Origin of the sequence: Escherichia sp. KTE172 (assembly GCF_000408845.1) — a bacterium.
Lineage (GTDB): Bacteria > Pseudomonadota > Gammaproteobacteria > Enterobacterales > Enterobacteriaceae > Escherichia > Escherichia coli.
This window is the reverse complement of sequence record NZ_KE137316.1, coordinates 2,222,886-2,279,449: the sequence shown is the minus strand read 5'-3', so window position 1 is coordinate 2,279,449 and position 56,564 is coordinate 2,222,886. Positions and strand designations below refer to the sequence as shown.

Annotated in this window: 53 protein-coding genes, 6 pseudogenes and 1 riboswitch (1 of these 60 only partly in view); of the genes and pseudogenes, 27 read left to right on the top strand and 32 right to left on the bottom strand. The window is 49.6% G+C overall.

Going from position 1 to position 56,564, the window contains the following annotated elements:
- A protein-coding gene (gene ttdR, locus G434_RS13010; protein WP_000935206.1) for an L-tartrate utilization transcriptional activator TtdR crosses the window boundary here: on the top strand, positions 1-820 show its 3' portion. Its footprint begins 113 nt before the window's first position; only the last 820 of its 933 coding nucleotides appear in the window; the start codon falls outside the window, past its left edge; its stop codon occupies positions 818-820.
- A gap of 12 nt (positions 821-832) precedes the next feature.
- On the opposite strand, the gene plsY is transcribed toward ttdR, so the two are convergent.
- The gene (plsY, locus tag G434_RS13015) at positions 833-1,450 is read right to left on the bottom strand and encodes a glycerol-3-phosphate 1-O-acyltransferase PlsY (protein WP_001272796.1); all 618 of its coding nucleotides are present in this window, start codon (positions 1,448-1,450) and stop codon (positions 833-835) included.
- 104 nt (positions 1,451-1,554) lie between these two features.
- Here plsY and folB point away from each other — a divergent pair, with 104 nt between their 5' ends.
- Complete coding sequence (gene folB / locus G434_RS13020) at positions 1,555-1,923, top strand: bifunctional dihydroneopterin aldolase/7,8-dihydroneopterin epimerase (protein WP_001295541.1); 369 nt, start codon at positions 1,555-1,557, stop codon at positions 1,921-1,923.
- Between the two features lie 89 nt (positions 1,924-2,012).
- Entirely contained in the window at positions 2,013-2,834 is an 822-nt protein-coding gene (gene bacA, locus G434_RS13025) for an undecaprenyl-diphosphate phosphatase (protein ID WP_001281927.1), read from the top strand.
- A 180-nt stretch (positions 2,835-3,014) separates the two neighbouring features.
- On the opposite strand, the gene cca is transcribed toward bacA, so the two are convergent.
- Both cca and G434_RS13035 read right to left on the bottom strand, forming a co-directional pair.
- Positions 3,015-4,253: a fused tRNA nucleotidyltransferase/2',3'-cyclic phosphodiesterase/2' nucleotidase/phosphatase Cca gene (gene cca / locus G434_RS13030; protein WP_000708487.1), complete on the bottom strand. Its 1,239-nt coding sequence runs from the start codon at positions 4,251-4,253 to the stop codon at positions 3,015-3,017.
- A 63-nt stretch (positions 4,254-4,316) separates the two neighbouring features.
- A complete protein-coding gene (locus G434_RS13035; protein WP_001125331.1) occupies positions 4,317-4,937 on the bottom strand; it encodes a TIGR04211 family SH3 domain-containing protein in 621 nt (206 codons plus the stop codon).
- 241 nt (positions 4,938-5,178) lie between these two features.
- Here G434_RS13035 and ygiF point away from each other — a divergent pair, with 241 nt between their 5' ends.
- From ygiF to hldE, 3 genes are read left to right on the top strand one after another with little or no spacing between them, the layout of a single operon-like run.
- Positions 5,179-6,480, top strand: coding sequence for an inorganic triphosphatase (gene ygiF / locus G434_RS13040; RefSeq protein WP_000046281.1), 1,302 nt, complete (start codon positions 5,179-5,181; stop codon positions 6,478-6,480).
- 22 nt (positions 6,481-6,502) lie between these two features.
- Positions 6,503-9,343, top strand: coding sequence for a bifunctional [glutamate--ammonia ligase]-adenylyl-L-tyrosine phosphorylase/[glutamate--ammonia-ligase] adenylyltransferase (gene glnE, locus G434_RS13045; protein ID WP_001301081.1), 2,841 nt, complete (start codon positions 6,503-6,505; stop codon positions 9,341-9,343).
- Between the two features lie 47 nt (positions 9,344-9,390).
- Entirely contained in the window at positions 9,391-10,824 is a 1,434-nt protein-coding gene (gene hldE / locus G434_RS13050) for a bifunctional D-glycero-beta-D-manno-heptose-7-phosphate kinase/D-glycero-beta-D-manno-heptose 1-phosphate adenylyltransferase HldE (protein ID WP_000869178.1), read from the top strand.
- A 119-nt stretch (positions 10,825-10,943) separates the two neighbouring features.
- Here hldE and ibsE read toward each other — a convergent pair whose 3' ends face one another.
- From ibsE to G434_RS13060, 4 genes are all read right to left on the bottom strand, one after another.
- A complete protein-coding gene (ibsE, locus tag G434_RS27615; RefSeq protein ID WP_010723221.1) occupies positions 10,944-11,003 on the bottom strand; it encodes a type I toxin-antitoxin system toxin IbsE in 60 nt (19 codons plus the stop codon).
- A gap of 315 nt (positions 11,004-11,318) precedes the next feature.
- Positions 11,319-11,378, bottom strand: a complete 60-nt coding sequence (locus tag G434_RS29840) for a type I toxin-antitoxin system Ibs family toxin (RefSeq protein ID WP_001387081.1) — start codon at positions 11,376-11,378, stop codon at positions 11,319-11,321.
- A 240-nt stretch (positions 11,379-11,618) separates the two neighbouring features.
- Positions 11,619-13,280, bottom strand: a complete 1,662-nt coding sequence (locus tag G434_RS13055) for a flotillin family protein (RefSeq protein ID WP_001311137.1) — start codon at positions 13,278-13,280, stop codon at positions 11,619-11,621.
- A 26-nt stretch (positions 13,281-13,306) separates the two neighbouring features.
- Positions 13,307-13,936 carry an OB-fold-containig protein gene (locus G434_RS13060; RefSeq protein ID WP_001530893.1) on the bottom strand — a complete coding sequence of 210 codons (630 nt, stop codon included), beginning with the start codon at positions 13,934-13,936 and terminating at the stop codon, positions 13,307-13,309.
- A 268-nt stretch (positions 13,937-14,204) separates the two neighbouring features.
- On the opposite strand from G434_RS13060, the gene glgS reads away from it, so the two are divergent.
- Positions 14,205-14,405 carry a cell surface composition regulator GlgS gene (glgS, locus tag G434_RS13065; RefSeq protein ID WP_000350095.1) on the top strand — a complete coding sequence of 67 codons (201 nt, stop codon included), beginning with the start codon at positions 14,205-14,207 and terminating at the stop codon, positions 14,403-14,405.
- A gap of 42 nt (positions 14,406-14,447) precedes the next feature.
- Here glgS and G434_RS13070 read toward each other — a convergent pair whose 3' ends face one another.
- From G434_RS13070 to ubiK, 5 genes are all read right to left on the bottom strand, one after another.
- On the bottom strand, positions 14,448-15,512 hold the full coding sequence (locus tag G434_RS13070) for a fimbrial protein (RefSeq protein WP_001530892.1): 1,065 nt from the start codon (positions 15,510-15,512) through the stop codon (positions 14,448-14,450).
- Between the two features lies 1 nt (position 15,513).
- Entirely contained in the window at positions 15,514-16,263 is a 750-nt protein-coding gene (locus G434_RS13075; protein WP_001269824.1) for a fimbrial biogenesis chaperone, read from the bottom strand.
- A gap of 15 nt (positions 16,264-16,278) precedes the next feature.
- Entirely contained in the window at positions 16,279-18,783 is a 2,505-nt protein-coding gene (locus tag G434_RS13080) for a fimbria/pilus outer membrane usher protein (RefSeq protein WP_016239088.1), read from the bottom strand.
- 59 nt (positions 18,784-18,842) lie between these two features.
- Entirely contained in the window at positions 18,843-19,394 is a 552-nt protein-coding gene (locus tag G434_RS13085; RefSeq protein WP_001272145.1) for a fimbrial-like protein, read from the bottom strand.
- Between the two features lie 283 nt (positions 19,395-19,677).
- Positions 19,678-19,968 carry a ubiquinone biosynthesis accessory factor UbiK gene (gene ubiK / locus G434_RS13090; RefSeq protein ID WP_001295626.1) on the bottom strand — a complete coding sequence of 97 codons (291 nt, stop codon included), beginning with the start codon at positions 19,966-19,968 and terminating at the stop codon, positions 19,678-19,680.
- A 121-nt stretch (positions 19,969-20,089) separates the two neighbouring features.
- Positions 20,090-20,238, top strand: a riboswitch (FMN riboswitch).
- 103 nt (positions 20,239-20,341) lie between these two features.
- On the opposite strand from ubiK, the gene ribB reads away from it, so the two are divergent.
- Both ribB and yqiD read left to right on the top strand, forming a co-directional pair.
- Positions 20,342-20,995, top strand: coding sequence for a 3,4-dihydroxy-2-butanone-4-phosphate synthase (gene ribB, locus G434_RS13095; RefSeq protein ID WP_001076997.1), 654 nt, complete (start codon positions 20,342-20,344; stop codon positions 20,993-20,995).
- A 261-nt stretch (positions 20,996-21,256) separates the two neighbouring features.
- A complete protein-coding gene (gene yqiD, locus G434_RS30340) occupies positions 21,257-21,427 on the top strand; it encodes a protein YqiD (protein WP_000469266.1) in 171 nt (56 codons plus the stop codon).
- Between the two features lie 57 nt (positions 21,428-21,484).
- Here yqiD and zupT read toward each other — a convergent pair whose 3' ends face one another.
- Entirely contained in the window at positions 21,485-22,258 is a 774-nt protein-coding gene (zupT, locus tag G434_RS13105; RefSeq protein ID WP_001295627.1) for a zinc transporter ZupT, read from the bottom strand.
- A gap of 142 nt (positions 22,259-22,400) precedes the next feature.
- On the opposite strand from zupT, the gene ygiD reads away from it, so the two are divergent.
- The gene (gene ygiD / locus G434_RS13110; RefSeq protein ID WP_001320780.1) at positions 22,401-23,189 is read left to right on the top strand and encodes a 4,5-DOPA-extradiol-dioxygenase; all 789 of its coding nucleotides are present in this window, start codon (positions 22,401-22,403) and stop codon (positions 23,187-23,189) included.
- A gap of 37 nt (positions 23,190-23,226) precedes the next feature.
- On the opposite strand, the gene G434_RS13115 is transcribed toward ygiD, so the two are convergent.
- The 3 genes from G434_RS13115 to tolC all read right to left on the bottom strand — a co-directional run bounded on the left by G434_RS13115 (position 23,227) and on the right by tolC (position 26,693).
- On the bottom strand, positions 23,227-24,387 hold the full coding sequence (locus tag G434_RS13115) for a glutathionylspermidine synthase family protein (RefSeq protein WP_000442860.1): 1,161 nt from the start codon (positions 24,385-24,387) through the stop codon (positions 23,227-23,229).
- A 5-nt stretch (positions 24,388-24,392) separates the two neighbouring features.
- Entirely contained in the window at positions 24,393-25,064 is a 672-nt protein-coding gene (locus G434_RS13120) for a DUF1190 family protein (protein ID WP_000831543.1), read from the bottom strand.
- A gap of 147 nt (positions 25,065-25,211) precedes the next feature.
- Positions 25,212-26,693, bottom strand: a complete 1,482-nt coding sequence (gene tolC / locus G434_RS13125; protein WP_000735278.1) for an outer membrane channel protein TolC — start codon at positions 26,691-26,693, stop codon at positions 25,212-25,214.
- 204 nt (positions 26,694-26,897) lie between these two features.
- On the opposite strand from tolC, the gene nudF reads away from it, so the two are divergent.
- The 5 genes from nudF to parE are packed head-to-tail and all read left to right on the top strand — an operon-like array spanning position 26,898 to position 31,304.
- Entirely contained in the window at positions 26,898-27,527 is a 630-nt protein-coding gene (nudF, locus tag G434_RS13130) for an ADP-ribose diphosphatase (RefSeq protein WP_000917117.1), read from the top strand.
- Positions 27,528-27,950 (top strand): DUF1249 family protein, encoded by a 423-nt coding sequence (locus G434_RS13135; protein WP_000833393.1) that lies wholly within the window; start codon positions 27,528-27,530, stop codon positions 27,948-27,950. It abuts the gene before it with no gap.
- Between the two features lie 24 nt (positions 27,951-27,974).
- The gene (cpdA, locus tag G434_RS13140) at positions 27,975-28,802 is read left to right on the top strand and encodes a 3',5'-cyclic-AMP phosphodiesterase (protein ID WP_000444747.1); all 828 of its coding nucleotides are present in this window, start codon (positions 27,975-27,977) and stop codon (positions 28,800-28,802) included.
- Positions 28,802-29,383, top strand: coding sequence for an esterase YqiA (yqiA, locus tag G434_RS13145; protein WP_000105733.1), 582 nt, complete (start codon positions 28,802-28,804; stop codon positions 29,381-29,383). The genes cpdA and yqiA overlap by 1 nt, the downstream gene beginning before the upstream one ends.
- A 28-nt stretch (positions 29,384-29,411) precedes the next feature.
- Positions 29,412-31,304, top strand: a complete 1,893-nt coding sequence (gene parE / locus G434_RS13150) for a DNA topoisomerase IV subunit B (RefSeq protein WP_000195296.1) — start codon at positions 29,412-29,414, stop codon at positions 31,302-31,304.
- Positions 31,305-31,351: 47 nt separating this feature from the next.
- Here the strand turns inward: parE and G434_RS13155 are convergent, their stop codons facing one another.
- Both G434_RS13155 and mdaB read right to left on the bottom strand, forming a co-directional pair.
- Entirely contained in the window at positions 31,352-31,666 is a 315-nt protein-coding gene (locus G434_RS13155) for a putative quinol monooxygenase (protein ID WP_000958598.1), read from the bottom strand.
- A 30-nt stretch (positions 31,667-31,696) separates the two neighbouring features.
- Positions 31,697-32,278 (bottom strand): NADPH:quinone oxidoreductase MdaB, encoded by a 582-nt coding sequence (gene mdaB, locus G434_RS13160; RefSeq protein ID WP_000065430.1) that lies wholly within the window; start codon positions 32,276-32,278, stop codon positions 31,697-31,699.
- Between the two features lie 318 nt (positions 32,279-32,596).
- Between mdaB and G434_RS0125375 the strand changes: the two genes are divergently transcribed.
- The gene (locus tag G434_RS0125375) at positions 32,597-32,929 is read left to right on the top strand and encodes a DUF2645 family protein (protein WP_000917684.1); all 333 of its coding nucleotides are present in this window, start codon (positions 32,597-32,599) and stop codon (positions 32,927-32,929) included.
- 45 nt (positions 32,930-32,974) lie between these two features.
- Here G434_RS0125375 and qseC read toward each other — a convergent pair whose 3' ends face one another.
- Positions 32,975-34,324, bottom strand: coding sequence for a quorum sensing histidine kinase QseC (qseC, locus tag G434_RS13165; protein ID WP_000673402.1), 1,350 nt, complete (start codon positions 34,322-34,324; stop codon positions 32,975-32,977).
- The gene (gene qseB / locus G434_RS13170) at positions 34,321-34,980 is read right to left on the bottom strand and encodes a quorum sensing response regulator transcription factor QseB (RefSeq protein ID WP_001221493.1); all 660 of its coding nucleotides are present in this window, start codon (positions 34,978-34,980) and stop codon (positions 34,321-34,323) included. Before qseB ends, qseC begins: the two co-directional genes overlap by 4 nt.
- 151 nt (positions 34,981-35,131) lie before the next feature.
- Between qseB and ygiW the strand changes: the two genes are divergently transcribed.
- The 8 genes from ygiW to ftsP all read left to right on the top strand — a co-directional run bounded on the left by ygiW (position 35,132) and on the right by ftsP (position 43,551).
- Positions 35,132-35,524, top strand: coding sequence for an OB fold stress tolerance protein YgiW (gene ygiW, locus G434_RS13175; RefSeq protein WP_000712658.1), 393 nt, complete (start codon positions 35,132-35,134; stop codon positions 35,522-35,524).
- Positions 35,525-35,576: 52 nt separating this feature from the next.
- Complete coding sequence (locus tag G434_RS13180) at positions 35,577-36,059, top strand: AraC family transcriptional regulator (protein WP_000183505.1); 483 nt, start codon at positions 35,577-35,579, stop codon at positions 36,057-36,059.
- A 204-nt stretch (positions 36,060-36,263) separates the two neighbouring features.
- Positions 36,264-36,560, top strand: coding sequence for a type II toxin-antitoxin system toxin MqsR (mqsR, locus tag G434_RS13185; RefSeq protein WP_000415584.1), 297 nt, complete (start codon positions 36,264-36,266; stop codon positions 36,558-36,560).
- A gap of 1 nt (position 36,561) precedes the next feature.
- On the top strand, positions 36,562-36,957 hold the full coding sequence (mqsA, locus tag G434_RS13190) for a type II toxin-antitoxin system antitoxin MqsA (protein ID WP_000650107.1): 396 nt from the start codon (positions 36,562-36,564) through the stop codon (positions 36,955-36,957).
- A 132-nt stretch (positions 36,958-37,089) separates the two neighbouring features.
- Entirely contained in the window at positions 37,090-38,697 is a 1,608-nt protein-coding gene (locus tag G434_RS13195; RefSeq protein WP_001295629.1) for an ABC transporter substrate-binding protein, read from the top strand.
- A gap of 137 nt (positions 38,698-38,834) precedes the next feature.
- A complete protein-coding gene (gene parC, locus G434_RS13200) occupies positions 38,835-41,093 on the top strand; it encodes a DNA topoisomerase IV subunit A (RefSeq protein WP_001281881.1) in 2,259 nt (752 codons plus the stop codon).
- Between the two features lie 233 nt (positions 41,094-41,326).
- Entirely contained in the window at positions 41,327-42,064 is a 738-nt protein-coding gene (plsC, locus tag G434_RS13205; protein ID WP_000965722.1) for a 1-acylglycerol-3-phosphate O-acyltransferase, read from the top strand.
- Positions 42,065-42,138: 74 nt separating this feature from the next.
- Positions 42,139-43,551: a cell division protein FtsP gene (ftsP, locus tag G434_RS13210; protein WP_000059395.1), complete on the top strand. Its 1,413-nt coding sequence runs from the start codon at positions 42,139-42,141 to the stop codon at positions 43,549-43,551.
- 70 nt (positions 43,552-43,621) lie between these two features.
- Here ftsP and G434_RS13215 read toward each other — a convergent pair whose 3' ends face one another.
- The 7 genes and pseudogenes from G434_RS13215 to G434_RS13245 form a co-directional block, all read right to left on the bottom strand.
- A complete protein-coding gene (locus G434_RS13215) occupies positions 43,622-44,926 on the bottom strand; it encodes a TRAP transporter large permease (RefSeq protein WP_001530879.1) in 1,305 nt (434 codons plus the stop codon).
- A gap of 10 nt (positions 44,927-44,936) precedes the next feature.
- Positions 44,937-45,419 (bottom strand): TRAP transporter small permease, encoded by a 483-nt coding sequence (locus tag G434_RS13220; RefSeq protein WP_001530878.1) that lies wholly within the window; start codon positions 45,417-45,419, stop codon positions 44,937-44,939.
- Positions 45,420-45,460: 41 nt separating this feature from the next.
- Positions 45,461-46,444: pseudogene (locus G434_RS13225) on the bottom strand (TRAP transporter substrate-binding protein).
- A 72-nt stretch (positions 46,445-46,516) separates the two neighbouring features.
- Positions 46,517-47,527 carry an Ldh family oxidoreductase gene (locus G434_RS13230; protein WP_000214543.1) on the bottom strand — a complete coding sequence of 337 codons (1,011 nt, stop codon included), beginning with the start codon at positions 47,525-47,527 and terminating at the stop codon, positions 46,517-46,519.
- A 10-nt stretch (positions 47,528-47,537) separates the two neighbouring features.
- The gene (locus tag G434_RS13235; protein WP_001530875.1) at positions 47,538-48,554 is read right to left on the bottom strand and encodes a zinc-binding alcohol dehydrogenase family protein; all 1,017 of its coding nucleotides are present in this window, start codon (positions 48,552-48,554) and stop codon (positions 47,538-47,540) included.
- Positions 48,551-50,023 (bottom strand): mannitol dehydrogenase family protein, encoded by a 1,473-nt coding sequence (locus G434_RS13240; RefSeq protein WP_001530874.1) that lies wholly within the window; start codon positions 50,021-50,023, stop codon positions 48,551-48,553. Before G434_RS13240 ends, G434_RS13235 begins: the two co-directional genes overlap by 4 nt.
- A 322-nt stretch (positions 50,024-50,345) precedes the next feature.
- The gene (locus tag G434_RS13245; protein WP_001530873.1) at positions 50,346-51,095 is read right to left on the bottom strand and encodes a FadR/GntR family transcriptional regulator; all 750 of its coding nucleotides are present in this window, start codon (positions 51,093-51,095) and stop codon (positions 50,346-50,348) included.
- 251 nt (positions 51,096-51,346) lie between these two features.
- Here G434_RS13245 and G434_RS13250 point away from each other — a divergent pair, with 251 nt between their 5' ends.
- Entirely contained in the window at positions 51,347-53,566 is a 2,220-nt protein-coding gene (locus G434_RS13250) for a YgiQ family radical SAM protein (protein WP_000095186.1), read from the top strand.
- Positions 53,567-53,607: 41 nt separating this feature from the next.
- Here G434_RS13250 and yqhH read toward each other — a convergent pair whose 3' ends face one another.
- From yqhH to dkgA, 3 genes and pseudogenes are all read right to left on the bottom strand, one after another.
- Positions 53,608-53,865 carry a lipoprotein YqhH gene (gene yqhH / locus G434_RS13255; RefSeq protein ID WP_000848523.1) on the bottom strand — a complete coding sequence of 86 codons (258 nt, stop codon included), beginning with the start codon at positions 53,863-53,865 and terminating at the stop codon, positions 53,608-53,610.
- 50 nt (positions 53,866-53,915) lie between these two features.
- Positions 53,916-54,842: a YqhG/Tai3 family protein gene (locus tag G434_RS13260; RefSeq protein ID WP_016239087.1), complete on the bottom strand. Its 927-nt coding sequence runs from the start codon at positions 54,840-54,842 to the stop codon at positions 53,916-53,918.
- A 199-nt stretch (positions 54,843-55,041) separates the two neighbouring features.
- Positions 55,042-55,779 (bottom strand): annotated as a pseudogene (dkgA, locus tag G434_RS13265) (2,5-didehydrogluconate reductase DkgA); the annotation flags it as partial.
- Between the two features lie 55 nt (positions 55,780-55,834).
- Between dkgA and G434_RS27610 the strand changes: the two are divergent.
- Positions 55,835-55,906, top strand: a pseudogene (locus G434_RS27610) (IS1 family transposase); the annotation flags it as partial.
- Positions 55,900-56,214 (top strand): annotated as a pseudogene (locus tag G434_RS27605) (BCCT family transporter); the annotation flags it as partial. The pseudogenes G434_RS27610 and G434_RS27605, both read left to right, overlap by 7 nt.
- 40 nt (positions 56,215-56,254) lie before the next feature.
- Here G434_RS27605 and G434_RS29835 read toward each other — a convergent pair.
- Together G434_RS29835 and G434_RS29830 are read right to left on the bottom strand one after the other, a co-directional pair.
- Positions 56,255-56,416 (bottom strand): annotated as a pseudogene (locus tag G434_RS29835) (IS3 family transposase); the annotation flags it as partial.
- A gap of 51 nt (positions 56,417-56,467) precedes the next feature.
- Positions 56,468-56,564, bottom strand: a pseudogene (locus G434_RS29830) (IS6 family transposase); the annotation flags it as partial.

Below are 56,564 nucleotides of genomic sequence, written 5' to 3'. Positions count from 1 at the left end.
CAAGCGGATCCAAATCCTTGAAAATACGCTGGCAACAACGCTGCTGAACCGCTCCGCTCGCGGCGTGGCGCTGACTGAAAGTGGCCAACGTTGTTACGAACATGCGTTGGAAATCCTCACCCAATATCAGCGACTGGTCGATGACGTCACGCAAATCAAAACGCGCCCGGAGGGGATGATTCGTATTGGTTGCAGTTTTGGTTTTGGGCGCAGCCATATTGCGCCAGCTATTACCGAACTGATGCGCAATTATCCTGAGTTACAGGTGCATTTTGAATTGTTCGATCGGCAAATTGATTTAGTGCAGGATAATATTGATCTGGATATTCGTATTAATGACGAAATTCCTGATTATTATATTGCGCATCTTTTGACAAAAAATAAAAGAATATTATGCGCAGCACCTGAGTATCTGCAAAAATATCCGCAGCCACAATCCCTACAGGAATTAAGTCGTCATGACTGTCTGGTGACCAAAGAGCGCGATATGACCCATGGAATATGGGAGTTGGGGAACGGTCAGGAGAAAAAATCGGTGAAGGTAAGCGGGCATCTTTCCTCCAATAGCGGCGAGATTGTGCTGCAATGGGCGCTGGAGGGCAAAGGGATTATGCTGCGTTCCGAGTGGGATGTGTTGCCGTTTCTGGAGAGTGGCAAACTGGTGCAAGTATTGCCAGAGTATGCACAAAGCGCCAATATCTGGGCTGTTTACCGGGAGCCGCTCTATCGCAGCATGAAATTACGTGTCTGCGTGGAATTTCTGGCGGCATGGTGCCAGCAACGGCTGGGCAAGCCCGATGAAGGCTATCAGGTCATGTAGATCCACCAGAAATCACTCGGGATCCTTTTCGCGCTTTCTTTTGAATTTCGTCCAGATTTTTGTCTCCTGACGACGCCACAGACGTTGGATGTTGTCATGATGACGCAGCAGGATCAGGCAAGAGAGCATCGAAACCGGGAAGGTGAATTGTGGCTTAAACCACCAGACATAAAACGGAGCAATCAGTGCACTGACAATCGCTCCCAGCGACGAGTATCCGCTCAATAGCACGGTCAGTAACCAGGTTCCCGCCATTACTCCGGTGAGATCCCAGCCAATGGGTGCGATGGCACCAAAAGCGGTAGCAACGCCTTTTCCTCCTTTAAATCCGAAGAAAACGGGCCAGATGTGTCCAAGACAGGCGGCGATGGCAATTAAGCCTAGCCAGAAGGGGCTGACACCTAATTCATACGCGCCCCAGACGGGCAACATTCCTTTCAGAACGTCGAAAATCAGTACTGCTACGGCTGCTCCCTTGCCACCGATACGTAACACATTGGTTGCGCCTGGATTGCCGGAGCCGCTGGTTCGCGGATCGGGCAGCCCACACAAGCGGCAAACCAGAATGGCACTGGAAATGGAGCCGCAGAGGTACGCGATGAGGATCATTCCAGGCGCGATTGCACTCATAAGCTGTTCCGTTTTGAAAATTCGTGTTCAACGATGAATCTGTGGATAATACGCACATTTCGCCGGAAGTGGTATCCGGTTAGCCAAAAAGCAGGCAGGACGTGATGGATATTGTATTTATAGAGCAACTTTCGGTAATCACCACTATTGGTGTTTACGACTGGGAACAGACCATCGAACAGAAGTTAGTGTTCGATATCGAAATGGCGTGGGATAACCGTAAAGCGGCGAAAAGTGATGATGTGGCGGATTGCCTCAGTTACGCTGACATTGCAGAAACGGTGGTCAGCCACGTCGAGGGGGCGCGTTTTGCGCTGGTGGAACGCGTGGCTGAAGAGGTGGCGGAGCTGCTGTTAGCACGCTTCAACTCGCCGTGGGTGCGTATCAAACTCAGCAAGCCAGGCGCAGTGGCGCGGGCGGCGAATGTTGGCGTAATCATTGAGCGTGGCAATAATCTGAAAGAAAATAATTAATTTTACAGCTGTTAAACCAAACGGTTATAACCTGGTCATACGCAGTAGTTCGGACAAGCGGTACATTTTAATAATTTAGGGGTTTATTGATGAGCGATATGCACTCGCTGCTGATAGCGGCAATATTGGGTGTGGTCGAAGGATTGACAGAATTTCTGCCGGTATCCAGCACGGGCCATATGATTATTGTCGGTCACTTGTTGGGGTTTGAGGGCGACACGGCGAAAACCTTTGAAGTTGTGATCCAGTTAGGATCAATTCTGGCGGTAGTAGTGATGTTCTGGCGGCGTCTGTTTGGCCTGATTGGCATCCACTTTGGCCGCCCGTTGCAGCACGAAGGTGAAAGCAAAGGTCGTTTAACGCTGATCCACATTTTGCTGGGGATGATTCCGGCGGTGGTATTGGGGCTGTTGTTCCACGACACGATTAAGTCATTGTTTAACCCGATAAATGTGATGTATGCGCTGGTCGTTGGCGGTTTGTTGCTGATTGCCGCCGAATGCCTGAAGCCGAAAGAGCCGCGTGCGCCGGGTCTTGATGATATGACCTATCGTCAGGCATTTATGATTGGCTGTTTCCAGTGTCTGGCGCTGTGGCCGGGTTTCTCCCGTTCCGGGGCGACCATTTCAGGTGGGATGCTGATGGGGGTGAGCCGTTACGCTGCTTCCGAGTTTTCGTTCCTGCTGGCGGTGCCGATGATGATGGGCGCAACGGCGCTCGATCTCTACAAAAGCTGGGGCTTCCTGACAAGCGGCGATATCCCGATGTTTGCCGTTGGGTTTATCACCGCTTTTGTGGTGGCGCTGATAGCGATTAAAACCTTCCTGCAATTGATTAAGCGCATTTCGTTTATCCCGTTCGCCATTTATCGCTTTATTGTGGCGGCTGCGGTGTATGTCGTGTTCTTTTAATTGAGGAATAGTGTCGGATGCTTGGCGTTGTCAACGATTGCGTAGGCCGAATAAGGCGTTCACGCCGCATCCGGCAATCAACGCCTGATGCGACGCTTGCGCGTCTTATCAGGCCTACAACTGTCGTTGACATGTAGCCGGATAAGGCGTTTACGCCGCATCCGGCAAAATGCCCAATACTCATTCAGGCTTTGGGCAACGTTGTTCCTTCCAGCTGGCTACCGCCGCAATCCGCCGTCGGGTCAGCTCCTCGCGAATCTCCACACCTTTAAATCCCGCTTCAACGACGGCTTTTGTCGGCACTGACTGCGCCACTTCCCAGGCTTCGCGCAACCAGCGGCCTTGCGGGTAGTCCGCTGATTCAAAACCGGTTCTGCCGCGCACGTCAGCCTCGCTGGTCAGCGCCAGTTGCTCGACACGCTGCGGTTTACGCCAGGCATCGATGGAATCAAATAATTTGACGATGGTTTTTGGGTTCAGCATTGGGAAGGTGTGGATGAGATCGTGAAACTCAGCCACCAGTCTGGCTAAATCGCGAATTTCATTTGGCACGCGCAGACGCTGGCATAGTTGTTCCACTAACTTAACACCCGCCGGGCCATGACCATGATGACGCGGCCAGAGTTCTGGCGGCGTCAGCCCTTTACCGAGATCGTGGCATAAAGTTGCGAAACGGACATCGACCTGCGGACTCAGCATCGCCGCCATTGAGAGCGTCATTAAGGTATGAATACCCGTATCGATTTCCGGATGCCACTTGGCAGGGGCCGGAACGCCAAACAGTGCGTCAATTTCCGGGAATAAAACGCGCAGTGCGCCGCAATCGCGCAGTACCTGGAAGAACACCTGTGGATTGCGGGTGGTGAGGGCGCTTTCCGTCTCTTTCCATACCCGTTCAGGCGTCAGGTGTTCCAGTTCACCCGCATGGGTCATCTCGCGCATCAACGCCAGAGTTTCATCGGCAATACGAAAACCGAGGTGGGCATAACGCGCAGCAAAACGCGCCACGCGCAATACGCGTAACGGATCTTCGCCAAAAGCGGGGGAAACATGGCGCAACAGACGATTTTGCAGATCGCCCAGACCGTTGTACGGGTCGATAATCTCGCCGTTATCGTCCTGGGCCAGCGCATTAATGGTCAGATCGCGACGCTTAAGATCATCTTCCAGCGTGACATCCGGTGCGGCATAGCAAGTAAAACCGGTGTAACCGGAACCGGATTTCCGTTCGGTACGTGCCAGCGCATACTCTTCATGCGTTTGCGGATGCAGAAACACAGGAAAATCGCGGCCTACCTGCTGGTAGCCCGCGTCGAGCATCTCCTGTGGCGTACTGCCGACCACCACCCAATCTCTGTCTTTGACCGGTAGCCCTAACAATGCATCCCGAACAGCACCACCGACCAGATAAATCTTCACGCCATCATCCCTTCGTCAAATACACAATTCCTAATAATAAGACAGTGCAACGAAGAAGGCGATTTAGTTCATCCAGCGATCTTTGCGTTTGCGGCTTGGGATCAGGTGCGGCAGTACCAGACCGAGCAGCAAGCCAAGCCCCAGCACGCCACCGCCATACATAAACCATTGCATGATGATGGTGCGCTGTTTGTCATCCAGCTGTACGCTGGCGGCATCGACCTTTTTCTGCGCGACAATCAGCTCGTTTTTCAGTTTCTGATTTTCTTCTTTTAACCCGTTGATCACGCTGTCGCTCTGCGCCACTTTTTGCTGCATTTCTGCGGTGCGCTGATTCCAGGTGTTATCGATATTGGTGAGTTTATCGGTCAGGGTTTTGACCTGATTTTCCAGATCTGGCACACGGGAGCGCAGGCTTGGCTCAGTGCTAAGTTGTTTCAACGGGATCCAGGCGGTACGGCCAGAGCTGTCTTTCACCTGGGCATAATTGGTGTTGGCGTCAGTTTGTAATAAGGTCACTTCCTCGCCGGCGTTAACCGTGCCCACGAGGCGATAATGATCTCCCGGACCGCTGCGGACCCAGGTATTCAGTTCGTCGGAAACATAGCGCGTTTCTTCAGCGTGTGAGACGGCAGTCGCGCTAAGTGCGAGTAAAGTTAATCCGATCAGGCGTAATTTTGGCATCAGGCTGTCGTTATTGTCATGGAAAGTGGAACGATAGTAGTGGCATCAGTGTCGCTACGCAAAGCATTCGACATCAATCGGAATCCTCTGTGTCAGGTCTTGCCACTGCTTCAAACTTTTACGCCCGTCAAATTGCCCGTTGCATGGCAATTTGGCGCAAAATACTATCTACTGACAAAAAAGATCGCATTAAGTTCGCCGTTCATCGTCACTTATGTGACATAACCGATAAGTAAAGGCCATGGCTCAGGAAATCGAATTAAAGTTTATTGTTAATCACAGTGCCGTTGAGGCGTTGCGTGACCATCTCAATACGCTGGGCGGCGAGCACCATGACCCCGTGCAGTTGCTGAATATTTACTACGAAACGCCGGATAACTGGCTGCGTGGGCACGATATGGGCTTACGTATTCGTGGCGAAAACGGTCGCTATGAGATGACCATGAAAGTTGCAGGAAGAGTGACAGGCGGCTTACATCAGCGCCCGGAATATAACGTGGCGTTGAGCGAACCGACGCTCGACCTGGCGCAGTTACCGACGGAAGTCTGGCCGAACGGCGAATTGCCCGCCGATCTCGCCTCCCGCGTGCAGCCGCTGTTCAGCACCGATTTTTATCGCGAAAAATGGCTGGTGGCGGTCGATGGTAGCCAAATTGAAATCGCCCTCGACCAGGGGGAAGTGAAAGCGGGTGAATTTGCTGAACCTATCTGTGAGCTGGAACTGGAACTGCTTAGCGGCGACACGCGCGCGGTGCTGAAACTGGCGAACCAACTGGTATCGCAAACCGGATTACGCCAGGGCAGCCTGAGCAAAGCGGCGCGTGGCTATCATCTGGCGCAGGGCAATCCGGCGCGTGAAATCAAACCGACCACCATTTTGCATGTTGCGGCAAAAGCCGATGTGGAACAGGGGCTGGAAGCGGCGCTCGAGCTGGCGTTAGCGCAATGGCAGTATCATGAAGAACTGTGGGTACGCGGCAACGATGCGGCGAAAGAACAGGTGCTGGCAGCCATTAGCCTGGTCCGTCATACGCTGATGCTGTTCGGTGGTATTGTGCCGCGTAAAGCGAGCACTCACTTACGTGATCTGCTGACTCAATGCGAGGCGACCATTGCTTCTGCGGTGTCTGCCGTGACGGCGGTCTACTCTACCGAAACGGCAATGGCGAAGCTGGCGTTGACCGAATGGTTGGTAAGCAAAGCATGGCAGCCATTTTTAGATGCCAAAGCGCAGGGCAAAATCAGCGACTCCTTCAAACGCTTTGCCGATATCCATCTTTCCCGCCATGCCGCTGAACTGAAAAGCGTTTTCTGCCAGCCGTTAGGCGATCGCTACCGTGACCAGTTGCCACGCCTGACGCGTGATATTGACTCAATACTGTTGCTGGCGGGTTACTATGATCCTGTCGTCGCGCAAGCCTGGCTGGAGAACTGGCAGGGGCTGCATCACGCTATTGCGACCGGGCAACGCATCGAAATTGAACATTTCCGTAATGAGGCAAACAATCAGGAACCGTTCTGGTTGCACAGCGGAAAACGTTAATCAGGCAAGGATAAAATCGCTTATGAAGCCGCTCTCTTCACCGTTACAGCAGTACTGGCAGACCGTTGTTGAGCGGCTGCCAGAGCCTTTAGCCGAGGAATCACTTAGCGCACAGGCGAAGTCAGTACTTACTTTTAGTGATTTTGTGCAGGACAGCGTGATTGCGCATCCAGAGTGGCTGACGGAACTGGAAAGCCAACCGCCGCAGGCCGACGAATGGCAGCATTACGCGGCATGGTTGCAGGAGGCGCTCTGTAATGTGAGTGACGAAGCCGGGTTAATGCGCGAGCTGCGGCTATTCCGGCGGCGCATTATGGTGCGCATCGCCTGGGCGCAAACGCTGGCACTGGTTACTGAAGAGAGCATATTGCAGCAGCTCAGCTATCTGGCGGAGACGCTGATTGTTGCGGCGCGTGACTGGCTGTATGACGCCTGCTGCCGCGAGTGGGGAACGCCGTGCAATGCGCAGGGCGAAGCGCAACCGCTGCTGATTTTAGGCATGGGTAAGCTGGGCGGTGGGGAGCTGAATTTCTCCTCTGATATCGATCTGATTTTTGCCTGGCCGGAACATGGTTGTACGCAGGGTGGACGCCGGGAACTGGATAACGCGCAGTTTTTTACCCGCATGGGGCAGCGGCTGATTAAAGTGCTGGATCAACCAACGCAGGATGGCTTCGTCTATCGCGTGGATATGCGGCTGCGTCCGTTTGGCGAAAGTGGCCCGCTGGTGCTGAGCTTTGCCGCGTTGGAAGATTATTACCAGGAGCAGGGGCGCGACTGGGAGCGTTACGCGATGGTCAAGGCGCGGATTATGGGCGATAGCGAAGGCGTCTATGCTAACGAGTTGCGTGCGATGCTGCGCCCGTTTGTTTTCCGTCGTTACATCGATTTCAGCGTGATTCAGTCGCTGCGCAACATGAAAGGGATGATTGCCCGTGAAGTGCGTCGACGTGGTTTGACCGACAATATCAAACTCGGCGCAGGCGGCATTCGCGAAATTGAATTTATCGTTCAGGTGTTCCAGCTCATTCGCGGCGGACGCGAACCGTCGCTGCAATCGCGCTCTTTACTGCCAACGCTCAGCGCCATTGCCGAGCTGCATCTGCTTTCTGAAAACGATGCTGAACAATTGCGAGTGGCGTATCTGTTCCTGCGGCGTCTGGAAAACCTGCTGCAAAGCATTAACGACGAACAAACCCAGACGCTTCCTTCTGATGAGCTTAATCGTGCGCGGCTGGCGTGGGCGATGGACTTTGCTGACTGGCCGCAACTGACCGGGGCGCTGACCGCACATATGACCAATGTGCGCCGGGTGTTTAATGAATTGATTGGCGACGATGAAAGTGAAACTCAGGAAGAGTCGCTGTCGGAACAGTGGCGTGAGCTGTGGCAGGATGCGTTGCAGGAAGATGACACTACGCCAGTGCTGGCGCATCTTAGCGAGGATGATCGCAAACAGGTGCTAACGCTGATTGCCGATTTCCGCAAAGAGCTGGATAAGCGCACCATCGGGCCGCGAGGACGTCAGGTGCTCGACCATCTGATGCCGCATCTGCTAAGTGATGTCTGTGCGCGTGAAGACGCTGCCGTTACGCTGTCGCGCATTACCGCCTTGCTGGTGGGGATTGTTACCCGCACCACCTATTTAGAATTGCTCAGTGAATTCCCCGCGGCGCTTAAACATTTGATTTCTCTGTGTGCCGCGTCGCCGATGATTGCCAGCCAGCTGGCGCGTTATCCATTATTGCTGGATGAATTGCTCGATCCAAACACCCTTTACCAGCCGACGGCGACCGATGCCTACCGCGATGAGTTGCGCCAGTATTTGCTGCGCGTGCCGGAAGATGACGAAGAGCAACAGCTTGAGGCGCTGCGTCAGTTCAAACAGGCGCAGCTGTTACGCATCGCCGCAGCGGATATCGCCGGTACGCTACCGGTGATGAAAGTGAGCGATCACTTAACCTGGCTGGCGGAAGCCATGATAGATGCCGTCGTTCAGCAGGCGTGGGTTCAAATGGTTGCCCGCTACGGTAAGCCGAATCACCTGAACGAACGCGAAGGGCGTGGTTTTGCGGTGGTCGGCTACGGCAAGCTGGGCGGCTGGGAGTTAGGCTACAGTTCCGATCTTGACCTTATCTTCCTCCATGATTGCCCAATGGATGCGATGACTGACGGTGAGCGGGAAATCGACGGGCGGCAGTTTTATCTGCGTCTGGCGCAACGCATTATGCATCTGTTCAGTACGCGTACCTCTTCCGGCATTTTGTATGAAGTGGATGCTCGACTGCGTCCGTCCGGGGCGGCGGGAATGCTGGTGACATCCGCAGAAGCATTTGCCGATTATCAGAAAAACGAGGCCTGGACGTGGGAACATCAGGCGCTGGTGCGTGCGCGTGTAGTGTACGGCGATCCGCAGCTCACCGCGCACTTTGACGCAGTGCGTCGCGAGATTATGACGCTGCCGCGTGAAGGTAAAACTCTGCAAACGGAAGTGCGGGAAATGCGCGAGAAAATGCGCGCTCATCTCGGCAATAAACATCGCGATCGCTTTGATATCAAAGCTGATGAAGGGGGAATTACCGATATCGAATTTATTACCCAATATCTGGTGTTGCGCTACGCTCATGAAAAACCGAAGTTAACGCGCTGGTCAGACAACGTGCGTATTCTGGAACTACTGGCGCAAAACGACATTATGGAAGAGCAGGAAGCGATGGCGCTGACCCGTGCTTACACTACGCTTCGCGATGAACTTCATCATCTGGCATTACAGGAATTGCCGGGCCATGTGTCGGAGGATTGCTTCACCGCAGAGCGTGAACTGGTGCGGGCAAGCTGGCAGAAGTGGCTGGTGGAAGAATGAAGTATGGTATTATCGCGCGCAAATTTTGAATCTCTCAGGAGACAGGAATGAAAGTAACGCTGCCAGAGTTTGAACGTGCAGGAGTGATGGTGGTTGGTGATGTGATGCTGGATCGTTACTGGTACGGCCCCACCAGTCGTATCTCGCCGGAAGCGCCGGTGCCCGTGGTTAAAGTGAATACCATCGAAGAACGTCCGGGCGGCGCGGCTAACGTGGCGATGAATATCGCTTCTCTCGGTGCTAATGCACGCCTGGTCGGGTTGACGGGCATTGACGATGCAGCGCGCGCGCTGAGTAAATCTCTGGCCGACGTCAACGTCAAATGCGACTTCGTTTCTGTACCGACGCATCCGACCATTACCAAATTACGGGTACTTTCCCGCAACCAACAGCTGATCCGTCTGGATTTTGAAGAAGGTTTCGAAGGTGTTGATCCGCAGCCGCTGCACGAGCGGATTAATCAGGCGCTGAGTTCGATTGGCGCGCTGGTGCTTTCTGACTACGCCAAAGGTGCGCTGGCAAGCGTACAGCAGATGATCCAACTGGCGCGTAAAGCGGGTGTTCCGGTGCTGATTGATCCAAAAGGTACCGATTTTGAGCGCTACCGCGGCGCTACGCTGTTAACGCCGAATCTCTCGGAATTTGAAGCTGTTGTCGGTAAATGTAAGACCGAAGAAGAGATTGTTGAGCGCGGCATGAAACTGATTGCCGATTACGAACTCTCGGCTCTGTTAGTGACCCGTTCCGAACAGGGTATGTCGCTGCTGCAACCGGGTAAAGCGCCGCTGCATATGCCAACCCAAGCGCAGGAAGTGTATGACGTTACCGGTGCGGGCGACACGGTGATTGGCGTCCTGGCGGCAACGCTGGCAGCGGGTAATTCGCTGGAAGAAGCCTGCTTCTTTGCCAATGCGGCGGCTGGCGTGGTGGTCGGCAAACTGGGAACCTCCACGGTTTCGCCGATCGAGCTGGAAAATGCTGTACGTGGACGTGCAGATACAGGCTTTGGCGTGATGACCGAAGAGGAACTGAAGCTGGCCGTAGCGGCAGCGCGTAAACGTGGTGAAAAAGTGGTGATGACCAACGGTGTCTTTGACATCCTGCACGCCGGGCACGTCTCTTATCTGGCAAATGCCCGCAAGCTGGGTGACCGCTTGATTGTTGCCGTCAACAGCGATGCCTCCACCAAACGGCTGAAAGGGGATTCCCGCCCGGTAAACCCACTCGAACAGCGTATGATTGTGCTGGGCGCACTGGAAGCGGTCGACTGGGTAGTGTCGTTTGAAGAGGACACGCCGCAGCGCTTGATCGCCGGGATCTTGCCAGATCTGCTGGTGAAAGGCGGCGACTATAAACCAGAAGAGATTGCCGGGAGTAAAGAAGTCTGGGCCAACGGTGGCGAAGTGTTGGTGCTCAACTTTGAAGACGGTTGCTCGACGACCAACATCATCAAGAAGATCCAACAGGATAAAAAAGGCTAACCGGAAAGCGGTTCACAGATCTCGCTTCGTACATGGCAGGCCTATTGACGCTGTTGTTTTTTCAACCTAGAGTAAAGGAACAAGGGTAAGGGAGGATTTCTCCCCCCTCTGATGAGTTGTTAGTAAGTCGGGAAACTTAACAGTAACAACACAACCAGTATGATGACGAGCTTCATCATAACCCTTTCCTTATACAAGGCCCCTTCTTCGGGAGGGGCTTTCCCGTTTCAGCCCCTTGCTGCCCCCCGATTGTTGATGAGCGCCGGACCCCGCGCAATGCTTTCCCAGAGGCAATTTTGCCTTCCCCGAGCGGTCACGCAAAACGCTGCAACGTCCTGAGCATTTGCACCTTTTAGCGGAACGCAGATATAAAAAATCCCCGGCTTTTTGGGCCAGGGATATGTGTTAATGAAACCTTCTTGACGCTGATTTTTTTTCAACCTAAAGTAAAGGAACAAGGGTGAGGGAGGATTTCTCCCCCCTCTGATTGGCTGTTAATAAGCTGCGAAACTTACGAGTAACAACACAATCAGTATGATGACGAGCTTCATCATAACCCTTTCCTTCTGTAAGGCCCCCTTCTTCGGGAGGGGCTTTCCCGTTTCAGCCCCCTGCTGACTCCCCGATTGTTGATGAGCGCCAGACCCCACGCAATGCTTTCTCTGATGCAGTTTTGCCTTCCCCGAGCCGTCACGCAAAATGCTGCAACAACCTGATCATTTGCACTTTTTAGCGGAACGCAGATATAAAAAATCCCCGGCTTTTTGGGCCAGGGATTATTCCTGGAAGAGGGTTTACTCTGCTTTTTCTTCGACGGGAGTTGTTGAGGTTAAGGGTGAAGTCAATGCCGCCAGTGAGCCGCCTGAAACGCCAATTTCATTGAGCAAGGAGTCAATCAGCGGTGCCTGTGTGCGGTAAGAGAGAGCGGCTGATAATGCTTGTTCCGCCAGGTTTCCGCCCCCCACATTACCCGTGTTTGCATCACCCGCAGCGCCGCCACGATTCAGACCATCGACCTGAATAATCTTGATACCGTCGATTGACTTCATCGGCTCAACGGATTTCTCTATTACCGCAGGCAGCGCCTGCAACAAGGCCAGTTTGAATTTAAGGCTGGTTTGTTCATCAGAAAGTACGTTGATAGCATCGTTCAGCGCACGTTGTGCTTCTGCTTCCGCCAGACCCTTTTTACGTGTAGCTTCGGCTAACTCAACGATAGCCGCCGCCTGCATCTCTGCGGCTTCTTTTTCTGCTTTCGCCCGCACGGTCAGTTCAACCGCTTTGGTTTCTGCATCCTGCGCGGCAGCGATTAGGGCAACTTGTTTAGCACGATCGGCTTCGGCAGTCTGGCGAGTGGTTTCTACGTTTTGTTGGGCGCTTACCGCTTCTGCAAGTGCGAGATTAGCACGCGCTTCTGCCTGGGACTGTTGTTCCGATTTGGCGGCAATAGCGATCGATTTCGTCTGGTTAGCGATTTCGGTGACCTGCTGCTGTTCGATCTCTTTAATGCGAACTTCACGTTCAGCTTCAACCTTTCTTGAGCGGACGGCCTGTTCGCGGTCGATTTCTGTTTCCTGAATCTGTCGTTCAGCCAGAATTCGTGTCTGCTCTGCTTCACGACGACGTTCAGCTTCAAAAGCCGCAATACGTGCATTCTGTTCGGCAGTACGGGTTTTAACCTGCTGCTCCTGCTCAAGCGTCATAAACGCTTCTTGCTGTTCAATCTCCAGCTTGCGCGATAGCGCATCGCGATTTTTTTCACGCACCGCAACTTCTACATCCTGTTCAACTTCGTTACGTTCGCGGCGACGGCGCTCTGTTTCCTGAGTCAGTTTGGTTAAACCTTCGGCGTCAAAGGCATTGTTCGGATTGAAATGTTCTTTCGAGGTCTGGTTAAAGTTGGTAAGTGAAACGCTCTCCAGTTCCAGACCGTTTTTCGACAGGTCTTCTGCCACTGTATTTTGCACCCCCTGCACAAAGTTCTCGCGGGTATCCTGTAACTCATGCATGGTCATTTGCGCAGCTGTTGCACGGAGGGCATCGACAAATTTATCTTCAACCAACATACGTAAGTCTTCAGGCGACAGGGTGCGTTGCCCCAGCGTCTGGGCAGCGGTGGCAATCCCTTCTACTGAAGGTTTTACCCGCACAAAGAAAGCGACTACTACATCGACGCGCATACGATCTTTCGTAATCAGGCTATCAATGGTTGAGCGGCTGACTTCCAGCTTCAGAGTATTCATATTGATGGGGATTATTTCATGAAAGATCGGCATCACGATTGCGCCACCGCTCATTACCACTTTTTGCCCACCTAAACCAGTACGAACAAAAGCTTGCTCTGCCGAAGCGCGACGATAGAGCCTGGCGAAAATAATTCCAATAATAAACAGAATGCATACGGCAATAATTGCGGTAAACATCCAGGAGGGCACAGAATTAACAATATCATCCATTATTAAATTTCCTTTTGATTAATAAATTACAATATTTGGGGCCAGGGATTATTTTCCGCCAAATATCGCGTTGCAGAAAGTCGGCAAATAATTAACACTTTGTCTCCTTTAGTGAAAATTTTTCCTTCTTCAGGCTCCAGTAGTAAATAATGTATTTGGCCAAATTGATCGGTGAGTTTTCCTTCGCAGGGATTACCTGAAGTGGCTTGATGACCGGTAATTAACGCCATGCTACCAATATATTCTTCTTCTGTAATAGCTGAACTATGGTCGCGTGGAATCCAGGGCGCAACTATTTTACCGGTATAATGCACCGCAATAATCGTAAACAGTAAACTGACAGGAACCACGAACAGGTTCGACAGTGGTGATTGCCAGACCATGATGCAGGCATGCTGCAACAGGATGCTAATAAGACCAAAAAAACCAGCCAGTAAGCAGAGAACGACGAGAGCTGGCAATCTTCCAATATTGAGATAATGAAGTGCCTGGCTAATATGACCTGTGGTTATAGAATCATAATGGTCAAGATGTGCATCAAGAGCACCGGAGAGCATGTGACCGCAGATAAGCGCAAAAATTTCTAACAGGCCGATCAACAGTACAAAGGAAATAGCGAAAAGATAAGGGGTGTTATAGTCGGCGAATAAAATCATATATCACTCCAATGTCCATTTAGTGACGCAATATTTAATTTGTAATAGTTTCCTTGCTTACATTTATCTGTGTTAATAATAACACAGGTTAGAGAAGTTCTGGAAGAGAAAGTCTTTTAATATGGTTTTTTATTTTTCACTAAAAAGTGTGATCGGGGACAATATATTTACGCACGTTATGTTTAAAGGCACTACACTGATTGGGGAATACTGAAATCAGAAAAAGCATATGGCCTTAAAAGGTATGCGATAACCGGAGGATGTGCTTATGGATCATAGTCTTAATTCTTTAAATAATTTCGATTTCCTGGCGCGTAGTTTTGCCAGAATGCACGCAGAAGGTCGCCCGGTCGATATTCTGGCCGTTACTGGTAACATGGATGAAGAACATAGAACCTGGTTTTGCGCACGTTATGCCTGGTATTGTCAACAGATGATGCAGGCAAGAGAGCTGGAGTTAGAGCACTGATATAACGGGCCTGATGGCCCGTTTTAGTGTTTGTATTAGATACTAGTTATAGGTGATTTTCAGGATTACGTCTTTACTAAACGGTCCCTCAACAACCGTTTCTGCCGGGTTCGCACTCAGTTCTGCCCTGAATGGTGCGGTGACCGAAGGCGCACTAGACGATGAAAAAGAAGCAAATTGTGAGAAGCGGTTAAATTCCGTTGCTGTTCCATCGTTATGAAATATCTTCAATAGCAGACCATTACCTATATCCAGATGGCTATAATCACTCAAAATATCCGTAGTGAAAAAACTCCCTAAAATATTAAACTGCTCAGTACAGGCCGCACCCGGATCTTTGGTCATGACTACGCTAAACGTCTCACTCACGCTGGTATTTTTAATTGTTCGGGAATTTATTTTACCAAAGTCGACAACGCCATCAGCTGGTTCCAGATCAACATTAACAAAGCAGTCAAGGACATGAATGTTATTTAATCCGCGAATCCTGAAGGTCAGATTTTTATCTACTTCTATAGCACCTGCTCCGCTCATACCTTTAAATTCAAGTGCTATATATTCGTCAGGTAATACAAGTTTTTTATTTACTTTATTGGCATTTTTAGCTAGCTTAATATATAGCTGCACTCGTACTGGAAAAGTTACTGATAATTGCGGTTCAGGACCGCCACTACAGACTGCGGGCTTTTTGTAGCCATTCCCGAAGGTTCCGGCTCCTTTTATACCAATACATACAGGTGCTGCAATAGGTAGTGGAGATGTAGAATCATAATCAACCCCATTATAAGTTACACCGAAAGTATAAGAGTTTTGATTATAAAAGTCTTGACCTGATGCTAACAACATCATTATATTTGCCCATGCAGATGGGTATTCTTCTCCTGGAGATGGGCCTGGTAGTGCATTATTACAGAAAACATTCATAAAATATTCACTGCTTTGCCAGATTTTATCACCTTTTTTACCATCGCTGGGGATAGAGATTCTTGGTACGTAACCAATGACAACGGTATTTCCACCTTCATGTTCAGCATAGCAGTCCATTGCCCATGCAGGTAATGAACTAAAACCCATAAAAAAAGTAATAACAATTAACAAGTAGCGCATATTATTGATCTCGGTTGGCTACAGAAATATTACAAATGTTATTTACTACAGGGCAGTTTATTTCATAAAAACTTAATCCACCAAAGTCATTGATATAACCCACCTGAAAAGTTGACGGAACATTTTTAAACTGCGTATTTGCATAGCTAAAAGGGGTTACCATTAAGCTTTGCGTTTGTGGTAACATCGTTACCCCATTTGTTCCGATATAACCCAGCGTAACGTGATAAGGCATCTTATTGTTAAAGCGGATCGAACCGTCATTTCTACGAATGATTTCAACTTTTTCGTAAGTCATTACCCCATCGTCTTCTAATTCAATGGCTTTTGGCCGCCAGAATAGTTTCAATGCGTGCTGCATAGTGACTTGCATCACATTTTTTTTATCTGTTTTGGGCGGTATTTCTCGCACGTTAAAATAGAAGAGCGTTTCTCTGTCTTTAGGAAGTTGAGCAATTTTTTCCTGAGTTATCATTCTTATTTGAATTTGCTCACTGGGATTTAAACGCACCATTGGAGGAACAGTGACAATAAAGTCACGCGATTTATTGCCTTTCGTATCTTCTATCCATGTTTGGGCCAGATAGGGCAGGTTTTTACTTTGATTAGTAAGTTTTAATGCTTCGCCTTTATCTGACTCATTCATTATGATACGGGTACGATCCGGGATGATGGCACCCCAGGCAATGCTGCTCATACAGGAGAGTAATACTCCTGCTGCAATGATATTCTTTGTATTTAAGTAGCGCATTAGTTTCATCCTGAATTAATTTTGGCTAATACACGGTAAAATAGCCGTTCCGGTGGTTAAGTTGCTGCTATTGGGTGGTTGAATAAAACAAGATTTGTCACCCCAGCGTAAAGCAAGTTTGTTATCATCCTGAATGCCGTTGAGGTATACAAAGCCGCCATCAGCAACCAGTCCTAATTCTTTGTGGCTGGTTTCATCTTTTACGCTAATCCCCAGTGGTGGATGACTACCATCTGCCAGGCGAATAACCCCTATGATTTGGTAGCCCTTGCGGGTATCAAGTTTGGCGTAGCCAATAGCACCCTCGGTTAAGGTGGTGGTGATAACCGAGTTTTCGATATCCACATTTTCTGGCAGATTTCGGGTATCAACACTTAATGATGTTGTTATGTAACTGCTGACTGATGGAATAACTCCGATGCCATACCGATTAGTTACCGCGCGTTTATTGTTCAACGGAATATCTTCAGTGCCGTCTGCGTCGATCATAAAACGCGAGTCAGCACTACCGCTATAGTCGTGGAAAGCGGCACCGTGGCGAGTCGCAGTGAATGAACCATTCCAACTGGCATTCAGAGAATAATAACTGTCTCGCTGTGATGTACCGGAGAGGTAGAGTCGACCGTTCTCGGTATTATGCTGATAACTGGCGCGTAGTGACGCTTTCATATCTTTGAATTCATCATTGTCGCCTGAAGCAGAAACGCTCCAGGAATTATTTCGATCGGAAGAGTCATACCACGAAGCAGTATGCGAAATCTCATTATCCTGATTTCGTTGCATACCATAGCTCAATGTTCTACTAGTTCCCCAGGGAATCGAAATATTTAGGTACAGTTGATCCTGGTTGTCTTCTTCCCAGTTTATTCGGCTAAATGTTAGAGAAGTGGAGACGTTTTTTAATGGCCCGATATCAAAATCGCGGCTAAGTGATAATGAATAATTCACATTACTGCTGGCGTCCCAGTAAGTATTACGAGCCAAACTTACGTATGTATTTAACCTTAATGATTCAAGATACTGGTTAAACGTGACAATATAACTCTCTTTTTCATTCTGATAATTCGTGTAATGGTTAGTGTCATTGATATATTCATTCATTGTCACAAAGTTTTTATCAGAGAAACGGTAACCAGCGAAAGTGAGCTGGCTACCGGTAGATTCAAAACGTTTTGAATAGTTAGCGCGGTAGCTATAACCCGTTTCTTTATCCTGATTATGCAACTGAGCATCAGATCGTGTGACATCAAAAGATAATGAACCTAATGAGTTAAGGTTAAAACCAACGCCGGCAGCCAGAGATTGATAATCACGGTTTGTTAAAACTGAACCACCATACAGGGATACATTGTTCAGCCAACCCCATGAGAATTCACCAGTCCAGAAGAAGGGTTGTTGTAAGGAATCACCACCAATGCTGGTCGGTTTACCCATAGCAGTGGTGTAGCGAATCTGCCCTTTACGCGTCAGATAAGGAATACTATTAGATGCAACTTGCCATTGCGTAACGCGTCCGTCCTCTTCTTCAACCTTGACGTCAAGTTGCCCCTGTAATGTATTGAATAAATTGGTAATAGCAAATGGGCCTGGAGGAACATTTTCTTGATAAATAATACGGTTGTTCTGTGAGACAGTGACCTTTGCATTCGTTTGTGCGACACCCGTGATTTGCGGTGCGTAACCACGTAGGTCTGGCGGTAACATATTCTCATCGCTTTTCAACGAAATGCCAGAAAAATGGAAAGAGTCGAAAATAGAGGATTCAGTATCGTATTGACCTATAGTTAGTTTTGCATTCATTGCTGGGATTGGGCGAAACAAATAAATACGCGGAAAATCCAGGTTGGTCGCCTGGCTTTTGCCATTGTTAAATGACTGATCGTACTGGTAATCAGTACGCAGGCGCCAGGCCCCAAGATTAACCCCAGCCTGCCCATAGGAACTTATATTTTGCGAATTATCGCCCTGATGTGGTGCATAATGAGAGGCATATAAATTGTAGTCAAGAAATGCCCCAGCAATACCATGATTCCAAAGTTCAGGAGGCGTCCAGTTTGCATCTTTGTATTTTAACCATGCCTGAGGTGCAGATATGGATAATTGCATTTTCCCTTTATCGAGATAAGTTGTAATTTGTTTTTCTTTTTCGATAGGGTAACAACCATCGATCAGGTTTTGCTGAGTTTTTTCAATAAATTCATCAGTAAATCCTAATAATGTTAATTGCTCTGGTGTCACGCAAACTGCAGTTTGGTTATCAATTAATACCCATTGGAGGTCAAGGTGGATTGGCGTCCTCTTATTATTAATCAGAGTGCTTAGTGAATATTTGCCGACGGGTAATTGGCCATCAGTTTCAAATTGGGAAAGGTTAACGTTTTCACGATCTTCGGCTTCGATTAAATCTTTGTTGAATTCAACGGCATAAGCTGACGCACAACCAATGATGATAACGGATAATGAACAATAAATATTTTTAATCAATTCGCTTATTGTGGTTAATTTTAATTTTTTATACATCTGATCCACTTATCATTAATCCGTTAATGATGTGGCCGGGCGAACCCGGCCAAATGCGATTACTCGTAAGCAATCTTGTAGTCAGCCTGAGCGTAAACGTTGCCCGGGGTGGCATCTTTGCTTGGGGATTCCATACGAGCTTTGAAATTCAGTTCCTGATAGCTGTTGGTATTGTTGAACGTAATTACTACCGGAGTACCTAAAGTTACTTCGCCGCTCTGGCTGTCCAGAATACGTACGCCAACGCCAGTGGCGCCGCCGATTTCAGTTTCTTTGGTATTTTTCAGAAGATCAGACTGACCCGTCATGGTATTTGCTGTAGTGAAAGTAACCTTCGCTTTTGAATAAGTAGTTCCACCCTGACTCAGCATGCAGTCCTGCAGGTGAATAGTGAAAGGTTCAGCCAAAGATTTCTGATCGCTTTTCAGTACGGTATCTGCTACTTCACCCAGATTTACAGTTAAATCTTCGTCACCTGGTTTAATAGAACATGGAGCAGAGATAACTTCACCTTTAAATTTAACAATACCGTGACCTTCATCAGCAAACACGTTATTGGAAAGAATCATTGCTACGCCAGCAACAAGAAGTGACTTTTTAAAAGCGGACATAATATTCCTTTATATAAAGATAAGTAGAAAAGAGAATGATTAGTAACTGTTATTTAAGGACTACTAATCATTGAAATATGATATTTTATTTTGTGTTTTTTATAAAATTAGTTTATCTAAATATCGATTAAGTAAAACTTAAAAAATACATTGCAATTATACTTTCAATTGTACTCATTCATTTTTGTGATGGTTTTCTGAATGGGATTACGCGATAAGGTAATAGAAAGCACTATAAATTAGAGGATTAATTCATAATTTACAGTGCATTAAAGACGAATGTTTACAGCGTTGGGGGGAGAGTCTCTGGATCTGGCTGCTTTTTGATCTCAGTACTGCGATTTTCCAGTTCGCTGATTCTTTGTTCAAGCAGCGCCAGTTTTTCACGAGTCCGTAACAGGACTTGCGTTTGGACGTCGAACTCTTCACGGCTTACAAGGTCGAGGCGCGTCAGCTGCGCTTGTAGGGTTTGGCGGATTTTTTTCTCCACATCTTCCCCGAACTCCCTGATTCCTTTAGGCATTGATTCGTGAACCTGGCGAGCGATTTGCTCAATTTTTTTCGGGTCAATCATTGTAGTTTCCCTGTACTGATAGGTGTTGAGTGCCATTGTAGTGCGATAAGGGTAAGTCATAAACCAGAATTATGTGAAGCTATGCGTTGCTGCCGCTAATCATTAGCGTTATAGTGAATCCGCTTATTCTCAGGGCGGGGCGAAATTCCCCACCGGCGGTAAATCAACTCAGTTGAAAGCCCGCGAGCGCTTTGGGTGCGAACTCAAAGGACAGCAGATCCGGTGTAATTCCGGGGCCGACGGTTAGAGTCCGGATGGGAGAGAGTAACGATTCTGTCGGGCATGGACCCGCTCACGTTATTTTGGCTATATGCCGCCACTCCTAAGACTGCCCTGATTCTGGTAACCATAATTTTAGTGAGGTTTTTTTACCATGAATCAGACGCTACTTTCCTCTTTTGGTACGCCTTTCGAACGTGTTGAAAATGCACTGGCTGCGCTGCGTGAAGGACGCGGTGTAATGGTGCTTGATGATGAAGACCGTGAAAACGAAGGTGATATGATCTTCCCGGCAGAAACCATGACTGTTGAGCAGATGGCGCTGACCATTCGCCACGGTAGCGGTATTGTTTGCCTGTGCATTACTGAAGATCGCCGTAAACAACTCGATCTGCCAATGATGGTAGAAAATAACACCAGCGCCTATGGCACCGGTTTTACCGTGACCATTGAAGCAGCTGAAGGTGTGACTACCGGTGTTTCTGCCGCTGACCGTATTACGACCGTTCGCGCAGCGATTGCCGATGGCGCAAAACCGTCAGATCTGAATCGTCCTGGCCACGTTTTCCCACTTCGCGCTCAGGCAGGTGGTGTACTGACGCGTGGCGGTCATACTGAAGCAACTATTGATCTGATGACGCTGGCAGGCTTTAAACCGGCTGGTGTACTGTGTGAGCTGACTAATGACGATGGCACGATGGCGCGTGCACCAGAGTGTATTGAGTTTGCCAATAAACACAATATGGCGCTCGTGACTATTGAAGACCTGGTGGCATACCGTCAGGCACATGAGCGTAAAGCCAGCTGAAAACCGCTGCTTAATTTACTGCCTTAATCAAGAAACCGAAGTTGTAGCAGGCTTCGGTTTTTATTTTTCCCTGCTATGCAAGATGTTAATTCCGCTTCTCTTTCTATGAGAAAATTTCATTAATATCAGGCATTCTTTTTCATTATGATCAAAATCATATAATTGTTCCGTTATTATGCGACCATATGAATATATCCGAAAAAGGATATGTGAAATTTATACGCTAAATGTTTAGTATTGTTAAATATTAAGGGTAAAAGGATGTTTATCGCCTGGTACTGGATTGTATTGATTGCTCTGGTTGTGGTGGGTTATTTCCTGCATTTGAAACGTTATTGTCGGGCGTTTCGCCAGGACAGAGACGCACTGCTTGAAGCGCGGAACAAATACTTAAACAGTACGAGAGAAGAGACAGCCGAAAAGGTAGAATAAGGCTTTCGTGAAGCTGGCAGAAGTTGTCCATGCGCTGGACAACTTCTGATGTTGTTTTTAACCAATTCCCGCCGTTTGTAGCAGCACTAAACTGAATCCCATCACTGACATTCCACATAGTACGCCATAGCTGGGGTTATTATTAGGGTCAATCTCTTTGGCGAGCGGCATTAATTCATCAACCGAGAGCGCCACCATAATTCCTGCAACCGCCGCCATGATTGCCGCCATGACCACCGGGGAAATCATGCTACCGAGGATTAACCACGCCAGCACACCACCAAGAATTTCTGCTAGTCCAGAAATCCCCGCCCACAGAATCGCGGTGCGTTTAGACCCCGTTGCCGCATAAACCGGGCCTGCCACTGCCAGACCTTCAGGGATATTGTGCAACGCGACGGCCAGTGCGATGCCAAATCCCAGCTCCAGGTTGCTGCTCGCCGTGACAAAGGTGGCAATCCCTTCCGGGAAGTTATGCAGACTGATGCCGAGAGTGAGCAGAATGGCTGTGCGCTTGATCGATTTTGGCAACGGCTGCACCGATTTTTGCATTAAATCCTGCGGATGAGCATGTGGCAACATGCGGTCCAGGCCAAAATAGCCAAGCAGACCGAAGATAAACATTCCATAACCCAACACAGGCGACATTCCTTCAGCTGCTAGTGCGGCAGGAAGCATTTCCATTAATGAGATGAGCAACATGATCCCCGCCGCAAAACCTAGCGAAAACGCCAGTAAGCGGTTCGAGGGTTTTTGCCCGAGAACGCCGAGAAACGCGCCAATAAACGTGGCTGCCCCCGCCAGTATGGTCAGAATGAGAGGTACTGACATCGACAACTCCTTATAAATCTTCACCTTCAGGCAGATCGTCAAAATAACTGATGATCATCATCATTGTTATCCGGGTTCTTACTCCGCCGAACAAGCGTATTGTGAGGATATCAAAATGACACCTTTAGTTAAGGATATCATCATGTCTTCAACACGTATGCCAGCATTGTTTTTAGGTCACGGTAGTCCGATGAACGTGCTGGAAGATAATTTGTATACCCGCAGCTGGCAGAAGTTGGGGATGACATTGCCACGCCCGCAAGCGATTGTGGTGGTTTCGGCTCACTGGTTTACCCGTGGAACAGGAGTGACCGCGATGGAGACGCCGCCCACGATTCATGACTTTGGTGGCTTCCCGCAGGCGCTGTACGATACGCATTATCCTGCTCCGGGTTCGCCTGCGCTGGCACAGCGTCTGGTTGAGCTGTTAGCGCCGATCCCGGTGACGCTGGATAAAGAAGCCTGGGGCTTTGACCACGGCTCGTGGGGCGTGCTGATTAAGATGTATCCTGACGCTGATATCCCGATGGTGCAGTTGAGTATCGACAGTAGCAAACCTGCCGCCTGGCATTTCGAAATGGGGCGCAAACTGGCAGCGCTGCGAGATGAAGGAATAATGTTGGTCGCCAGCGGTAACGTGGTGCATAACCTGCGCACAGTGAAGTGGCACGGTGATAGTTCACCGTATCCGTGGGCGACGTCGTTTAATGAGTATGTGAAAGCGAATCTGACGTGGCAAGGGCCAGTGGAACAACATCCTCTGGTGAATTACCTCGACCATGAAGGTGGCACGTTATCGAACCCAACGCCAGAGCATTATTTGCCGTTGTTGTATGTGTTAGGTGCGTGGGATGGGCAGGAGCCAATTACCATTCCGGTTGAGGGTATAGAAATGGGCAGCCTGAGTATGCTGTCGGTGCAGATAGGCTAACAATTACCGGATGGCGAGTGCCATCCGGTATCGTGGCTTATTCAACAAAAATATGTGGATAAAACCGAGACATATCCTGGGTGATCAATGCACGGTCTTCACGAATGCCAATTCCGGCGGGTTGATCGTTCACCAGCCAGCTACCAATCAGCATATAGCTGTCGCCGAATTTCGGTAACGGGTGGAATTGCTGAACAATCATCCCTTCTTCGCCATACGGACCTTCCGCTGCTTCAATGGTTTTGCCGTTCTCAATGATCGACACGTTTGCGCCTTCACGGGAGAAGATCGGTTTAACCACATATTTTTCCATTTGCGGATGATCATCTTCCGCAAAATAAGCGGGCAGCAGGTTCGGGTGATTCGGGAACATCTCCCACAGTAGCGGTAGAAGTGCCTTGTTGGAGATAATGCTCTTCCACGCCGGTTCCAGCCAGCGTACGCCTGCATCCTCCAGCTTGGTTGAGAACATCTCACGCAACATAAATTCCCACGGATACAGTTTGAACAGGTTGGAAATTACCTGATCCTGTAAATCCGTGAACTGACCTTTTTCACCTAACCCGATATCATCGATGTAGAGGAACTCAGTAGCAATTTCAGCTTCCGTTGCGCAGTCCTGCAAATACTGAATGGTTCCGCGATCTTCCACCGTGTCGCGACAGCAGGTGAGATGCAGCAACTGGAAGCCATACTGTTCACGCAGCTCAACGAAGCGATCGATCAGTTTTTCTTGCAGACTGTTAAACTGGTCGCTGCCCTCCGGCAAGTTACCGGCGTTAAGCTGATCTTCCAGCCAGATCCACTGAAAGAACGCCGCCTCGTATAGTGACGTTGGCGTATCGGCGTTATTTTCCAGAAGTTTAGGTTCACCAGTGCCATCCCACGCCAGATCAAGACGCGAATAAAGCGATGGCTGGTGCGTCAGCCATGACTGGCGCACAAAACTCCAGGTGTGTTTTGGAATGCGGAATTTGGTCATCAGCTCATCGCTGGCGATCACTTTTTCCACCACTTTCAGGCACATCTGGTGCAGTTCGGCGGTGACTTCTTCCAGCTTTTCAACCTGGGCGAGGGTCAACTTGTAGTAAGCATCTTCACACCAGTACGGCTCGCCGTACATGGTGTGAAAATTGAAACCGTATTCGTGGGCTTTCTCACGCCAGTCCGGGCGCTCGGTAATACTGACTCTTTCCATCGGTATCAGCCACCCATTGAACGAGAAGAGGTACCGGTTGCACTACGCTGCATAGTGCTTTGTTTGGCAACAGATTCACCAAAACCGCCACGGGTAACGGTAGTGGTGGTCGCCGGTTTTGGTGCCATTGCCGTCTTCGGTACGGTCATGGTGCGGCCTGGCTGGGCTGCGCCATAGTTTTTACCCGTCGCGTCGGTATATTTACCGTAAGCCGGACTGGCTGGGTTTTTCGAGGAGAACAGCGGCTGCTGTGCAAATCCCGCGCCGCCGCCCATCAGACGCCCCATCATGTAACCGGCCATCAGCGGCATCCAGAAACTCCCGCTGGATTGCTGGGCCTGCGCCTGGTTTTCTGGTGCCATGCCAGCCTGGGCTGGTGCCTGCTGGCACTGACCTTCACCAAATTCAGCAACACAGTCTTCACGGGTGGCGTATTTCGGCGCAGTACGTTCGGCTTCTTTCAGCGCATTGTTGTACGCGGTGGTACATTCGGCGCTTTTGCCTGGGTTTGCAGCTGAACAGTCGTCAGCATTTTGATAGAGAGACACTGTTTCATCACTCTTTTCACAGCCAGCCAGCATAAAAACAGTGGCAACCGCGAGAGCGACTGGTGTCAGATGGCGTGCGCTCCAGTTTTTGCGGAACGATGCGTGGCGTATGGATTTTGTCCGTTTCATTTTTGTCTTCCGGGACCAGTGGTAAATACCCATCAGAATAGAGGATGGCTGGTCGAAATTGAAGCGAGAAGGGGGAAGAATGCGGCAGATAACCCGTATCTTTACGTTGCCTTACGTTCAGACGGGGCCGAAGCCCCGTCGTCGTCATCAGTTACGGAAAGGGTTATGACCGTTACTGGTGGTAGTGCGTGCGGATGTTTGCTGAACGACTGGTGCCGGGCTATCAGGCGCATAACCATCAGCAATAGCATTCTGTTCCGGCGTTTGCGGTGCAACGTTTTCCGGATTAGTGGAAACCGGTTTGCTCAGCGCATTGTTCAGTGCCAGCAGATCCTGCTCGTTCAACGTACCCAGAGCTGACTTAATATTCAGCTGATTAATCAGGTAGTTATAACGCGCATTCGCCAGCTCTTGCTTGGCGTTGTACAACGTGGTGGTCGCATCCAACACATCAACAATGGTACGCGTACCGACCGAGTAGCCCGCTTCCATCGCGTCTAATGAGCTTTGAGCGGAAACTACGGCTTGTTTGTAGGCGTTAATGCTACTGATAGATGCATTAATGTTGTTGAAGGAGGAACGCACGGTCTGCACGACGCTACGATGGGCACTTTCCAGTTGCTCGCTGGCACCGACAAAGTTGTACTGTGCCTGTTTCACCTGCGAGTTAACCATTCCGCCCTGATAAATCGGCAGCGAGAAGCTCAGGCCAACTTTGTTCTGGCCCATATTGCTATCGTCATACTGGGTACCAGCGGCACCACGGGTTTTCGAACCGCTATAAGAGGTGTCAGAAATCCCGGTAGAAGCCGTTAAATCCAGAGTCGGTAAGTGACCATCCTGCGCCTGGCGAATTTGCTCGCGCGCCAGGTCCTGGCTCAAGCGTGCCTGTAACAGCGACAGGTTGCGTTTTTCGGCTTCTTTCAGCAGCGCGTTAACCGGCTGTGGTTTGTCGGTTTTAAAGTTTTCGACATTCAGCGCAGCCAGTTCCGGATAGTAGTTACCGGTGATCTGGCGCAGCTGCTCTACCGCGTTATCAAGGTTATTACGTGCGGTCACTTCGTTCGCCAGCACGGTATCGTACTGTGCGCGGGCGTTCTGCACGTCGGTGATCGCTACCAGGCCCACGTTAAAACGTTGGGTGGTTTGATCTAATTGACGGTAGATCGCTTCTTTTTGTGCCTGTGTATAGGAAAGAACGTCAATAGCATTCAACACGTTGAAATAAGCGGTCGCGGTGTTGAGGATCAAGGTTTGCTGATCGGTCTGATACGTGACGTCCTGAATCCCTGCTGCTTTTTCCTGCAGCGTTAACGCACGCCATTTCGACATATCAAAAATGGATTGAGTTAACTGCAAGGACGCACTGGTCGCGTTAGAGTTGATGCCGTTCGCGTCGCGGTAGCCGTTGCTATAGGTGTAATCTGCACCTAAACCTAGCTGTGGCAGTAATGGACTGCGCGCTTCATTAATTTTTTCAAAGGCAGCATCACGATCGGCGGCAGACTTACGCAATTCCGGGTTACTAAGGCGTGCTTGCTGATAAACTTGCATCAGGTTCTCGGCCTGGCTCAACGAACTGAACCCAGAAAGGCTCAGGCCGATAAGAATGGGGAGCAATTTCTTCATTTGCATTCCTTGTGGTGAAGCAGTATTTAGCGCGATCAAACTGTAAAATTATTGCGGATTCTAGCAGAAGCCGCTACCGCAAAAGGTTGGCGTTACGTGCCATAGGGCGTTAATGTGCCTCAATTTAACACATGACTGCTCAAACGGCAGTCAAACGTCGCTGAAATTCACATTTAATTCACTATTAGTGCCAGGACATTAACAATGCTTAAGCCAGACAACCTGCCCGTTACATTTGGCAAAAACGATGTAGAAATTATTGCACGAGAAACACTTTATCGCGGCTTTTTTTCATTAGATCTTTATAGATTTCGTCATCGTCTATTCAACGGGCAAATGAGTCATGAGGTGCGGCGGGAAATTTTTGAGCGCGGTCACGCCGCAGTCTTGCTACCCTTTGACCCAGTGCGTGATGAAGTTGTGCTGATTGAGCAGATTCGGATTGCCGCGTACGACACCAGCGAAACCCCTTGGCTACTGGAGATGGTTGCCGGGATGATTGAAGAGGGTGAAAGTGTGGAAGATGTTGCCCGTCGCGAAGCGATTGAAGAGGCGGGACTGATAGTCAAACGGACCAAACCGGTGTTAAGTTTCCTGGCAAGCCCGGGGGGCACCAGTGAGCGTTCGTCAATTATGGTGGGCGAAGTGGACGCCACGACCGCAAGCGGTATTCACGGTCTGGCTGATGAAAACGAAGATATTCGCGTTCATGTGGTAAGCCGGGAACAGGCATACCAGTGGGTAGAAGAGGGGAAAATCGACAACGCAGCGTCGGTCATCGCTTTGCAATGGCTGCAGCTGCATCATCAAGCGTTAAAAAATGAGTGGGCATAAATGAAGCGTTACACACCTGACTTTCCTGAAATGATGCGCCTGTGCGAGATGAACTTTTCACAATTGCGCCGTTTGTTACCGCGCAATGACGCACCCGGCGAAACTGTAAGCTATCAGGTGGCAAACGCACAATATCGGCTGACGATTGTGGAATCGACCCGATACACTACCCTGGTGACAATAGAACAGACTGCGCCCGCGATCAGTTACTGGAGCCTTCCGTCAATGACGGTGCGTCTGTATCATGACGCGATGGTGGCTGAAGTGTGTTCAAGCCAGCAGATTTTTCGCTTCAAAGCGCGGTATGATTATCCTAATAAAAAGTTGCATCAACGCGACGAAAAGCATCAAATTAATCAGTTTTTAGCGGACTGGTTGCGATACTGTTTAGCACATGGAGCGATGGCGATTCCGGTTTATTAGCGTCGTGAAACCTAAGGACACCATTTGGAAAGCCTGTTAACCCTTCCTCTGGCTGGTGAGGCCAGAGTCAGGATTTTACAAATTACCGACACTCACCTGTTTGCACAAAAGCACGAAGCCCTGTTAGGGGTAAACACCTGGGAGAGTTACCAGGCGGTGCTGGAGGCGATTCGGCCACACCAGCACGAATTCGACCTGATTGTCGCGACAGGTGATTTAGCGCAGGATCAATCCTCTGCGGCCTATCAGCATTTCGCTGAAGGCATCGCAAGTTTTCGTGCGCCCTGCGTCTGGCTGCCGGGCAACCACGATTTCCAGCCCGCGATGTACAGCGCGTTACAGGATGCGGGTATCTCCCCGGCGAAGCGCGTGTTTATTGGTGAGCAATGGCAAATCCTGTTGCTGGATAGCCAGGTGTTTGGCGTGCCGCACGGTGAGCTGAGCGAGTTTCAGCTTGAGTGGCTGGAACGTAAACTGGCCGATGCGCCAGAACGCCATACGTTGCTGCTGCTGCATCATCATCCGCTACCTGCGGGTTGTAGTTGGCTCGATCAACACAGTCTGCGTAACGCGGGCGAACTGGATACCGTGCTGGCGAAGTTTCCGCACGTCAAATACTTGCTGTGCGGTCATATTCATCAGGAGCTGGATCTCGACTGGAATGGTCGCCGCCTGCTGGCAACGCCGTCGACCTGTGTGCAGTTTAAGCCGCACTGTTCCAACTTTACGCTGGATACCATCGCGCCCGGCTGGCGTACTCTCGAGTTACATGCTGATGGCACGCTGACCACCGAGGTGCATCGCCTGGCGGACACACGTTTCCAACCTGATACCGCTTCAGAAGGCTACTGATGTCTACGCTTCTTTATTTACACGGTTTCAACAGCTCGCCGCGCTCTGCAAAAGCGAGCTTGTTAAAAAACTGGCTGGCGGAACATCACCCTGACGTTGAGATGATCATTCCGCAGTTGCCGCCGTATCCTTCCGACGCGGCAGAGCTGCTGGAATCCATTGTCCTGGAACATGGCGGTGATTCGCTGGGTATTGTCGGTTCGTCACTGGGGGGATATTACGCCACCTGGTTGTCACAATGTTTTATGCTGCCCGCAGTGGTGGTAAACCCGGCGGTGCGCCCGTTTGAACTGCTGACGGACTATCTCGGTCAGAACGAGAACCCCTACACCGGGCAGCAATATGTGCTAGAGTCACGCCATATTTACGATCTTAAAGTCATGCAGATTGACCCGCTGGAAGCGCCGGATTTGATCTGGCTGCTGCAACAGACGGGAGATGAAGTGCTGGATTACCGCCAGGCGGTGGCGTACTACGCTTCCTGCCGCCAGACTGTCATAGAAGGCGGCAACCACGCATTCACGGGCTTCGAAGATTATTTCAACCCGATCGTCGATTTTCTTGGTCTGCACCATCTCTGACGATCAACTCGAATTACTAACTTAAACCATGACGCAAACTTATAACGCTGATGCCATTGAGGTACTCACCGGGCTTGAGCCGGTTCGCCGCCGTCCGGGGATGTATACCGATACCACTCGCCCTAACCATTTGGGGCAAGAAGTCATTGATAACAGTGTGGATGAAGCACTGGCGGGTCACGCAAAACGCGTGGACGTTATTTTACATGCTGACCAGTCGTTAGAAGTTATTGACGATGGGCGCGGGATGCCGGTGGATATTCACCCGGAAGAGGGTGTACCGGCGGTTGAACTGATTCTTTGCCGTCTGCATGCAGGCGGTAAATTCTCTAACAAAAATTACCAGTTCTCTGGCGGCCTGCATGGCGTGGGGATTTCGGTGGTTAACGCCCTGTCGAAGCGCGTAGAAGTTAACGTGCGCCGCGATGGTCAGGTTTATAACATCGCCTTTGAAAATGGCGAAAAGGTGCAGGATTTACAGGTTGTCGGCACTTGCGGTAAACGCAATACTGGTACCAGTGTGCACTTCTGGCCGGATGAAACCTTCTTTGACAGCCCGCGATTTTCTGTTTCACGCCTGACGCATGTGCTGAAAGCCAAAGCGGTATTGTGCCCTGGCGTTGAGATCACTTTTAAAGATGAGATCAACAATACCGAACAACGCTGGTGCTATCAGGACGGTCTGAATGATTACCTGGCGGAAGCGGTAAATGGTCTGCCGACGCTGCCGGAAAAACCGTTTATCGGTAATTTCGCTGGTGATACTGAAGCTGTGGACTGGGCGCTACTGTGGCTGCCGGAAGGCGGTGAACTGCTGACCGAAAGCTACGTCAACCTTATCCCAACGATGCAGGGCGGTACCCATGTTAATGGTCTGCGTCAGGGCCTGTTGGACGCGATGCGTGAGTTCTGTGAATACCGCAATATTCTGCCGCGCGGTGTAAAGCTGTCGGCGGAAGATATCTGGGATCGCTGCGCCTATGTGCTGTCAGTAAAAATGCAGGATCCGCAGTTTGCCGGGCAGACGAAAGAGCGTCTCTCTTCGCGTCAATGCGCGGCATTCGTTTCTGGCGTGGTGAAAGATGCCTTTATCCTGTGGCTGAACCAGAACGTTCAGGCGGCTGAACTGCTGGCGGAGATGGCGATTTCCAGCGCCCAGCGCCGTATGCGTGCGGCCAAAAAAGTGGTGCGTAAAAAGCTGACCAGCGGCCCGGCGTTGCCTGGCAAACTGGCTGATTGTACCGCGCAGGACCTTAACCGTACCGAGCTGTTCCTTGTGGAAGGTGACTCCGCAGGCGGATCTGCCAAGCAGGCGCGCGATCGCGAATATCAGGCGATCATGCCACTGAAAGGTAAGATCCTTAACACCTGGGAAGTCTCTTCCGACGAAGTGCTGGCTTCGCAGGAAGTGCACGATATTTCGGTAGCGATCGGTATCGATCCTGACAGCGACGATCTGAGCCAGCTTCGTTATGGCAAAATCTGTATCCTCGCGGATGCGGACTCTGATGGTCTGCACATTGCCACGCTGCTCTGCGCTTTGTTCGTAAAACATTTCCGCGCGTTGGTGAAACACGGTCACGTTTACGTCGCACTGCCACCGCTCTACCGTATTGATCTCGGGAAAGAGGTTTATTACGCGCTGACGGAAGAAGAGAAAGAGGGCGTACTTGAGCAATTAAAACGCAAGAAAGGCAAGCCGAACGTCCAGCGTTTTAAAGGTCTGGGGGAAATGAACCCGATGCAATTGCGCGAAACCACGCTTGATCCGAACACTCGCCGTCTGGTGCAGTTGACTATCGATGATGAAGACGATCAGCGTACTGACGCGATGATGGATATGCTGCTGGCGAAGAAACGCTCGGAAGATCGCCGCAACTGGTTGCAAGAGAAAGGCGACATGGCGGAGATTGAGGTTTAAAGGAAAGAACATTGCCCGGTCAGGATGGCCGGGCAAACAAGGCAGGATTAAATCCCTGGCTGCAGAATACGGATATTCATCTCCAGCACGTCACCTTTTACGGCTTCGCTATACGCCTTCATGTGCGGGGTTTGCAGATGCGCTTCAAGATGCGCGATGCTTTCCCACTGCTCAATCATCACGATAGAATCCGGTGCCATAGACTGGAAACTCACGCCAGCTGCGCAATCCACCATTGGCGCATAGCCGTGGCAACCTTCTTCTTTCAGTACGGTTGGAACGATTTTAGCAAACTGATCCAATACCGCCTGACGGTGATGTTGACCAGGACGAGTACGGATTTCTGCGATTACGGTAAGCATGGTTAACTCCTTCTAAAGCCTGAGCTCTAGTTAACCAAAAATTTCCACAAGATGCTTGCGATATTCTTCAGTATAGCGGGGAACATCAGGCATTTTTATCACGTCATTAGCGATAAATGTCGGCAGCGGTTCCATACCGAGGAATTGGTTTGCTTTATGGAACGGCAGATACACACCGTCAACGCCAACGCCGTGGAAGAACTGATCTTTTTCGGTGAAGGCTTCCATTGGTGCGTTCCAGGTCAGAGAAAGCATATATTTTTTGCCCTGTACCAGGCCGCCGGAACCGTATTTTTTCGACGGATCTTTGCGGGTACGACCATCGCTGGCATACAGCGTCCCGTGACCTTCGGTGAATACATCATCAATGTATTTTTTCACTGTCCACGGCGCGCCCATCCACCAGCCTGGCATCTGCCAGATCACCACATCAGCCCAGAGAAAGTTTTGTACTTCCGCTTTGACATCGTAGTCGCTGTCGGCGCGAACGATGCGGACATCATGCCCAAGGTCGCGCAGTGTGCCATCCGCGACTTCGGTCAGGGTGTCGTTCAGTTGACCATTGGAGTGGGCGAATTTTTTCGCGCCGTTGATAATCAGGATGTTGCTCATTTTTTAACCTCAAGGTGAGACGTTTGCCGACTATAGTACGTCACAGAGCGGTACGGTGAAATTAGCAAAATGTGCAAAGTCTTTTGCGAATTTAGCAAAAGTCTGATCTTACTCTGACTCACCGATGCAGGATAAATATTTTCTGAAAATGACAATACTGATAGCCATTCCTCATAATTCTTACTCGCACCGGAATAATTTACACGTTTGGTTCGATTTTTTTGGGGATTGAAAATATGGCTTTGAATAAGTAAAAGATGAAAGTATCAACGTGTCATGTTGATAATTATAAATGGATTTTTATGAGCGTACTGATATATGTTAAAGCAGAAAATTAAAACAATATTTGAAGCATTGCTATATATAATGCTTACTTATTGGTTAATAGATTCTTTTTTTGCTTTCAATAAGTATGACTGGATGCTTGAGTCGGGAGGAAATATTTGCAGTATACCTTCCGTTTCAGGCGAAGATCGTATATTGCAAGCAATGATTGCAGCATTTTTTCTTCTTACGCCACTTATTATTCTTATCTTAAGAAAACTCTTTATGCGGGAAATGTTCGAGTTTTGGGTATATGTATTCTCGCTCGGTATTTGTCTGGTTTGTGGTTGGTGGCTTTTTTGGGGACGGTTTATATTTTGCTATTAGTAAAATCTATGAGAGTCGTTTTAACGGCTCTCATAGACAGAGAAGTTACCAGCTTACCTTCGCCTCAAATCCACCTTGTTCCGCATTCCCAAATTCAACATTCATGCCATGCAATTTGGCGATTCGCTGGACAATCGATAGCCCAAGCCCGCTGCCGGTAGCGGTTTGTCCGGGTGGGCGATAGAAGCGTTCGCCAATTCGCGCCAGTGCCTCTGGTGTCACACCGGGGCCGTTATCCCTCACGATGAAATTATCAGCATTCAGCGTGACGTCTACCACGCTGCCCTGTGGACTGTAGCGCACGGCGTTATCCAGCAAATTTCGCACCAACAAACTTAGCAATAGCGGTTGCCCGGTGCGTTTGATGCTGTGGGCATTGAGTGTCAGTCGCACGTCAATTTTCGCCTGCTGCGCCGTGTGGTAAATATCCATCACCGACGATTGCAGGAGATCTTCAAGCGGGATCTCCGCGACGTCCTGAAGGTTATCCAGTGAGTCCAGCCGCGATAGCGTGAGCAGTTGATCAACCAGACGAGTAGCGCGATCGATCCCGGAATGTAATTGGAGCAGTGCTTTTTTCCGCGCCTGCGGATCATCGTCAGAGAGCTGCGCAACTTCGGTTTGCACTTTCAGCGCCGTTAACGGGCTACGAAGTTCGTGAGCTGCGTCGGAGGTAAAGCGTCGTTCACGAACCATCATCGCATGTGTGCGGGCGAACAGTTGATTTAGCGACTCAACCAGTGGCCGCACTTCGCTGGGTACGCCAGTCGCGTTTAGTGGTTTTTCCGAGTCAGGGTCACGCATACGTAGTGCCAGCGCCAGTTTGTTCAGCGGCGCGAGTTCACGACCCAGTAGTACCATCATGATGATTAACATAATCGGCAGTGCGACCAGCCACGGGATCAATTGCCCGGCAACAATCGCCAGCGCCATGTCTTCACGGTATTCCCATTCCTGGCCAACAACGATGCGATATTTGCCATCAGGTGAGGTCATCCAGACAAAACGCCAAGGATCGTCTTCACCGACCAGTTGCCCGTCAGCAAAACCTTCCCGTTGATAGCTATAGGGAATATCTTCTCCGTTATCGCCATCATTAAGGACCATTCTGCCGTCGTGGGTAAAGATGGCAAAGGTCAGCGCATCGTCATCAACATGACCGTGTTTTAATCTATTTGGCGTCTGTGCCATGCGATCCGCCGCGTTGATTTCGTTGAGATCGAGCGTACTTAACCGCTTGGCAAACAGCATCAGTTGGGTGTCGAACAATTCATCGACGTTATCCGTTGTTTGTTTCCAGGCGACAAAGCTGGAAAGCAGCCAGGTCACCGAGGCCAGAATTAAAAAGATTAGCGTCAGCCTGACGCGCAGACTAAGACGTTGGGTAAATTTCATTTCTCACCTAATGTGTAACCAATACCATGCACGGTACGAATAAAATCACTACCGAGTTTGCGTCGCAGATGATGCACATGCACTTCAACGGCATTACTGGTGACCTCTTCGTCCCAGGTATACAGTTTCTCTTCAATCAGTTTGCGCGGCAGTACCCGACCAGCGTTACGCATCAGTAATTCCAGCAGGGCAAATTCTTTTGGTTTCAGTGTTAAGGGTTCGCCAGCCAGCGTGGCGATACGTTTGCCGGGGTCGAGCATGACGTTACCGTGGCGCAGCTCGTTGCTGGCCTGGCCGTTGGTTCGGCGCATCAGAGCTTCCAGCCTGGCGGCGACTTCTATCAACGCAAAAGGTTTACACAGATAATCGTCAGCTCCCAGACGCAGCCCTTCTACACGTTCCGCCAGCGCATCGCGCGCGGTCAGGATCAGTACCGGCTCACGCTGACCTTTTTCTCGCCATTCGCGCAAAATATCGCGACCATCCATGCCTGGTAAGGTTAAATCCAGGATCACCGCATCATAAGGTGCGCTATAAAGCGCCTCTTTTCCCTGACGACCTTGTGTAAACCAGTCGACGCTAAAACCCATTTTACTAAGGCCCGTTTTGATGCCGTCGCCAATCAGCATGTCATCTTCTATCAGTAAAATTCGCATTTTTTCATCCCTGCGATAACCGTATTTGCTGCCAGTAAACCGTGTTGTAACGCGCTCTGTACAGCACTAAATTTTATTTTTTTCCCTTAAGAAGTTGTTAAGGACTATCTTGTTAAATGCTCGGAAACAGACATTAAAGGGAGTAATAAACATGAAAAAATTCGCAGCAGTAATCGCAGTAATGGCCCTGTGCAGCGCACCGGTGATGGCAGCAGAGCAGGGCGGTTTTTCTGGCCCATCGGCAACGCAAAGTCAGGCCGGAGGATTCCAGGGGCCGAACGGCAGCGTAACGACTGTAGAAAGCGCAAAATCCCTGCGTGACGACACCTGGGTAACCCTGCGCGGCAATATCGTTGAACGCATCTCTGACGATCTCTACGTGTTCAAAGATGCCAGCGGTACTATCAATGTTGATATCGACCACAAACGCTGGAACGGCGTGACGGTGACGCCGAAAGATACGGTTGAGATTCAGGGTGAAGTCGATAAAGACTGGAATTCTGTTGAAATTGACGTCAAACAGATCCGCAAAGTAAATCCGTAATTGTTACCGCTCCCGGGACGCGTTCCCGGGAATAATTTCGCAGGGAGGCAAAATGACAAACCTGACACTGGATGTAAACATTATCGATTTCCCATCAATACCTGTGGCGATGTTGCCGCACCGCTGTAGCCCTGAATTGCTCAACTACAGCGTGGCGAAATTTATCATGTGGCGTAAAGAGACGGGGCTTTCTCCTGTTAACCAAAGCCAGACTTTTGGCGTCGCCTGGGACGACCCTGCCACCACCGCACCGGAAGCGTTTCGCTTTGATATCTGCGGCAGCGTTAGCGAACCGATTCCCGATAATCGTTATGGTGTGAGCAATGGTGAACTTACCGGTGGACGTTATGCCGTGGCCCGCCACGTTGGCGAGCTGGACGATATTTCACACACGGTATGGGGCATCATTCGCCACTGGCTGCCTGCAAGCGGCGAGAAAATGCGTAAAGCACCGATTCTGTTTCACTACACCAATCTTGCCGAAGGGGTGACAGAGCAGCGACTGGAAACGGATGTTTATGTGCCGTTGGCGTGATGCCTGACTCCAGCTTCCCTTATAAATTCCTGCTTCAAACTGGCGCTACTAATGCGCCACTTTCTTATATGGTCAATCACTTTCCTTAAAGAATACGTTTTGTGTGGTCACTATCTCCGTACATCTAACTAACCTTTTAGGTGCTTTTTCATTGCTGTAATTAACCTTTTAGGTTATAACTAAAGTAACAGGGAGGCGGGGGTTATGGAAAAACGCACACCACATACACGTTTGAGTCAGGTTAAAAAACTTGTCAATGCCGGGCAAGTTCGTACAACACGTAGTGCCCTGTTAAATGCAGATGAGTTAGGTTTGGATTTTGATGGTATGTGTAATGTTATCATTGGATTATCAGAGAGCGACTTTTATAAAAGCATGACCACCTACTCTGATCATACTATCTGGCAGGATGTTTACAGACCCAGGCTTGTTACAGGCCAGGTTTATCTTAAAATTACGGTAATTCATGACGTACTGATCGTCTCGTTTAAGGAGAAGTAATATGAAATGTCCGGTTTGCCACCAGGGAGAAATGGTTTCTGGCATTAAAGATATTCCATACACCTTCCGTGGACGAAAAACAGTATTGAAAGGTATCCACGGTTTATATTGTGTCCATTGCGAAGAGAGCATCATGAATAAAGAAGAGTCAGATGCTTTCATGGCGCAAGTAAAGGCATTTCGGGCTTCGGTGAATGCCGAAACAGTGGCACCTGAATTTATAGTGAAGGTTCGAAAAAAGCTCTCTCTTACCCAAAAAGAGGCAAGCGAAATTTTTGGGGGAGGTGTAAATGCGTTTTCGCGTTACGAAAAAGGCAATGCCCAACCTCATCCTTCCACAATCAAACTTTTACGTGTTCTGGATAAGCATCCAGAACTATTGAATGAAATCCGTTAATTAATGGAAAAGCGGGGGCAACTCGCTTTTTTCTTTACCGGAGTGTGAGCCAAATCACTCGCGATAAGTTTGAGCGAACAATGCCACAGGCGTATTGTTGTTGGGCTTATAATTTCTCCGGTAAGGAATACCATGTATACGCGAAATTTATTATGGCTGGTCAGCCTGGTAAGTGCGGCTCCTCTCTACGCTGCTGACGTTCCCGCCAACACACCGCTCGCCCCGCAACAAGTCTTTCGTTACAACAATCATAGCGACCCAGGTACGCTCGACCCGCAAAAGGTGGAGGAGAATACTGCCGCGCAGATTGTGCTGGATCTGTTTGAAGGTCTGGTATGGATGGACGGTGAAGGCCAGGTGCAGCCCGCTCAGGCTGAACGCTGGGAGATACTGGACGGCGGCAAGCGCTATATTTTCCATCTGCGTAGCGGTTTGCAGTGGTCCGACGGTCAGCCTCTGACGGCAGAGGATTTTGTCCTCGGCTGGCAGCGCGCGGTTGACCCGAAAACGGCAAGCCCTTTTGCTGGCTATCTGGCACAGGCGCACATTAACAATGCCGCAGCTATTGTTGCGGGTAAAGCAGATGTTACATCGCTGGGTGTCAAAGCGACGGATGATCGTACTCTTGAAGTTACGCTTGAGCAGCCGGTTCCTTGGTTCACGACGATGCTCGCCTGGCCGACGCTGTTCCCGGTTCCTCATCATGTCATCGCTAAACATGGCGATAGCTGGAGTAAGCCAGAGAACATGGTTTACAACGGTGCCTTTGTGCTTGATCAGTGGGTAGTTAACGAAAAGATTACTGCACGCAAAAATCCAAAGTACCGCGATGCGCAACATACAGTATTGCAACAGGTTGAGTATCTGGCGCTAGATAATTCGGTCACCGGCTATAACCGCTATCGCGCGGGAGAGGTCGATCTCACCTGGGTTCCGGCGCAGCAAATTCCCGCCATTGAAAAATCACTGCCTGGCGAGCTACGAATTATTCCGCGTCTGAACAGCGAATATTACAACTTCAACCTTGAAAAACCGCCATTTAACGATGTGCGAGTGCGTCGGGCGCTATATCTTACGGTTGATCGACAGCTTATTGCGCAAAAGGTACTGGGGTTGAGAACGCCCGCAACCACGCTGACGCCGCCAGAGGTAAAAGGCTTTAGCGCGACGACGTTCGATGAACTGCAAAAGCCAATGAGTGAGCGCGTCGCGATGGCAAAAGCCTTGCTGAAACAGGCGGGATACGACGCCTCTCATCCGCTACGCTTTGAGCTGTTCTACAACAAGTACGATCTGCATGAAAAGACCGCGATAGCGTTGTCTTCCGAATGGAAAAAATGGCTGGGTGCACAGGTGACGCTGCGCACAATGGAGTGGAAAACCTATCTTGATGCCCGACGAGCCGGTGATTTCATGCTGTCTCGGCAGTCGTGGGATGCGACGTACAATGATGCTTCCAGCTTCCTGAACACGCTCAAAAGCGATAGTGAAGAAAACGTCGGTCACTGGAAAAATGCGCAGTATGACGCCTTACTAAACCAGGCCACGCAGATCACTGATGCGACAAAGCGTAATGCGTTGTATCAGCAGGCAGAAGTGATCATCAACCAACAGGCACCGCTGATTCCTATCTACTATCAGCCGTTAATCAAACTGCTTAAACCCTACGTTGGCGGTTTTCCGCTGCATAATCCCCAGGATTATGTCTACAGCAAAGAGTTGTATATCAAGGCACATTGATGCCTTTATCGCCGTCGGAGCACGTCCGGCGGCGCTATTCACGCTGATCTCCTGTGACTCGACGCGGCAGATAATGTAGTATCTCCGGCAATATTGCCCCTTTGAAGGCTGGCGAATAAGTTGAGGAATCAGAATTAATGAGCGATATGGCAGAGCGCCTTGCGCTACATGAATTTACGGAAAACGCCTACTTAAACTACTCCATGTACGTGATCATGGACCGTGCGTTGCCGTTTATTGGTGATGGTCTGAAACCTGTTCAGCGCCGCATTGTGTATGCGATGTCTGAACTGGGCCTGAATGCCAGCGCCAAATTTAAAAAATCGGCCCGTACCGTCGGTGACGTACTGGGTAAATACCATCCGCACGGCGATAGCGCCTGTTATGAAGCGATGGTCCTGATGGCGCAACCGTTCTCTTACCGTTATCCGCTGGTTGATGGTCAGGGGAACTGGGGCGCGCCGGACGATCCGAAATCGTTCGCGGCAATGCGTTACACCGAATCCCGGTTGTCGAAATATTCCGAGCTGCTATTGAGCGAGCTGGGGCAGGGGACGGCTGACTGGGTGCCAAACTTCGACGGCACTTTGCAGGAGCCGAAAATGCTACCTGCCCGTCTGCCAAACATTTTGCTTAACGGCACCACCGGTATTGCCGTCGGCATGGCGACCGATATTCCACCGCATAACCTGCGTGAAGTGGCTCAGGCGGCAATCGCATTAATCGACCAGCCGAAAACCACGCTCGATCAGCTGCTGGATATCGTGCAGGGGCCGGATTATCCGACTGAAGCGGAAATTATCACTTCGCGCGCCGAGATCCGTAAAATCTACGAGAACGGACGTGGTTCAGTGCGTATGCGCGCGGTGTGGAAGAAAGAAGATGGCGCGGTGGTTATCAGCGCATTGCCGCATCAGGTTTCAGGTGCGCGCGTACTGGAGCAAATTGCTGCGCAAATGCGCAACAAAAAGCTGCCGATGGTTGACGATCTGCGCGATGAATCTGACCACGAGAACCCGACCCGCCTGGTGATTGTGCCGCGTTCCAACCGCGTGGATATGGATCAGGTGATGAACCACCTCTTCGCTACCACCGATCTGGAAAAGAGCTATCGTATTAACCTTAATATGATCGGTCTGGATGGTCGTCCGGCGGTGAAAAACCTGCTGGAAATCCTCTCCGAATGGCTGGTGTTCCGCCGCGATACCGTGCGCCGCCGACTGAACTATCGTCTGGAGAAAGTCCTCAAGCGCCTGCATATCCTCGAAGGTTTGCTGGTGGCGTTTCTCAATATCGACGAAGTGATTGAGATCATTCGTAATGAAGATGAACCGAAACCGGCGCTGATGTCGCGGTTTGGCCTTACGGAAACCCAGGCGGAAGCGATCCTCGAACTGAAACTGCGTCATCTTGCCAAACTGGAAGAGATGAAGATTCGCGGTGAGCAGAGTGAACTGGAAAAAGAGCGCGACCAGTTGCAGGGCATTTTGGCTTCCGAGCGTAAAATGAATAACCTGCTGAAGAAAGAACTGCAGGCAGACGCGCAAGCCTACGGTGACGATCGTCGTTCGCCGTTGCAGGAACGCGAAGAAGCGAAAGCGATGAGCGAGCACGACATGCTGCCGTCTGAACCTGTCACCATTGTGCTGTCGCAGATGGGCTGGGTACGCAGCGCTAAAGGCCATGATATCGACGCGCCGGGCCTGAATTATAAAGCGGGTGATAGCTTCAAAGCGGCGGTGAAAGGTAAGAGCAACCAACCGGTAGTGTTTGTTGATTCCACCGGTCGTAGCTATGCCATTGACCCGATTACGCTGCCGTCGGCGCGTGGTCAGGGCGAGCCGCTCACCGGCAAATTAACGTTGCCGCCTGGGGCGACCGTTGACCATATGCTGATGGAAAGCGACGATCAGAAACTGCTGATGGCTTCCGATGCGGGTTACGGTTTCGTCTGCACCTTTAACGATCTGGTGGCGCGTAACCGTGCAGGTAAGGCTTTGATCACCTTACCGGAAAATGCCCATGTTATGCCGCCGGTGGTGATTGAAGATGCTTCCGATATGCTGCTGGCAATCACTCAGGCAGGCCGTATGTTGATGTTCCCGGTAAGTGATCTGCCGCAGCTGTCGAAGGGCAAAGGCAACAAGATTATCAACATTCCATCGGCAGAAGCCGCGCGTGGAGAAGATGGTCTGGCGCAATTGTACGTTCTGCCGCCGCAAAGCACGCTGACCATTCATGTTGGGAAACGCAAAATTAAACTGCGCCCGGAAGAGTTACAGAAAGTCACTGGCGAACGTGGACGCCGCGGTACGTTGATGCGCGGTTTGCAGCGTATCGATCGTGTTGAGATCGACTCTCCTCGCCGTGCCAGCAGCGGTGATAGCGAAGAGTAATATGCCGGGGAGGGCGCTGTTTCCTCCCGCTTGCAAGGAACGCCGGATGAAACGTTAAGTCGTCATCCGGCAGCGTATTCAACCCCCGGAAACGATAAAAATTCCCTTGAAACCGTTGTTTATTCATGCGTTGCGATTAACAATACGCTTTTCCAGAGAGCGGCTTTTAACAATGCCCTAACCTGATTTCAGGTGACGTACAATGCCAGTCTCTCAGACCTTCAGAGGGTGTTATGCTATATATCTTTCGTCTTATTATTACCGTGATTTACAGCATCTTAGTCTGTGTATTCGGCTCCATTTACTGCCTTTTCAGCCCGCGTAACCCGAAACATGTGGCCACCTTTGGGCATATGTTTGGCCGTCTTGCGCCGCTGTTTGGCCTGAAAGTTGAGTGCCGTAAACCTACAGACGCTGAAAGCTACGGCAATGCTATCTATATCGCTAACCACCAGAACAACTATGACATGGTGACAGCATCGAACATCGTGCAACCGCCGACGGTGACGGTAGGTAAAAAGAGCTTGCTGTGGATCCCCTTCTTCGGGCAGTTGTACTGGTTAACCGGCAACTTATTGATCGACAGAAACAATCGCACTAAAGCTCACGGCACCATTGCGGAAGTCGTGAATCACTTCAAAAAACGCCGTATTTCCATCTGGATGTTCCCGGAAGGAACCCGCAGCCGTGGTCGCGGCCTGCTACCGTTCAAGACTGGAGCATTTCACGCGGCAATTGCGGCGGGCGTCCCGATTATTCCCGTGTGCGTCTCTACAACTTCGAATAAGATTAATCTTAATCGACTGCACAACGGTCTGGTGATTGTCGAAATGCTGCCGCCAATTGACGTCAGTCAGTATGGCAAAGATCAGGTTCGTGAGCTGGCTGCCCATTGTCGTTCGATAATGGAACAAAAAATCGCCGAGCTCGATAAAGAAGTCGCAGAGCGCGAAGCCGCCGGAAAAGTTTAAGTCGGCAATCTGTATTTTTGCGGGGAACACTTTCCTGCACGGTATTACTTTAGCCAGTTTTACATGGAGCAAATATGTCACTCAGTCGGCGTCAGTTCATTCAGGCATCGGGGATTGCACTTTGTGCAGGCGCTGTTCCCCTGAAGGCCAGCGCAGCCGGGCAACAGCAACCGCTACCCGTTCCGCCGCTGCTTGAATCTCGCCGTGGGCAACCGCTGTTTATGACTGTACAACGTGCGCACTGGTCATTTACGCCAGGGACACGCGCGTCGGTTTGGGGAATCAATGGTCGTTACCTGGGGCCGACTATCCGCGTCTGGAAGGGCGACGATGTTAAGCTTATTTACAGCAACCGCCTGACAGAAAATGTCTCAATGACGGTGGCCGGGCTACAGGTACCAGGCCCGCTGATGGGCGGTCCGGCACGGATGATGTCGCCAAACGCTGACTGGGCACCCGTACTGCCCATTCGCCAGAACGCAGCTACTCTGTGGTATCACGCCAATACTCCCAACCGCACGGCTCAGCAGGTCTATAACGGCCTTGCCGGAATGTGGCTGGTGGAAGATGAAGTCAGCAAGTCGCTGCCTATCCCCAACCATTATGGTGTGGATGATTTTCCGGTCATTATCCAGGATAAACGGCTGGATAACTTTGGTACGCCAGAATACAACGAACCGGGAAGCGGCGGCTTTGTTGGTGATACGCTGCTGGTTAACGGTGTGCAAAGCCCGTACGTTGAAGTCTCGCGTGGCTGGGTGCGCTTGCGACTGCTGAACGCGTCGAACTCTCGTCGCTATCAACTACAGATGAGCGATGGTCGCCCGTTACATGTGATTTCTGGCGATCAGGGATTCCTGCCTGCTCCTGTATCGGTGAAGCAACTTTCGCTGGCACCGGGCGAGCGCCGCGAGATTCTGGTGGATATGAGCAACGGTGATGAAGTGTCGATCACCTGTGGTGAAGCGGCGAGCATTGTTGATCGTATTCGCGGCTTCTTTGAGCCATCCAGTATTCTGGTTTCTACGCTGGTGCTAACGCTGCGCCCAACCGGCCTTCTGCCGCTGGTCACAGACAGTCTTCCGATGCGCTTGCTGCCAACTGAAATCATGGCCGGTTCGCCGATTCGTAGTCGCGATATCAGTCTGGGTGATGACCCGGGTATTAATGGACAACTGTGGGACGTCAACCGTATTGATGTCACCGCGCAGCAAGGAACGTGGGAACGCTGGACGGTACGCGCGGACGAGCCGCAAGCGTTCCATATTGAAGGCGTGATGTTCCAGATCCGTAACGTGAATGGCGCGATGCCGTTCCCGGAAGACAGAGGCTGGAAAGATACCGTTTGGGTTGACGGACAAGTGGAGCTGCTGGTTTATTTCGGTCAGCCTTCCTGGGCGCACTTCCCGTTCTACTTCAACAGTCAGACGCTGGAAATGGCGGACCGTGGCTCGATTGGGCAACTGTTGGTCAATCCGGTACCGTAATGGACCAATTCAATGCCCCACAGAGTGGTGGGGCATTGAAAATTACTCAGTATGCAGTCTTCACTGTGTATCAGGTCGAAAATAATCCTGGCAGCATCAGACTAAGCTGCGGGAAATAACAAATAATTGCCATTACTACAAACAATGCCAGAAACATCGGCAGTAATGGTTTTATTGCCCTGTCGATACTGACCTTACCAATGCTGCACCCCACAAACAGAATGGTGCCGACAGGTGGTGTGCAAAGGCCAATGGTTAAGTTGAAAACCATAATGATGCCGAAGTGAATCGGATCAATCCCCAGATGCTGGGCGATCGGCAGGAAAATAGGTGTAAATATCAGGATCGCCGGCGTGATATCCATAAAGGTACCGACGATCAACAGAATGATATTAATAATAAATAGAATGACCCATTTGTTATCCGAAACGCGGGTAATCAGTTCGTTGATCAACTCAGGAACATCAGCATTCGTCATGGCCCATGACATCCCCATCGAGCAGCCTACCAGTAACAGAACAATTGAACTGGTTACTACCGAATCTAACAGAATATCATTGAACTTCTTAAGAGTGATTTCCCGGTAAATCATCGCCAGGGCTAAACTATAAATTACCGCTATTGCTGATGCTTCTGTGGGCGTAAATACCCCTGCGATAATACCGCCAATAATGATAAAAATAAGCATCAGGCTAGGAATTGATTCGCGGAATACCTGTAAAAACTGACGGTAATTGATGCGTTCGGCCACTGGGTAATGGTGACGTCGGGCATAAAGTGCAGCTACAAACATTAAGGCAACAGCGGTGAGGATGCCCGGCAGATATCCAGCTAAGAACAACGCAGCGACAGAAGTCCCGCCACTGGCGAGGGAATAAACAATCAACACATTGCTCGGTGGGATCATCAGGCCAATGGGGGCAGAGGCAATATTAACCGCTGCTGAAAACGCCGGATCATATCCCTCTTTTTCTTGCAGTGGTGACATAATCCCACCTACCGCGGCGGCTGACGCAACGGCTGAACCTGAAATCGCCCCAAACAACGTGTTTGCAAGGATATTACAATGAGCCAGTGAGCCAGGCAGACGCCCAACCAGCGCTTGCGCCAGGTTAACCAGTCGTCTGGCTATACCACCGGTATTCATAATGTTTCCGGCTAACACGAAGAAGGGAATGGCTAATAGCGTAAAGCCATCCAGCCCCACAGTCATCTTTTGCGAAATCACAGAAATGGCAGCATCGGGTGGTAAGGCAGTAATAATAGATAACAGCGAAGAAAGACCAATCGCAAAAGTAATTGGCACACCGATTGCCAGCATGACGGCAAAACTGCCAAATAAAATTAAGACGGGGTAGATATATTCAAAGTCCATATTTCCCTCGTTAATGAAAATTCCGTTTACGATAGTTGTCGATGATATTCATCACTGAATACCAGACCAGAATAAGCCCACTGGCAGGCATAACCCAATAAACCTTATCCATCGGCCATTTTAATACTGGAGAGATTTGTCCAACATGTTGTGCTTTTTCAACAACAATATTCCCGCCATAGATCATGAAAATAACCGCAAAGACCGTAATAATAATTTGGATAAAACTGTCAAGCGTCAGAACAGATGCAGCCGGAAGTTTTTGAGCCAACAAATCAATGGCCAGATGTTTTTTTAACCCCGCAGTATATACACCGCCAAGTAAAATCATCCACATAAATAAAATCTGGGTGAACTCATCAAGCACAGTGCTGGGAGCGTTAAAAATAAAACGTGCAATAACTTGCCAGGTTACGCAGAACACCATAATGGCGAGAATAATGCAGCAACATCCGGCAAGGATCTTATTAAGAATATGAGTGAGTGTTCGCATAAGTCTTCCATGAAAAGGCAGGAATTACCTGCCCATTAGGGTTACATACTTTCTACTTGCTCAAGGTTTTTGGCGGATTGTGCATCTTTCGCCTTGAATTCATCGTATAACGGTTTGACGCGTTCTTTGAAAGCGGATTTATCAACATCAACAACTGTTACGTTCATCCCTTTCATTTTGTCGTAGGCTTCTTTTTCAGCCGCAGGTCAGATGACGTCCTTCATCTGCATCATTGACTCATCGGCTGCTTTTAATAATGCCGTGCGCTCTTTATCACCAAGTTTATTCAACACGTCGGTGCTGATAATTAACACATCAGGTACCATGGTGTGTTCATCACGTGAATAGACTTTTGCGACTTCGGCGTGACGCATATCGGAATAGACAACGGTATTGTTCTCTCCGCCATCAACCACACCTTGCTGAAGTGCGGTGTAGAGTTCGCCTTGCGCCATCGGGGTAGCGACACCACCGAGTGCTTTCATCATTGCAATGGCGCTGGGGCTTTGTTGAACCCTGATTTTCATTCCCGCTAAATCTTCAGGTTTTGTAATCGGTTTATTGGAATAAAAACTTCTCGCACCGCCGTCATAGTACGTAATACCAACAAAACCTTTGCTTTCTGATGAATTAAGTATTTTTTTACCTAAATCACTTTGCAGAACACGATAATAGTGATCACGGTCGCGGAATAAGAACGGCAGACTGAAAAGGCTGTAATCTGGAGCAAATGATTCTAGTGATGCGGCATTAACCTTAACCATCTGTAATGCACCGGAGTTCATTAATTCCAGTGATTCACGCTCATTACCTAATGTTGCATTTGGGTAAATGCGAATAACTAATTCACCATTAGAATACTCTTTGGTTTTATCCGCTAAATAGCTTAATGCTTTATGGACAGCATGGCTTTTATCCTGATTATGACTCAGTTTTAATGTTATTTTTGCCAGTGTGGTATTAGATATTAATAAACAACTGGTTAACAGCATAAGCGATGCCGTCAGAGGACGAAGTGCTTTCATATCCTGCTCCTGGTTAATATAACAGAAACGATAAATACAGCGCTTTTCTATCGTTATAATAAAAAGTAGTGATTAATTCTCTGCCAGATAATGGAATATTCCTGCCGGAACCGGAATACCTTCCTGTTGGCATTTTTCTTTGTAGTGCATTTGCGGATCGTTCGGCGCTAACACTTTTTCGATACCGGGAGCCGGTTTAACGGCATGCAACTCCGTGACCATTTGCGCCATGGTTTTTGCAAAAACAGGATTGCCGAGCTTTTTCGGATCGATGGCAATAACCAAACTTGCCAGCTTACGCATCTTGTCATAATCACCATACATGCGAACAATATGGTTGCCAAAATTCGCATTCATCAGCACGCCAGTCAGTGCATCAATAGCCAGTGCAATGCCTGAACCTTTGTGTTGGCCGAAAGGTAGCAGGTTTTCAATCTTATACGGATCAGTGGTGCCATAACCGTTTTTATCTATCGCCAGCCCTTCACCAATATGTTTTCCGGTTTCCTTTGCATGAAGTATTTTGCCGAAAGCCGTGGCACTGGTCGCCATATCAACAATCATCGGATGGCTGTTTTCCACCGGGAAACCAAAGGCGATGGGGTTAGTTCCCAAAAAGCGCTCGGCGCCGCCATGGGGAGCCACACAGGTATCGGTTTGCGTCATTACGATAGCAACCAACCCTTTGTTGGTGATCATCTCTGCAAAATAAGATAACGCACCACAGTGAGACGTGTTTTTAACGCTAACAAAACCGAGGCCCTCTTGCTGGGCCAGTTTAATAGCGTGCTCAGTGGCGCTAATTAATGCGGAATGCCCCATTCCGTCGTCAGAGTCGAGAATGGCCACTGACGGTGAAATTTGCTCAATGCTAAACTGCGGGGCTTTATTTAACCCTCCGGCAGCAAGGCGGGTGCAATAATGTTCGACACGCATAACACCATGTGAATGCACACCTGTAATATCGGCATGTACTAAAACATCTGTCACCTGTTGTGTGGTGTCGGTATCCAGCCCGGCGGTATGTAATTTGTGGTGCACCAGTGATTTTAAATTTTCTTCACTGACATAAACAGTTGTCATATTTGTTCCCTTAAAAAGTGATCACACCCTTGACCATATTTTTATTTTCTACAACGTTACGCTGGTAATCTTCGCCAACACTAAAGAAATTGAACGCCTGGTTTTTCATTAAATTTTCGTGAATTTTATTGCTGCGCATCAGTTCAATCACCAACGCAAAATCTTCCCGTGTGGCATTGCGGCTGCTGAGTAACGTTGTCTCTTTTTTATGGAAGGTCGGATCGTCAATAACAAGTTCACCAATGTACAAACCGATGAAAACAATTTTGCCGCCATGACGAATAAGATTTACATCATGACTCATTGAAGCTTTATTTCCCGTCGCATCCAGGACTACGCAAGCCAGTTCGCCGCCAAATACTTCACTAAGCGCGGCAATAAAACCTTCCTGTGTTGGGTCGAAGACATTAATTGCCAGATGATCCACAACGTGCTGGCGACGTTGACAATCAATATCAGCAACAACAACATGCGCCCCTTTAGCCCTGGCGATGGCCGCGGTAGCCAGACCGATTGGCCCAGCGCCAACCACCAGTACGTTTTGTTCAGCCTTGATCTCTGCCCGACGAACGGCATGTGCACCAATGGCGAAACATTCAACCAATGCTCCGGCACTGTCGCTGACCTCGTCAGGGAGAGGCACAAGGTTGTCTTCACGTACCGCAAGGTACTCACTAAAACCCCCATCCTGATGCACGCCATACAGCGAAACACGTTCGCAGCAGTTCGTTTTCTCTTCCCGACAGGCTGCGCACTCGCCACACGGAATGCATGGGATGACGGAATAGCGCTGGCCTGATTGTGCTGTTTGGCACTGGCTGCCTCGCGAAACCGCTTCGGCGCATATTTCATGACCTAATACACGTGGGTAGCTAAAAAAAGGCTGTCTGCCGGCAAAAGCGTGAATATCAGTACCACAAATACCCACAGCTTTGATTTTTAACAGCACTTCATTATCTGCTGGTGTGGGAATATCCTTTTCCACATATTCCATAACGCCAGGCTGCTGACAAATTAATGTTTTCATTTCTGCTCATCCGATAATAATTGGCTGATGGTGGCCTTGATGCCTTTGTTTTTTATATTCGCAAAGGCGATTTTTATTTCATTTATAAATGGCTGATGGTTGCTTAAATCACCAAATATGGCGCTAAGGTGCAGTAATGCGAGCGCCTGTTGCCATGCGTCTTGTTGTTCCTTTATTAGCGCCTGAAATTGGTCATTCATTGGATCAGCGACAGACTGGCTTTTCTCAACAGCATCAATGACATAATGCAACCAACCAGCAACGAGCAGTGACAGAACAGCATTGTTTTGCTTTTGCTGATGTAATTTCAGCCAGGGCGTCAGTGCACGCTGGGGAAGCTTTTGTGAACCGTCCATGGCTATTTGCCCGGTACGGTGTGCAACGTTACGGTTGCTAAAGCGTTCAATTAACAGGTCGGCGTATTCCTGGATGTTGATATTTAAGTCTGGATTAAGTGTTCGGGCTTGTTCATTAATCATCAGTTGGTGGGTAATGGAACGAAAATTAGCGTCTTCCATGCATTGCCAGATAAACTCATAGCCTGCCAGCGAGCCGTTATAAGCCAGAAATGAATGGCTACCATTTAACATGCGTAACTTCATCTCTTCATAAGGCTGAACATTGCTGACAAACATCGCGCCGGCTTTATCCCATTTCGGTCGTCCGCGCACAAAATTATCTTCGATCACCCACTGACGAAATGATTCGCAGACGATCCCGCAGGGATCGGCATAACCGGTTTTCGTTTCCAGTAAGGCGAATTGCGATTCAGTCATTGCCGGAACAATGCGATCTACCATCGTGCCTGGAAATGAGACATTTTCTTCGATCCACTGAGCCAGGGGCTGGTCCAGTTGTCGGGCAAAACCGAGAACGGCATTGCGCGTCAGATGCCCATTGTCTGGCAAGTTGTCACAGGAGAGCACACTAAAAGCGGCGAGTCCTATCGCTTTACGTTGTTGCAAAGCACAGACGATCACGCCAATAGCTGACAGAGGCGCATCCGGGTTTTGTAGATCGTGTTGGATTAATCCATTGGTGAGATCAAGTGAACGTGTTTGCGGATCGAGGCAATAACCTTTCTCGGTGATGGTTAATGAAACGATTTTTACCTGAGGTTCAGCCAGTTTATGGATTGCTGCGGCAATGCCATCTCTGGGGGTATGAATACCGCCAGCCACCGAACGCACAAGGCGTGAGGTAGATTGCGATGCAGATGTTTCCACAACCGAAAACAGCCCATTTTGTGCATTTAAGTTTTCGATCAGTTGAGCATCACCAAACAGGTTGATCTCAAAGATCCCCCAGCGGGTGTCCGAAAGTTGATTAGTGAGATCCGTGTAGACCGCCTGGTGTCCGCGATGAAAAGCGCCAAAACCAATATGGACAATATCTGCCTGTAACCCGTCCCGAGGCCAGGTGGTTACCTGATCATAGTGGGCGGCATTGATACTTTCGTTCCCTGACATTATGCTCTTACTCCTGGTGGCTTGTGTGTAGACCAATTTACATAATTCACTAGACCAAAAACAGAGAGATGCATCACGCTTGCAGAGAAAGATAAAAGTACGAAACAGAACAACAAGGCGTTATTTATATTTTTATCAATGAGTTATATGAATAAAATGAAAGGAAAGTTTTTTAGAAGTCAGTTTTTGGGATAATTGCCGCTAATCTAAGATATCTGATGATAGTCGATTTATTAGACCAATTAAAAAGAGAGCGTGTACCAGTGGAGGGCGGAAGGCAGAGCCGGCGTTATTTTTCCCGCCAGCTCTGGACTAATGAAGGTTAACGAGCGAAGAAAAAGTCATCAAAATCGCTGATGGATGCGTCTTGTTTGAAGATTTTGATCAATTCATTTTTGCTGTTTTCCAGGTGTCTCCAGGAGGCTTCCCTGGCGAGCTCTGAATCTTTCTGTTGCAGAGCCAGGAAAATAGCCCGGTGATCTTCCAGCCATTGCAGACGCAAATGCTTTTCATGCAGGTACTTGTAGTTAAGTTTCTTCCAGCGGGGGTTTTCTGTACGTACCGCCCGCCATAATTCAGCGGCTTGTTTGATGAGTACCCGATTTTGCGTAGCTTCGGCAATAATGCTATGAAATCGGTGATCCAGGTCTTCAAATTTATCACTTTCCGCAGCGATAGCGTTTTCCTGCAACCTAATTATTTTCTTTAACTCTTGTAACTCGTTAAAGCTAATCTGGCTGGCTGCAAAACCAGTAATATTGCTCTCAATCACCTGACGCGCCTGCAACAGTTCAAACGGGCCAATTTCTGAATAGGGCATTAATGATTTCTGGCTGAGCTTATCGGTGGAGTCGACAAAGAAAATCCCTGACCCTTGCTTCACATTCAATACGCCTTTCAGTTCCAGCATAATGATGGCTTCACGAATGGTAGTTCGGCTGGTATTAAACCGCTCGCTCAGTTCACGTTCTGAAGGTAAGCGTTCTCCGGCCTTAAATACGCCTGAATACAGCAGCTCTTCAATCTGTAGACCAATATCGTAATAGCGGCGCTTTGTAATAACCTGTTCCATACCTTGCCTTACTGTGGGTGTCCTCGGATAGCCGATCGTCGTGCAATATGATTTGAACGTTGCTGATCGGCATAAATAGTAGCGGCAGTTGCCACGATACCGCCAGCCTTAAATGTGCTTGCCCAAGTCGGGCAGTGAAAAACCTCACCAGGGTATTTCGCCACCGTTCATCAACATCACTTCATTTCCGCGCGTGATACAGCGTATAATCCCCGGCCTTTGATTATTTTTTTATCATTTCTGGAAGCAAAATGAGCTCTATCTCCCTGATCCAACCGGATCGCGACCTGTTCTCCTGGCCGCAGTACTGGGCCGCCTGTTTTGGACCGGCACCGTTTTTGCCGATGTCACGTGAAGAGATGGATCAACTTGGCTGGGATAGCTGCGACATCATTTTGGTTACTGGCGACGCGTATGTCGATCACCCAAGCTTCGGGATGGCGATTTGCGGTCGTATGCTGGAAGCGCAGGGCTTTCGCGTCGGGATCATCGCCCAGCCAGACTGGAGCAGCAAAGACGATTTCATGCGTCTGGGTAAACCGAATCTGTTTTTCGGCGTTACCGCAGGCAACATGGACTCGATGATCAACCGCTATACCGCCGATCGCCGTTTACGTCATGACGATGCCTACACGCCAGATAATGTCGCGGGTAAGCGTCCGGATCGCGCCACACTGGTTTATACCCAACGTTGTAAAGAGGCGTGGAAAGATGTGCCGGTGATCCTCGGCGGTATTGAGGCCAGCCTGCGCCGTACCGCGCATTATGATTACTGGTCCGATACCGTGCGCCGTTCCGTGTTGGTGGATTCGAAAGCCGACATGCTGATGTTTGGTAACGGTGAGCGTCCGCTGGTGGAAGTGGCGCACCGTCTGGCGATGGGCGAGCCGATTAGTGAAATCCGCGATGTGCGTAATACCGCGATTATCGTAAAAGAGGCGTTGCCAGGCTGGAGCGGTGTGGATTCCACCCGTCTTGATACCCCAGGGAAAATCGACCCAATCCCGCATCCGTATGGCGAAGATTTGCCGTGCGCGGATAACAAACCGGTAGCTCCGAAAAAGCAGGAAGCCAAAGCTGTAACCGTGCAGCCACCACGCCCGAAACCGTGGGAAAAAACCTACGTGTTGCTGCCTTCTTTCGAGAAAGTGAAGGGCGATAAAGTGCTGTACGCCCATGCTTCGCGCATTCTGCACCACGAAACTAACCCAGGCTGCGCCCGCGCATTGATGCAAAAACATGGCGACCGCTATGTATGGATCAACCCGCCTGCTATTCCGCTTTCTACCGAAGAGATGGATAGCGTCTTTGCGCTGCCGTACAAGCGCGTGCCGCATCCGGCTTACGGTAATGCCCGAATTCCGGCTTACGAAATGATTCGTTTCTCGGTCAACATTATGCGTGGCTGCTTTGGCGGCTGCTCTTTCTGTTCTATTACCGAGCACGAAGGGCGCATTATTCAGAGCCGTTCCGAAGATTCGATTATTAATGAGATCGAAGCGATCCGCGACACTGTTCCAGGTTTTACGGGCGTGATTTCCGATCTCGGTGGGCCTACTGCCAACATGTATATGTTGCGCTGCAAATCGCCACGCGCTGAGCAAACCTGCCGTCGTTTGTCGTGCGTTTATCCGGATATTTGTCCGCATATGGACACTAACCACGAACCGACGATCAACCTCTATCGCCGTGCGCGTGATCTGAAAGGCATTAAAAAGATCCTGATCGCTTCCGGCGTACGTTATGACATCGCCGTGGAAGATCCGCGCTATATCAAAGAGCTGGCGACCCATCACGTTGGCGGTTATCTGAAGATTGCCCCGGAACATACCGAAGAAGGGCCGTTATCGAAGATGATGAAGCCGGGCATGGGCAGCTATGACCGCTTTAAAGAGCTGTTCGATACTTACTCGAAACAGGCAGGTAAAGAACAGTATCTGATCCCGTATTTCATCTCGGCACACCCCGGTACGCGGGATGAAGATATGGTGAATCTGGCGCTGTGGCTGAAAAAGCATCGTTTCCGCCTCGACCAGGTGCAGAACTTCTATCCGTCGCCGCTGGCTAACTCGACCACCATGTATTACACCGGCAAAAACCCGCTGGCGAAGATTGGTTATAAGAGTGAAGACGTCTTCGTGCCGAAGGGCGACAAACAGCGTCGTCTGCATAAAGCGTTGTTGCGTTACCACGATCCGGCAAACTGGCCGTTAATCCGCCAGGCGCTGGAAGCGATGGGCAAAAAGCATCTGATTGGCAGCCGTCGCGATTGCTTAGTGCCTGCGCCAACCATTGAAGAGATGCGTGAGGCTCGTCGCCAGAACCGCAATACCCGCCCGGCGTTGACTAAACATACGCCGATGGCGACCCAGCGTCAGACGCCTGCTACGGCAAAAAAAGCGTCGTCTACGCAATCTCGCCTGCAGAATGCTGGTGCGAAGAAACGCCCTAAAGCGGCGGTTGGACGTTAAAAAATATCCCCGGTAACAGAATGCTGCCGGGAATTTTTTTATCATTCTGCGTACATACGCAAGCAGCGCAGGCAATCGAAATAGTCCTGGGCATCAAGACGCGTATTGGCTCTGTTAGCGTCGGATTTGGCAGCATAGATTTGTGGGCGTAATGCTTTCATATCCTGCTCAAGCCGGGCGATTTTGGCATTTAATGTTTGCACATTGCTCGCCAGCTGATTGACCTTTTGCTCATTGACGCAGCCACTGAGCAAGCAGGTTGCCAGAACAACAGCTCCCACGGTGAAAATCGTTTTCATATAGTGTTCCCTTTTATTTATTGTTCCGGCTAATTGCTATTTAATTCAGCTCATTGTTTTAATCTGGCGGCGGTTTTTGCCTCAATCTGCTTAAGTAGGCTGCCGCTGTTCGGGCGGATAAAATCAGCGATTTCCCACTTACCTTCGCGCCGCTGTAAAATCAGTTCTTGCTCTTCGTTGTTGCCATTGGTCAGCGTAAAGCGAACATGAATGCGGGCGGAATCGGCGGTTTTCTCCAGGACTCGAATTTCATCAACGCGTGAAAATAGCGACTCTTCGCCAAAACAGATCGGATTGTCGTAAATAAATTGCCGTTCTATTTGCATATCTTCATCGGGATTGTTGGCCGTCTTGAAGGTGGTTTTATAGAAGGCATTGACCGCCTGGCGGTAAGGGTCGGAAACCACCCACGTCCACGGCCAGCTATAATCAGCAATATGTTCAAAGAGTTCGGTAACAAAGGCTTCCGGCTGTTCTTTTTGCAACGAAGCTATAGCGGCCAGCGTTTTTTCATTCTCGCTATTAACCGCTTGTAAGACGCTGCCATGATTGCTGACAATATCGTCAATGACCCAACGACCATTTTCCGCCACCATTTTCAGTGTCTGCGTGGTCTTTTCTTTATCGTCTTTAAAGATACGAAAGCGCACAACGGCATCGGCATGATCGGCGTCAGGTTGGGTTATCGCTACGCTTTCTAACACCAGATCGCCAAAATCCTGACAATCACAAACCGGATCATAATCCAGCCAGCCAATATTGCCCGGTAGTGTAAGATTGTCGTTCAGGGTAAGCGCCTGTTGAATACGCGCTGAAGTTATCGCCCGCTCTCCGGTTTCACCGAAATAAGGCGTACTGGCATCTGATTTATAGTTCTGATAAATCTGCCGGACTGTTTGTTCTACGGTCTGTGAAGGAGGCTGCGCGTGTACGGTAAAACTTGCCAGGGCTGCTAAAAACAGAAGTATTATTTTCATCTGTTTTTCACCTCTCCGTTGCGTTTATCCCGGGTGTAGATGAGTTGTTCCTTTAAGAGCTTCCGGCTCTGCATGATGATGTCCTTATATTTGGCATTCCTGAACAAGGAAGAGTAACAATGGGCAGGACGCGAGGGGAATAAATGATTTCTGAAAAGTCCGGTAGCGGAACATTACCGCCACCGGGAGAATTTGCTCGTTAGCCGCCAAACTGGTCAGGATCGGGACCGAGACGCTTGCCCTGATCGAGTTTTGCAATTTCGCCGAGTTCGTCTTTGTCGAGACGGAAATCCCAGACATCAAAGTTTTCGGCAATACGTGAAGGTGTGACCGATTTCGGGATCACCACCAGGCCGCTATCCAGATGCCAGCGGATAACAATCTGCGCCGGGGGTTTGCCGTATTTATCTGCCAGATCGCGAATGACTTTCTGATCGAAAACGCCTTTCCCTCCTTGCGCTAATGGGCTCCAGGATTCGGTCTGGATTTTGTGTGTCGCGTTCCAGGCATGTAGCTGGCGTTGTTGCATCAGCGGGTGAAGTTCGATCTGATTAATAACAGGCGTCACGCCAGTTTCATCAATCAGGCGTTGCAGGTGATGGATCTGGAAGTTGCACACGCCGATGCTTTTGATTAATCCCTCTTTTTGCAATTCGATCATGCCTTTCCATGCTTCGACATAATGGTCGATAGCGGGAACGGGCCAGTGCATTAAGTAGAGGTCGATATAATCAAGCTGGAGTTTTTTCAGGCTGTCGAGCAGGGCTTCGCGGGGGCGCTTGTGGTCGTCGTTCCACAGCTTAGTGGTGATGAACAGTTCTTCTCTGTTGACTGAGGCATTTTTCAGGGCTTTGCCGACACCTTCTTCGTTCTTATAGGCCGCGGCGGTATCAATCGAGCGATAACCCACTTCTAACGCTTTTTGAATGGCGGTGATGGTGATGCTGCCAACTTACTGATTTAGTGTATGATGGTGTTTTTGAGGTGCTCCAGTGGCTTCTGTTTCTATCAGCTGTCCCTCCTGTTCAGCTACTGAAGGCGTGGTGCGTAACGGTAAAGTTACCGTCACGGTCTGCCTTTAACGCTGCGTTCCGCACTTTATCCCATTATTGGCGAGCGCATATACGGACCTGTAGGCCATGCGGTTGATATTTTCGCCGTTATTGGCACCGTCTTTGGCGTTGCGACATCGCTGGGGTACGGTGTTTTGCAGGTGAATGCTGGTTTGAATCATCTTTTCGGGGTGCCTATTAATGAAACGGTGCAGGTGATTCTAATCGTTGTCATCACTGGTTTAGCGACGATTTCGGTGGTGTCCGGCCTGGACAAGGGAATACGTATACTGTCTGAGCTCAACCTGGGCCTGGCAGTGAACCGCCCCGGGTTTCCTGGAGAGTGTTTTATCTGTGAACTCAGGCTGCCAGATCATTGTTTCCGATGGAAGCATAATAAGCTTTTTCTGCTTCTGCCGGAGGAGTATGGCCCAGCCTTCCCAGCAATCGTCGATTGTTATACCAGTCCACCCACGTGAGTGTGGCCAGTTCCACTTCTGCACGGTTTTTCCAGCTTTTACGGCACTGTTGCAAAGTTAGCGATGAGGCAGCCTTTTGTCTTATTCAAAGGCCTCACATTTCAAAAACTCTGCTTACCAGGCGCATTTCGCCCAGGGGATCACCATAATAAAATGCTGAGGCCTGGCCTTTGCGTAGTGCACGCATCACC

What these genes read in the sequence shown, in the direction of transcription:
- plsY (WP_001272796.1), bottom strand. Translation starts at nt 1,450, where the DNA reads ATGAGTGCAATCGCGCCTGGAATGATCCTCATCGCGTACCTCTGCGGC.
- folB (WP_001295541.1), top strand. Translation starts at nt 1,555, where the DNA reads ATGGATATTGTATTTATAGAGCAACTTTCGGTAATCACCACTATTGGT.
- bacA (WP_001281927.1), top strand. Translation starts at nt 2,013, where the DNA reads ATGAGCGATATGCACTCGCTGCTGATAGCGGCAATATTGGGTGTGGTC.
- G434_RS13035 (WP_001125331.1), bottom strand. Translation starts at nt 4,937, where the DNA reads ATGCCAAAATTACGCCTGATCGGATTAACTTTACTCGCACTTAGCGCG.
- ygiF (WP_000046281.1), top strand. Translation starts at nt 5,179, where the DNA reads ATGGCTCAGGAAATCGAATTAAAGTTTATTGTTAATCACAGTGCCGTT.
- glnE (WP_001301081.1), top strand. Translation starts at nt 6,503, where the DNA reads ATGAAGCCGCTCTCTTCACCGTTACAGCAGTACTGGCAGACCGTTGTT.
- hldE (WP_000869178.1), top strand. Translation starts at nt 9,391, where the DNA reads ATGAAAGTAACGCTGCCAGAGTTTGAACGTGCAGGAGTGATGGTGGTT.
- G434_RS13055 (WP_001311137.1), bottom strand. Translation starts at nt 13,280, where the DNA reads ATGGATGATATTGTTAATTCTGTGCCCTCCTGGATGTTTACCGCAATT.
- G434_RS13060 (WP_001530893.1), bottom strand. Translation starts at nt 13,936, where the DNA reads ATGATTTTATTCGCCGACTATAACACCCCTTATCTTTTCGCTATTTCC.
- glgS (WP_000350095.1), top strand. Translation starts at nt 14,205, where the DNA reads ATGGATCATAGTCTTAATTCTTTAAATAATTTCGATTTCCTGGCGCGT.
- G434_RS13070 (WP_001530892.1), bottom strand. Translation starts at nt 15,512, where the DNA reads ATGCGCTACTTGTTAATTGTTATTACTTTTTTTATGGGTTTTAGTTCA.
- G434_RS13075 (WP_001269824.1), bottom strand. Translation starts at nt 16,263, where the DNA reads ATGCGCTACTTAAATACAAAGAATATCATTGCAGCAGGAGTATTACTC.
- G434_RS13080 (WP_016239088.1), bottom strand. Translation starts at nt 18,783, where the DNA reads ATGTATAAAAAATTAAAATTAACCACAATAAGCGAATTGATTAAAAAT.
- G434_RS13085 (WP_001272145.1), bottom strand. Translation starts at nt 19,394, where the DNA reads ATGTCCGCTTTTAAAAAGTCACTTCTTGTTGCTGGCGTAGCAATGATT.
- ubiK (WP_001295626.1), bottom strand. Translation starts at nt 19,968, where the DNA reads ATGATTGACCCGAAAAAAATTGAGCAAATCGCTCGCCAGGTTCACGAA.
- ribB (WP_001076997.1), top strand. Translation starts at nt 20,342, where the DNA reads ATGAATCAGACGCTACTTTCCTCTTTTGGTACGCCTTTCGAACGTGTT.
- yqiD (WP_000469266.1), top strand. Translation starts at nt 21,257, where the DNA reads ATGTTTATCGCCTGGTACTGGATTGTATTGATTGCTCTGGTTGTGGTG.
- zupT (WP_001295627.1), bottom strand. Translation starts at nt 22,258, where the DNA reads ATGTCAGTACCTCTCATTCTGACCATACTGGCGGGGGCAGCCACGTTT.
- ygiD (WP_001320780.1), top strand. Translation starts at nt 22,401, where the DNA reads ATGTCTTCAACACGTATGCCAGCATTGTTTTTAGGTCACGGTAGTCCG.
- G434_RS13115 (WP_000442860.1), bottom strand. Translation starts at nt 24,387, where the DNA reads ATGGAAAGAGTCAGTATTACCGAGCGCCCGGACTGGCGTGAGAAAGCC.
- G434_RS13120 (WP_000831543.1), bottom strand. Translation starts at nt 25,064, where the DNA reads ATGAAACGGACAAAATCCATACGCCACGCATCGTTCCGCAAAAACTGG.
- tolC (WP_000735278.1), bottom strand. Translation starts at nt 26,693, where the DNA reads ATGAAGAAATTGCTCCCCATTCTTATCGGCCTGAGCCTTTCTGGGTTC.
- nudF (WP_000917117.1), top strand. Translation starts at nt 26,898, where the DNA reads ATGCTTAAGCCAGACAACCTGCCCGTTACATTTGGCAAAAACGATGTA.
- G434_RS13135 (WP_000833393.1), top strand. Translation starts at nt 27,528, where the DNA reads ATGAAGCGTTACACACCTGACTTTCCTGAAATGATGCGCCTGTGCGAG.
- yqiA (WP_000105733.1), top strand. Translation starts at nt 28,802, where the DNA reads ATGTCTACGCTTCTTTATTTACACGGTTTCAACAGCTCGCCGCGCTCT.
- parE (WP_000195296.1), top strand. Translation starts at nt 29,412, where the DNA reads ATGACGCAAACTTATAACGCTGATGCCATTGAGGTACTCACCGGGCTT.
- G434_RS13155 (WP_000958598.1), bottom strand. Translation starts at nt 31,666, where the DNA reads ATGCTTACCGTAATCGCAGAAATCCGTACTCGTCCTGGTCAACATCAC.
- mdaB (WP_000065430.1), bottom strand. Translation starts at nt 32,278, where the DNA reads ATGAGCAACATCCTGATTATCAACGGCGCGAAAAAATTCGCCCACTCC.
- G434_RS0125375 (WP_000917684.1), top strand. Translation starts at nt 32,597, where the DNA reads ATGTTAAAGCAGAAAATTAAAACAATATTTGAAGCATTGCTATATATA.
- qseC (WP_000673402.1), bottom strand. Translation starts at nt 34,324, where the DNA reads ATGAAATTTACCCAACGTCTTAGTCTGCGCGTCAGGCTGACGCTAATC.
- qseB (WP_001221493.1), bottom strand. Translation starts at nt 34,980, where the DNA reads ATGCGAATTTTACTGATAGAAGATGACATGCTGATTGGCGACGGCATC.
- ygiW (WP_000712658.1), top strand. Translation starts at nt 35,132, where the DNA reads ATGAAAAAATTCGCAGCAGTAATCGCAGTAATGGCCCTGTGCAGCGCA.
- G434_RS13180 (WP_000183505.1), top strand. Translation starts at nt 35,577, where the DNA reads ATGACAAACCTGACACTGGATGTAAACATTATCGATTTCCCATCAATA.
- mqsR (WP_000415584.1), top strand. Translation starts at nt 36,264, where the DNA reads ATGGAAAAACGCACACCACATACACGTTTGAGTCAGGTTAAAAAACTT.
- mqsA (WP_000650107.1), top strand. Translation starts at nt 36,562, where the DNA reads ATGAAATGTCCGGTTTGCCACCAGGGAGAAATGGTTTCTGGCATTAAA.
- G434_RS13195 (WP_001295629.1), top strand. Translation starts at nt 37,090, where the DNA reads ATGTATACGCGAAATTTATTATGGCTGGTCAGCCTGGTAAGTGCGGCT.
- parC (WP_001281881.1), top strand. Translation starts at nt 38,835, where the DNA reads ATGAGCGATATGGCAGAGCGCCTTGCGCTACATGAATTTACGGAAAAC.
- plsC (WP_000965722.1), top strand. Translation starts at nt 41,327, where the DNA reads ATGCTATATATCTTTCGTCTTATTATTACCGTGATTTACAGCATCTTA.
- ftsP (WP_000059395.1), top strand. Translation starts at nt 42,139, where the DNA reads ATGTCACTCAGTCGGCGTCAGTTCATTCAGGCATCGGGGATTGCACTT.
- G434_RS13215 (WP_001530879.1), bottom strand. Translation starts at nt 44,926, where the DNA reads ATGGACTTTGAATATATCTACCCCGTCTTAATTTTATTTGGCAGTTTT.
- G434_RS13220 (WP_001530878.1), bottom strand. Translation starts at nt 45,419, where the DNA reads ATGCGAACACTCACTCATATTCTTAATAAGATCCTTGCCGGATGTTGC.
- G434_RS13230 (WP_000214543.1), bottom strand. Translation starts at nt 47,527, where the DNA reads ATGACAACTGTTTATGTCAGTGAAGAAAATTTAAAATCACTGGTGCAC.
- G434_RS13235 (WP_001530875.1), bottom strand. Translation starts at nt 48,554, where the DNA reads ATGAAAACATTAATTTGTCAGCAGCCTGGCGTTATGGAATATGTGGAA.
- G434_RS13240 (WP_001530874.1), bottom strand. Translation starts at nt 50,023, where the DNA reads ATGTCAGGGAACGAAAGTATCAATGCCGCCCACTATGATCAGGTAACC.
- G434_RS13245 (WP_001530873.1), bottom strand. Translation starts at nt 51,095, where the DNA reads ATGGAACAGGTTATTACAAAGCGCCGCTATTACGATATTGGTCTACAG.
- G434_RS13250 (WP_000095186.1), top strand. Translation starts at nt 51,347, where the DNA reads ATGAGCTCTATCTCCCTGATCCAACCGGATCGCGACCTGTTCTCCTGG.
- yqhH (WP_000848523.1), bottom strand. Translation starts at nt 53,865, where the DNA reads ATGAAAACGATTTTCACCGTGGGAGCTGTTGTTCTGGCAACCTGCTTG.
- G434_RS13260 (WP_016239087.1), bottom strand. Translation starts at nt 54,842, where the DNA reads ATGAAAATAATACTTCTGTTTTTAGCAGCCCTGGCAAGTTTTACCGTA.